The organism is Kriegella aquimaris, assembly GCF_900103215.1.
Taxonomy (GTDB): domain Bacteria; phylum Bacteroidota; class Bacteroidia; order Flavobacteriales; family Flavobacteriaceae; genus Kriegella; species Kriegella aquimaris.
Map to the genome: position 1 here is coordinate 1 of NZ_FNGV01000006.1, position 57,671 is coordinate 57,671.

The following is a 57,671-nucleotide window of genomic DNA, read 5'->3' on the forward strand; positions in this document are numbered from 1 at the left end:
ATTAACTACTAAAGAAAACCAACCATAAGACTCGAAACAACGATGCGCTGAATATCCACAGCAACCTGCCTCGTATGCCGTCGACACTTCATAATCAGCGAAATGTTTATTAACATAATCTTTAAGTTGTTCCGGGTTTGGATTCATTGAAAAAGACTTGCCTGAAAACAAATCTGTAGCGCAATGCACTTTCCAACTTCTCTTGTGAATGTCGATGCCAATGTATAACTTCGGTACAGCAGTAATTTGAGTAATCATATCTTTAATTTTTCGTTCATTTTAAAGATACTCGACTTACTGCTTTTTCATCGATGCTATACCTCATAGCTAATTAGTTGCATAACCGAAGTTAAGACATATTTGCAAGTCCGCCAAATTTTTAATTTTGGCTTATTGATAAAGAAAAGTAATAAGAAAAATTTAAAAATTCGACTTGTGTTTAATCGGAAAAATTATCGCTTATTTTCAGCGCTACTTTTTATATACTGTAATAAGGAAATAAAATACATGATGAATAAATTTTTACTACTTGCCATTGCCGTGTTTGTTTCTTCCAACGGTGCTGCCCAGACTTACGACGGAAAATTTCTCGAAGCAAACTATGACGAATCTAAAGTGCCGGAGTACGAACTACCTCATGTCCTTTCCTCGTTCGATGGAAAAATTATAAAAACGGTTGAAGATTGGGAAAATTTCAGAAGACCAGAGATCGTCGAATTTTTTGCCCAAAATATGTATGGTGAAGTACCCATACCTTTGAACCCTATCAAGAAATCGTTTAAACTAATTTCTGAAGACCACACCATTTTTGACGGTTTATGCACCAGAAAAGATGTGCAAATAACTTTCGAGAACAAATCAGGAAAAGTGACGATGCCCCTAGTCCTTTTTGTACCGACCAACTCCAAAGAGAAAGTTCCGGTAATTCTATTGGCAAATGGCAGTGACATCAAACGCAAAGCCCTAAAATTAAACAACTCGCAGAGTTACGGTATTACCGAAAATGGAATTCCTTTACATCAGTTAATGAGTCGTGGAATTGGTGTTGCAACTGTCGATTACCAGGCATTTGGTATCGACAATGGAAATAAGGATGGAAAAGTAAGTGGCGGAATTTCAAATCTTTATTTTAAAGAGGGACAAGATTTTACAAAAGAGAATGAGTGGGGAATGATTGCAATCTGGGCCTACGCTTTACGCGCCGGAATGGATTATTTGGAAACGGACAATGATGTAGAGGAAAGCGAGGTGGCAACACTCGGCTGCTCAATAGGCGGTAAAGTCGCTCTCTGGGCGGCAGTAACAGACACGCGTTTTGGAATGACACTTCTGGCAACAGCTGGTCACGGAGGCGATGCAATCTGGCGCCGTGAATATGGGGAAACTTTACAAAATATGTGCGAATACCTGCCAACTTGGATTTGTAGAAATGCAAATAAGTACGCCAAAAATGTACATGCTTTACCTGTCGATCAACACTCATTATTGGCTACAATGGCACCACGTCCCTTTTATATTAGTAATGCACAACACGATTTATGGGCCGACCAGAAAGGACAATGGATTGGAACGTACAATTCAGCCCCTGCGTATCAGCTTTACGATAAAGATGTAGCCTTTACATCTGAAAATCAACCTGAGATTAACCAACCAATTATTAAAAGTACAATTGGATACCACGTTCGCTCGGGTGGCCATGGACTTGAATTGTTTGATTGGGAACAGTACATGAAATTTATAGAATATCATTTTTTGAATATTGAACCTAGGAGTGTGGAAGAGGTTTATAACTAGAATTTAAAAATTGCGAAACGAATTAACCAAATGTTTTCTTGCCACCGTACTACTCATAGAAATCAGCCATTGTACTTTAATTAATCTTTTTTATGCTTCCGTCTTATATTTTATAAATGGACGGCATAGTAATAATTATTACTGAAATTCTTAAACAATCATTCGTTTTCAAAAGAAAAATTAATAGAATTAGAAAAGAGCTAAAACGAGGTACAGCGAATATATCAAGAAGAGGCACTGCGAGCTTATTGGCGAGGTATGCGTATTTTTATGCGGCAGCTCTTTATATAAAATCATAGCAAATCATGGCTTCAGGAAAGAATAAACAGGAAAAAGCAAGGCTACATCCTCGAAATAAAAACCGAGAAAGGTATGATTTAAGTGCGTTGACAACTGCGACTCCTGAATTGAAAGACTATGTAATGCCGAATAAATTTGGTGTAGCATCGGTCGATTTTTCAAACCCTCTTGCTGTTAAACTTTTGAATAAAGCATTGCTAAATCATTATTACGGAATAAAAAATTGGGAATTTCCAGATGAAAATTTATGTCCCCCGATACCGGGAAGGGCGAATTACATTCATCATATTGCTGACTTATTGGGCGAGAGCAATTTTGGTAGGATTCCAGTTGGTGATAAAATCACTTGTCTTGATATCGGCCTAGGAGCAAGTTGTATTTATCCAATTATTGGAGTAATAGAATACGGCTGGAAATTTATTGGATCTGACATCGACCCAAAATCGATTACAGCAGCACAGCACATTGTCGATTCCAATCCATCAATTAAAGGGAAGATCGAGTGTAGGCTGCAAAAAAAATCAGGGGACATTTTTAACGGCATAATAAGTAGAGAAGATAAAATTGAATTAACGATTTGTAATCCTCCTTTTCATTCCTCGATGGAAGATGCTCAAAAAGGAACCCGAAGAAAAATTAAAAACCTATCGGGTAAAACAGTAAAAAAACCTGAGCTCAATTTTGCAGGAGTCAGCAATGAGCTTGTATGTGATGGTGGAGAGAATAAATTTATTCAGCATATGATCAGGGAAAGTGAAAAGTTCTCTAAAAATTGTTACTGGTTTTCAACTTTGGTCTCCAAACAATCGAATCTTAAAGGAATTTATAAACTATTAGGGGAAATTGGAACGAATCAGGTCAAAACGATTCCAATGGGAACCGGTAACAAATCTAGCCGAATTGTAGCATGGACATTTCTTTCTAAAGAAGAACAAAAAGAGTGGAGAGAAACAAGATGGAAAAAGATGTTGAAGAATTAACTAATCATCTCGACAGTACAAATACAATTGAAAAATTATAGGCCCCAACAACCCCTGTTAGACTATAAATGCATTATCTTTTTTATCTTCCCTTTATGTAATGCACTTACTGATTGAGGCGTAGCAAATGACAGAATTTTGGGAATCAAATTTTCGGGAAAAACAAATGATGTGGGGTTTTGAGCCCGCCGATGCTGCCGTTTCAACGGCTGATTTATTTCAAAAGAATGGATTAAAGGAAATATTGATTCCAGGATTTGGATATGGTAGAAATGCAAAGGTGTTTATAGCCAAAGGAATGAACGTGACCGGCATTGAAATCTCAGAAACTGCTATTGAATTAGCGAAAAACCATTTTGGTGAAAGTATAAAAGTATATCACGGTGGTGTTAACGACATGCCCTTTGATAAAAAAATGTATGATGGTATCTTTTGTTATGCGTTAATCCATCTGCTAAATGAAAAAGAGCGGGTTGCGCTAATCGATAACTGCTACAAACAACTTCAACCGGGTGGTTATATGGTATTCGTGGCCATATCAAAAAACACCGCGACTTATGGAAAAGGATCAGCGATAAGTAAAGATAGATACGAAACCACACATGGTATCAAACTATTCTATTATGATTACGTTTCGGTGGCTAGAGAATTTGGGGGTTATGGCTTGATCGAAGCTAAAGAGATAGACGAACCTGCAAAGAATTTAGAGAAGAAGTCCTCAATGAAATTCTGGAGGATTACCTGTAGGAAGTAAAGGTGAAAAATACCCTAGGCGAAAAAGGTTAACTTTAAGTTCAACTGCATTATCCTTCGCCGAATGATGGCTAAAGAACCTTGACAATACATTTTAGCATACTAAAGCGAGCAGATATCTTAATTCCAAAAAATAATAATAACGGACTTTTTTTATATTACTTTGTTTAAAGTAATTAGTACGCTTGTTTTATTTAAATACTTCCTTTTCATTTAACCTGTTTCACACCTTAAATGTGATAGAATCAAAAGAAACCCATATCGTACCGCAACTGACCACTCCCATAAGACTTCAAGAATATGGCGTGGGCATTTTTAATAGGGCATTGACCAAATCGGCCTTAAAGAAGGTTTTAAAGAAACAGTATATCACGGTTGATGGAGCCATTGCCACTACGGCAACGTTTATAAAAGGAGGGGAAATGATTCAGTTGGCGGTTCCTGAATTAAAAAGCCCTGGCGAGAAACTGGTCTTCCCCCTGAAAGTGCTTTTTGAAGACGAATATTTGGCGGTCATTTATAAACCTGCGGGTATTTTGGTAAGTGGTGTTGGTTTTAAGACCATTGCCAAAGCGTTGCCTCAAAATCTGAAGCCCAGTAATTTATCCGATGCCGCAGTGCCACAACCGGTTCACCGATTGGATTATGCGACTACGGGACTTTTGTTAGTAGGAAAAACGAGTAGTAGTATTCGTGATTTAAATCGCATGTTTGCCGATAAGGCCATAAAGAAAGTCTACTATGCCATTACAATCGGTGAAATGAATGTTAATGGGAAAATTACGGAACCAATTGACGGTAAACCATCGCTAACTAAATATGCGGTAAAAGATACCGTTCCCTCAAAAAGATTCAGTAAACTTAACTTGGTGCAATTAAAACCGAAGACCGGTAGAAGACATCAGTTGCGCAAACATTTATCGGGTATCGGAAATCCCATATTAGGCGATAGGGATTATGGTATTGAAAATTTAATCTTAAAAGGAAAAGGATTGTACTTGCATGCCTATTCGCTAAAGTTTACCCATCCGTTTACCAATGAAAATATTTATATAACCACCGAATTTCCTCAAAGATTTAAAAAAATATTCGAGCAGTTATAGTGGTGTGAGTTAGCTGCTAACAGGCTCCACCATTACTATTTTTATCACAAGCTTCTGTAGGCTTCCACTAGATAGAATTGCCAAATAAATCTTAAACATTTGTTTGTTTCAAAGCAAGTGCTTAGTTTTGTTCCGTAGTTTAGAAACAATGGCGAGAAAGAAGCAATATAACGAAGAAGAGGTGATAGAAAAGGCCACTGGTCTTTTTTGGCGGAACGGTTATGAAGCCACCACGGTACGTATGTTGGAAAAGGAAATGGGCATTAACCAATTTTCTATCTATTCGAGTTTTGGCAATAAACAAGGTGTATTTCTTGAAAGCATAAACGCGTACAAAAAGAGAATACACTGTATAACCGATAAATTGGCGAAATCGAATAATGGCAAGGAAGGTATTAAACAATATTTCTATGATTTTTTAGAATTTGCGAGTGAAGAGGGTGTAAATAAAGGTTGTTTAGTTACCAATACTGTGAATGAGGTAAGAGATGACACGGATCCGGTGATCATGAAAGAATTGGTGAAATTTGCAACTGAGGTCAAGCAATTGTTTATTGACAATCTATTGCAAGAAAAAGGTAAAACAAACGAAATTGCAGACCGTCAAGCGAATTATCTAATGAATGTTATACTGGGTTTGTCAGTTTCTTCAAAGGTTTTCGACCAAGAGCAACTCAAGGATAGTGTTGAAATTACGTTTTTAAACATTTAGAATTTTTTTATCCATAAACTAAGCAATTGCTTAGAAATAATTAACATATTAGTAAATAGAAATTATGAGCACATTAAAGAATCACACATTAGAAACAGCCCCAGAGGAAAGCAGACCATTATTGGAGAAATCGATAAAGGCCTATGGTAACATTCCTAACCTACACGCCGTATTGGCCGGTGCACCGGGTTTGTTAAAGGCATACCAATCCATACACGAATTGTTCGTAAACTCATCGTTCAATAATGATGAACTTACCGTTGTTTGGCAAACCATAAATGTAGAACACGAATGTCACTATTGTGTACCTGCCCACACGGCCATAGCAAAAATGATGAAGGTCGATGATGCTATAACCGAGGCATTGCGCAATGGTACTGAATTGCCATCTGAAAAGTTACAGGTCTTACATGAAACTACGCTTAAAATTGTACGCAACAGAGGTTATATCAATGACGAAGATGTACAAGTATTTTTTGCCGTGGGATATGAGGAAAGACAACTGTTGGAAATTATTCTAGGTCTTTCACAAAAAGTAATCAGTAACTACGTAAACCATATTGCAGAAACCCCTGTGGACGCTGGTTTCAAGAAATACGCTTGGAAGAAGGAAACTGAAATTGCCTAGTGTCGTTAGATAACGAAGTGTGATGGCAATAAAAGGCCTTCCGCCCCCCGCGGAAGGTCTGTTTATATTTTAAAATTATAGTCAAACCCTGGAATTCAGTATTAAAACTCGAATTATGGGTATTTCAACAGAAGGTAAAGTAGCATTAGTAACCGGTGCCAATCGTGGTATTCGTAGACGCTGGCTCAATCGAAGCTGCGTCTTTTACAACAAGGTATAACCCCAAAACAACACCGGGATTTTTGTATGGTTCTATACAATTTGAAGACTATAGGGATGTAAACGGAATTCAGATACCCCTTAAACAATCGGCTCAACTAGACAGGCCTAAAAATAACACAGAAGATTATGTGCATCGGCTGACGATTCATAATTTTGAATGGGTTAGTTTTCCAGTTTCGCAATTACAACCTTTATGTGCGTAAGCACAGGTAAAAAATTAAGTAATAGGACAATTAAAAAATAAAATTATGATCAAAGTAGCAGTTCTATATCCGAATAGTGAAGAAGTAAAATTCGATTTTGGCTATTATACCAACACGCATGTTCCTATGGTTCAAGACCTGGTAGGTGACGCCCTTTTAAAGGTTGAAGTAGAAAGAGGTCTAGGGGGCAGAGGTCCTGGTGAGCCCGCACCTTTTGTGGCAGCTGCCAGCCTTTACTTCGAATCAGTTGAGACGTTTCAAAAATCCTTTGGTCCCCACGCCGAAAAAATTGGAGCCGATGTGCCCAACTACTCGAATGTACAGGGTCAGATTCAGATCAGCGAGATAGTTTAACTGATTTTGCGAATGAGTATTGGGAAATCTTTCGTAAAACGGAGCTTCCCTTTGAGTGAATTTAAATTTACAATATGGCAGAAAAAATAAAATTAGATATCATATCGGATGTTGTATGCCCATGGTGTACCATTGGCTATAAACGTCTTGAGCGCGCCATTTCTGAAATGGGTGTCGCAGATAAAATTGAGATCGAGTGGCAGCCCTTTGAGTTGAATCCTCATATGCCGGTAGAAGGTGAAAATGTAATCGAACATATTGCCAACAAATATGGCTCGACGCTCGACCAACAAAGAGAATCGCAAGAGCACATGAAAGATGTCGGGGAAGAGCTCGGTTTTACCTTCGATTATTTTGATGATATGAGAATTGTAAATACTAGGGATGCACATGTGCTACTTGATTATGCCAAAGAAAATGGTAAGCAGACCGAATTGAAAATGCGTTTGGTCGCCGCTTTCTTTAGCGAACGAAAAGATGTATCCGACCGAGAAGTTTTGGCCCAAGAATTAAAGGCGGTAGGGTTGAATGTGAAAGAAGGGATGTCTCGATTGGACGATGACAGTGCGCGTTATGAGGTGACTTCTAAAGAGCAGTATTGGCAAGGTCTTGGAGTATCATCAGTGCCTACCTTTGTATTCGATAAAAAAAGTGCACTTACCGGAGCACAGCCTGTAGATGTTTTCAAACAAGTTTTGACAGAGTTGCTAGAGAAATAACCTTTGGTCAATATTACCTTGACGATGGTAGTTCTGGGAAAGTTTGATGTCGATGATCCGGTGGAAGTAATTTCATTTGAGTCAAGGCTCCAATGACGACTGTTTTAAAAAAAATCAAAATTTTAACTTGAAATGAAAAATGATAACCAAAGCGCTATGCAAAAGGAAGGTGTTAGAGCAATACGACCTAAAGTATTATTCTTTGATGTCAACGAGTCTCTTTTAGATTTAGGGAACTTGAAAAAGAGTATTGGAAAAGCTTTGGGGGGAAGAGAAGATTTGTCGCCCTTATGGTTCACCACAATGCTCCAATATTCACTGGTGTCGACGACTGCGGGTCAATATATAGATTTCGGGGCAATAGGTGCGGCTACCTTGAGAATGGTTGCAGCCAATCACGATATACAGCTGACTGAGCGTGAGGCCAAGGAAGCGTTAAGTCCGCTTCGTTCCCTTCCTTCGCATCCCGAAGTTAAGGAAGCATTGCGAAATCTACGAAATGCGGGTTACAAATTGGTTTCATTGACCAATTCATCGAACGAAGGTGTTGCCATGCAATTTGAAAATGCGGGATTGACCGATTTTTTCGATGAAAGCTTAAGTATTGAGGATGTTGGAAAATACAAGCCACATAGCGATGTCTATGATTGGGCCGCTAAAAAAATTGGTGTGCAACCCCACGAATGTTTGATGATTGCCGCCCATGGGTGGGACATTGCTGGAGCGCTTTGGGCAGGCTGGCGCGGTGCTTTTATAGCCCGACGGGGACAACAAATGTATCCCTTGGCGCCGCTTCCAGAGATAACCGAACCCGATCTTTTGAAAATTTCCGAGAAGCTTATCACCTTAAAAAATTAAGTGATAATATTGGCTTGGTTCGAGGAACTTGAAAAATGCCCATTACCTTTGTTCGTTTTATAAGCAAGAGAGAATAACCAAAACAATGGCGTGTCACCCTGCAGAAGAACAGATATAATCTCAAAAGTATGAAAAGAGTAGTTGTAACAGGATTGGGAGCTTTGACTCCGATTGGAAATTCAGTGGATGAATTCTGGAAAAACGCTGTTAGCGGAAAGAGCGGTGCTTCGAAAATTACCAAGTTCGATGCTTCACGGTTTAAAACCACCTTTGCTTCTGAAGTAAAGGATTTTAGTCCTGAAAAGTATCTCGATCGCAATGAAATTAAGCGGAGTGATCTTTTTACGCAATATGCCATTTACGCCGCATCCGAAGCAATAAACGATAGTGGTCTGAATATCGAAAGTATGTCACCTTTTGATTTGGGTGTCATTTGGGGAACCGGCCAAGGAGGCATGAAAACTTTTGAGGATGAAGTGGAGAATTATATTGAAAATGGTAAAAACCCACGGTTTAGTCCCTTCTTGATTCCGAAATTACTTCCGAATATGGCGTCAGGGCTGATATCAATGAAATTTGGACTTATGGGAATCAACTATACTGCAGTATCGGCTTGTGCTTCATCAAGTTCTGCTATAATGGATGCGTTCAATTATATCCGTTTGAACAAGGCCAAGGTAATCGTTACCGGTGGATCGGAAGCTCCAATAACCGATGCTTCGGTAGGAGGCTTTAGCTCGATGAAAGCGATGTCAACCAGAAATGACGAACCACAACAGGCTTCAAGACCTTTTGATGTTGACCGAGACGGCTTTGTGATGGGGGAAGGTGCCGGCGCATTGATTCTTGAGGAATATGAACATGCCAAGAAACGAGGTGCAAAGATTTATGCGGAAATTGGGGGAGCGGCTATGACAGCAGATGCCTACCATATCTCAGCAACGCACCCAGAGGGTATAGGGGCATCAAAAGCTATGCAATTGGCAATGGAAGAAGCGGGAATTGACACAGCTGAGGTGAACTATTTGAATACGCATGCGACTTCCACCCCCGTCGGGGATCTAAGCGAGATAAAAGCGGTAAACGCTACCTTCAAAAATCAATTCGCGAACTTGAAAATAAGTGCAACAAAATCAATGACAGGTCATTTACTGGGTGCGGCAGGTGCTGTTGAAGCTATTTTATCGATTAAGGCAATTCAAAATAATATTATTCCCCCGACTATAAATACCGTTATAATTGATCCAGAAATTCCGAGTTCAATGCCGATAGTGACTCAAGAAGCTATAGATTTCAAAGTAGAAGTCGCCATGAGCAATACTTTCGGTTTTGGTGGGCACAATGCAACAACCGTTTTTAAAAAGATTTAAGTATCAGGGCTATCGATAAAAGACCCCACATGGAATCAAAAAATAAAATCAAACCAAGGGCCCTTTCCTGAATTGGGAAGCTTAACTTTTACAACGGATAGATCAAATAATTTTCCCTTATCTTTTTGAAAGCCTCCAATTGAGGTTGCCATGTGGCCTTGATATCCTCTTCTGTAAGTCCCGCTTCGATTTGTTGTTGCAATTTTTTAGTGCCGGCATGTTTGGTGAACCCACTGGTTAGAAAGAATTTTCCTTTTTGTATGGTGTTGTTATAAGCGTCCATCAACCATTTTAGGGAAACCTCGTTTATTCTAGGGAGTTCCGATAAATCTTTTCCAAAACACTTTTTGCCATTTTCTTTTGGGGTTTTAGAACCAAAATTTGGTTGGGGGGTATAGGTGAAATTATACTGTGTGCTATCTAAAAAGGAAGCGCCATAACGTTGAAACTGGAATTCTGTACCCCGACCTGCATTAATGTTGGTGCCTTCAAAAAGCCCTAAACTCGGGTATAAGTTTATGGAAACGTCATTCGGTAGGTTGGGTGAGGGGCGAATTGGCAGACTGTATTCCATACTATGGGTATAATTTTCTAAAGGTACAACGGTGAGGTTTGCCTTTTTTCCTCCCTCAAGCCATCCCTCTTCATTGATCATTTTGCCATATTCTCCAATGGTCATTCCGTAAACCAAAGGAATCTCGGTCATACCCAGAAATCCGGTATGTGCTTTCTCCATCGTTGGGCCATCAACATATTGGCCGTTTGGGTTGGGCCTGTCTAGAACCACTAAGGGTATGTCATTTTCCGCGCAGGCCTCCATAACCAATTGCAAGGTGGCGATATAGGTGTAAAAACGAACGCCTACATCTTGAATGTCAAAAAGAACAACATCTAAATCTTTAAGCTGCTCACTTGAAGGTTTTCGGTTTTTCCCATATAGGGAAATTAAAGGCAGACCCGTTTTTTGATCGGTGCCATCAGCAACCTTCTCACCGGCATCCGCTTGGCCACGGAAACCATGTTCGGGTGCAAATACCTTTTGAATATTCATATCCAGGGCCAACAAAGAGTCGACCAGATGGGTAAATCCCTTTTCCTTTTGGATTTCATTATCGGATGTAAAGATTACACTCGTCTGGTTCGCTACTACGCCTATTTTTTTACCCTTTAAAAAAGGAAGATAAGTGCTCACTCGGTTAGCACCGACCACGATTTTGGGTTGAGGTTTAACCGCTGTTTGCACCTCGGTCATCTGCTCCTTCGATTTAGGTGTAGGAGCATGGTTTCCACAAGCTAAAAGTGAGAAAACCGACAATAAAACTGTACTTTTGAAATTAGACAAAAATGGCATAGGTTGAATTTAGAATATTTTATAGCCAAGCGACTTATTACGGGCAGTGATCATAAAATTAGCATATCCGCCCCAATAATAAAAATAGCAATTTCGGCAATAGCTCTAGGAATTATTATGATGCTCATTGCCATCGCTACCGGCGTTGGTCTAAAGAATAAAATCAGGGACAAAGTAACGGCATTTAATGGGCACATTCAAATCTATAATTACGATAATAATAATTCAGAAGTTTCCGTCGTACCCGTTGACCTGAACCAAGATTTTTATCCGGAGTTTAAATCGGTCGATGGGGTAGCACATGTGCAGGCGGTGGCTAGTAAGGCGGGTTTCATACGTACCGAAGAAACTTTTGAAGGTATAATCGCCAAAGGGGTAGGCCCTAATTATAATTGGAATGCTTTTGAAGAATTCTTGGTCGAAGGCAAGCTTCCCAACTATTCAGGGGAGCTTAATGATGATGTACTCATATCGAGCATCATGGCGAATCGCTTGCAACTTCATTTGGGCGACTCTTTCTTCGCTTTTTTTATAAAGGATGGTGACCCTTCAAAGGCACCCAACCAACGGAAATTCAATATCGTTGGCATTTATGATAGTGGTTTTGAAGAGTTGGACGGACTTTACGTATTTATCGATATTCGCCATATTCAACGCATGAATAAATGGGAGCCGAATCAGGTAGGTAATTTTGAAGTGTTTTTAGACGATTTTGAAGACATAGAAGAAAAAGGCAGGGAGATTCATGGACGCACAATTTCTACATTGGATACACGTACGGTAGAAGATAAATACTATAATATTTTCGAGTGGATCAGCCTTTTTGATTTTAATATAGCCCTCATCATTGGTATTATGATCATTGTAGGCGGAATTAATATGATTACCGCTTTGTTGGTGTTGATTTTAGAGCGTACCCAAATGATCGGTATCTTAAAAGCCATGGGGGCATCCAATTGGAGCGTTCGGAAGATATTTTTATACAATGCCGCCTATCTTATCGGAGTAGGCTTGTTATGGGGTAACCTTATTGCCCTTTCTATAATATGGGTACAACATAAATTCCGCCTATTCAAGTTTCCGAATCCTCAAGAATATTATATTGAATATATACCGGTGCATATCGACTTTTACTCGGTTCTACTTTTGAATATCGGCGTGTTGCTGCTCTGTTTGTTGATGCTTTTGTTGCCCTCTTATATCGTTACAAAAATTACTCCGGTCAAGGCCATTAAATTTGAGTGATGAGATACGGTAGCCGTAAATAGTACAACTAAAAGTGTAACTTTGAAAGTGCACATGAAATACGCTAAAAACATACTTGAAACCATTGGCAATACACCTTTGGTGAAGTTAAATCGGCTTACTGCAGATTTACCTTGTATGGTTCTGGCAAAGTATGAAACTTTTAACCCTGGCAATTCGGTCAAAGACCGCATGGCGCTGCAAATGATCGAAGATGCTGAGGAAAAAGGGCTTTTAAAACCTGGTGGTACTATTGTAGAAGGTACTTCGGGTAATACAGGAATGGGGTTGGCCATGGCAGCCACGGTAAAAGGCTACAAACTGATTTGTGTGATCAGCGATAAACAATCAAAAGAAAAAATTGACATTTTAAAGGCTATGGGCAGCGAGGTATATGTATGCCCTACCGATGTCTCTCCTGAAGATCCCCGCAGCTATTATTCCACGGCAAAACGATTGGCAAAGGAAATTCAAGGCGCGTGGTATGCCAATCAGTATGATAATTTATCCAATACCAAAGCTCATTTTTCCAGTACGGGTCCCGAAATTTGGGAACAGACCGATGGCAAGATTACCCATTTTGTATCGGGTGTCGGTACAGGCGGAACCATTTCGGGAGTAGGAAGTTACCTGAAATCAAAAAATCCGGATATTAAAATTTGGGGAATCGATACCTATGGTTCCGTTTTTAAAAAATACCACGAAACGGGTATTTTCGATAAGAATGAGATTTATCCCTATATCACAGAGGGCATAGGGGAAGACATTCTACCTAAAAATGTAAATTTTGAAATAATCGATGGCTTTACCAAGGTCACCGATAAAGATGCCGCAGTTTATACACAACGTCTGGCACGCGAAGAAGCGATGTTCTTAGGGAATTCCGCGGGAGCGGCAATTAAAGGAGTACTTCAGTTAAAAGAACATTTTACCAAAGATGATGTGGTCGTGGTTCTTTTTCATGATCACGGAAGTCGCTATGTTGGCAAGATGTTCAATGACGAATGGATGCGGGAAAAAGGCTTTATAGATGAATCTTAAATAGGAATTAAAACTATGGTTACGCTTACTATTGGAAATCAAAAAGTGAAAATAGACGCTGGGGAACTGGTTAGTTATTCGGTAGAAGGTCACGAATATATCCACCAAAAGGGAAATCCGGGATGGCGTAATGCCGATACCGAAATGTTTCCTATTATCGGTCCCACATCGGAAGCTAATTTTCGAGTGCATACGCCTAAAGGGAATGCCGTTCAGGATCAGCATGGTTTATTGCGTGAGTTGCCTTATGTTTTGGAAGATTCATCCGAAGAACATGCTGTTTTTCAAAAGAAATATAAGGCGGATAGTAAAGTCGGAAATTCAAAATTTCCGAAGAAATCAACGGAAAAAGAACTGTTCTGGCCCTATAACTTTCAATTTGAAAAACGTTTCGAATTAAAGGATGACCATCTTGAAATTACTTTTAATATTTCTGGTGATGAAGGTATGCCATTTATGTTGGGGTACCATCCGGCATTTTTATTACAAACCGAAAATCCTATTATCGGTGCCAACAATCAAGTGATCACCTTGGAGGAGATTTTAGCCGTTGGTAGTAGGGCTTTGTATGTACCTGATTGTAGTGAAATTACGCTAAAGGATGAAAAAGGGCTTGCGATTAAAACCGAAGGTTTCGGACAGTTTATGCTCTGGACGGAAGTCACCAATATGGTCTGCATTGAACCCATTAGCTTTTATCCCTATGCTGTTGAACAAGATCAATTAGATAAAGGGTTTGAATATTTGAAAGCCATCCCGAGGGAATTCAGGGTGTACTTAATACCGAATGGATAAGGTCGGATAAGAAGCGTAGAGCAGACTAAATATAAATCGGATGGATGTCGTATCGATTTTATTGATTTTCATTTTTATTATTCTTGCAGGTATCCATTTCAACTGGGCACTTGGAGGCAAATGGGGTATCGATATTACCCTACCTACGACTGCAGAGGGGCAACGTGTCTTGAATCCTAAGAAAATTGAAAGTGCTATCGTCGGAATGGGGTTGTTGTCATTCGGGTTGTTCTATTTATTCCGTTTGGAGCTTATGCCGATGTTACTGCCAGGCTGGACGATAAAGTATATTGGTTGGCTGGTCCCTTTGATCTTTTTAGCCAGAGCTATTGGCGATTTTAAATATGTTGGTTTTTTCAGGAAAATTAAAAACACCGCCTTTTCAAAGGCTGATGCCAAGTACTTCTCACCCTTATGTGCATTGATCGGGTTACTCGCTTTAGGGGTTCAAATTACGGGATTGTCCTGATTTTATATTGCAATGGTCGAGAAGGCACAAGTGATGATATGATACGGGTCATAAATATTTTTAAATATTTAGTACTAAATTTGTTAAGTTTCGCCTAGAGCTTGAAGAAGCCTAAGATTGCAAAAAGCCACTGAATATAGTTTGCTTGTTATGAAAAGGATAGCTTTTATTGCCGTTTTATTTATTATGGGGCCTTTATTGGTAAACTGTTCTGATGAGAAATCTAAAAAGGCAAAAAAAAAGGAGATTGCCAAAGTCTCTACGACCATAACGGCACTTCCTGAAGTTGTAACTCCGCCTGATGATAATCCTGCTACAAAGGCCAAAGAAGAATTGGGAAAATTGCTTTTTTATGACCCCATCTTATCAGGAGACAAAGATGTAGCCTGCGTTACCTGCCATCATCCAAATACCGGGTATGCTGAATTTCTCGATATTTCTATCGGTCCGAATGCAAAAGGTCTTGGTAGTAAAAGGCGTTTCAATAGTCCGAACGACATTCCCCATGTAAAGCGGAATGCCCCGACCATATTAAATTCAGCTTTTAACGGTATTGATACATACAACAGGTATGACTCTGAGAATGCCCCTATGTTTTGGGATAACAGGGTGAAAAGTCTTGAAAAGCAATCCCTAGAGCCGATCAAAGCCTTGGAAGAGATGCGGGGACATGGGTATAAAGACACTGAAATATTAGATGTCGTCATCGATCGTTTGCGACAAATACCAGAGTACCGTGAGTTGTTTGAATTGGCGTTTGGTGACTCGAACAGCATTACGATCGAGAATTTAGGAAAGGCTATCGCAGCTTTCGAACGTACTTTGATTACCAACAATACCCGTTTTGACCAATACATGCGAGGTGATAATGATGCCATCCTTATTTCTGAAAAAGAGGGTTTTGAGCTTTTTAAGGAAGTAGGATGTGCAAACTGTCATAACGGTCCGATGCTATCCGATTATAAAATACATGTACTCGGAACTCCTGAAAATGGCAAACTGCCCAACCCCGACGGTGGTGTCAAAGATAGTTTCGGTTTTCGCACCCCAACTTTGCGAAATTTGCGTTTTACCGCACCATATATGCATAACGGAAGTCTGAAAACATTGAAACGCGTATTGGAGTTTTATGAAGATATAGCCAATGGGAAACAACGAAACCCGCATGTGTCAAAAGAAGAATACGATCCTCTTGTAAAAGAGCTTGAACTCAGCGTAAAAGAGATGTCGTTGATTATATCATTTATGAATACTTTGAACGACGACGATTTCGACAAAGAAATACCTGAAAAAGTGCCCAGTGGTTTGCCCGTGGGTGGAAATATTCAGTAACGATGTAGTAGGTTTGGTTAACTTTGTACTATGCAAAAAATTCTTCCGTTTCTACAATGGTTGCCCTACTATAAAAAAGAGTATTTAGTAAAGGATCTTGTTGCCGGACTAACAGTTGGTATCGTTCTGATACCTCAGAGCATGGCCTATGCGATGATTGCGGGTCTTCCGCCTGTTTATGGTCTTTACGCTTCATTAATTCCCGTATTGGTATATGCATTCTTGGGTACGTCAAGGCAATTGGCGGTCGGCCCCGTGGCAATGGACTCACTTTTGGTTGCCGCCGGACTAGCGGCTTTTGCCATAAACGGAGGTGAATATTACGTGGCTATGGCGGTATTTTTGGCATTTCTTGTAGGTGCTATACAAATGGTTTTGGGCTTCTTGCGCATGGGATTTTTGGTAAATTTTTTATCCAGGCCCGTTATCAGTGGTTTTACATCGGCCGCAGCCGTGATTATTATATTTAGTCAGTTAAAGCATATTCTAGGTACCCCTGTCGAACGAAGTCACTGGATTCATGAACTGATTGCCAATATAGTTGTTGCACTACCCCAAACAAATGTGGTAGACTTACTTCTTGGATTGGGCGGAATTGTTTTGATTATCTTCATTAGAAAATGGAACAAGAACATACCTACGGTTTTGCTTGTAGTGGTGTTGGGCATTTTAACTGTTTATTTATTCGATTTGCAGTCGTTTGGTACGCATATCGTTGGAGCAGTGCCAGAAGGGCTGCCCCATTTTGAAATTCCACGCATAACCCTAAAGAATACAGCCGAAATTTGGCCTATGGCCTTGACCTTGGCACTGGTAGGGTATTTGGAAGCTATATCGATAGGGAAAGCAATGGAGGAAAAGAGAGGCATTGAAACCATTGACCCTAATAAGGAGTTGATAGCTTTAGGTTCTTCCAATATGATAGGGTCTTTTTTTCAGTCGTATCCGATTACCGGAAGTTTTTCGCGATCGGCCATCAGTGATTCGGCAGGTACTAAGTCGCCTATTGCGTCACTCTTTAGTGTGGCGCTCGTCGCTATAACGCTGCTCTACTTGACGCCCTTGTTCTATTACTTGCCCAAAGCTGTGTTGGCCAGCATTATTATGGTTTCCGTTTTTGGTTTGATCGATGTGGCCTACCCTAAAGTTTTATGGAAATATAGAAAGGATGAATTCACCATATTATCGATTACATTTTTGGTTACGCTTTTTATCGGTATTCCTCAGGGTATTTTGGTAGGAGTGCTGCTTTCCCTGCTTTTAATGGTTTATAAAAGTTCAAAGCCCCATTTTGCGGTTTTGGGAAAGATAAAGGATTCGGAGTATTATAAAAACGTAGATCGTTTCGGAGAGGAAATCGAGTTCAGGGATGACTTATTGATCGTCAGATTCGACTCTCAATTGTATTTTGGCAATAAGAGCTATTTTAAGAAACAACTTTTTCATTTTATTGACAGTAAGAAAGATACGCTTAAAGCGGTTATTCTAAATGCCGAGGCCATCAATTACATTGATTCGACGGCAACGGCTATGTTGGTCAAGACCATTCGCGAAATTCACGACCGTAATCTAAAGTTTTATATTTCTGGGGCCATAGGCCCGACAAGAGACATTATTTTTAGCAGTGGGATAATTAAGGAAATTCCTAAGGAAAGACTGTTTATCACCGTTAGGGATGCGGTGAAAAGTTTTGATAACCCGTCTACTGCAACGGCTTTACAAGAGCGAATAGCGTATCAAAACAGACCGAAGCAGTAATCGTCTCGGTCGAGACTTGATCTGTTCTTTTTTATTTTAACTTATGTTTCTAGGGAATACGTAGCTCATCGTTCTCAATTTGCTAAATCTTTCTACATTCTCTTGATATTCATTAAAGTCCTCATTTTTCGTTGTCTACACTATTTTTTTATTTGATTAAATGTTTGATAATCAAGTTTTTTTATGCACATAATGTATGTTTTGACAGAAATAAGTCAGAATACCATAAATGTTAAAATTATCCCAATGCGTTTAAATGCTGCTATTCCTTAATTCCTTATATTTAGTAGGAATATATTTACAATTATATGATAATGGATGCTTCTAGAAGAATTCCGGGAATGTATAATTTCTAAATAATCAACGTAGACCAACAGTGGACTTTATCTCGATATATGCTATTTTGGTGATGGTCATCTTCTTGTTTTGGTTAGTCTTTGTAATACGTATGTATCGCAAAATGAAAGATTGAAACATAGAATTAAAGAGCGTCGGTAATTTCTTGACCCTTCCAGACTTTTTGAGGGTTTTTGAATAGATATGATTGCACGATACGCTGAGTTTCCAATGTGTTTTTTTGTTCAATAACAAATGCCTCCAAATCAGTAAGTGTATTTATCGGAGTCTCTTTATCCACATAACCATATCCTACATACAAGCCATTTTTTATACGTACGAAGGCATCTTCTGAAGTTGTTCTACCTTTTTCCTTGATCCAGATATCATCATTTTGAGTAGCCATATGTACCAGTGCTTTTTCCACCTTTTCGTTATATGTGGGCATAGGTTCGGTACCTCGACAGATTCCATCGCATGTCTCAATGCTATAATGGGAACAAGTGGGCACGTTTTCCTGTAGATGGCAATATTTGGGGCATAGGAGAAACGTTTTGCAAATTGTCTCTAAAAAAAGGCGGCAGTCCGTCAGATTATAGAAGACCGCAACAGGATTAGGCGCCATTTTTATTTTATTATAGGCCAGATGAAGAATGCCATTGCGGTCTTCATAGCTAAAGATGCCATATCGTTGTCCATTGCTTTTCTGAGCCTTATTGTATTGGGGAAAATGATGTTTAATCGCTGCTGATTCCTTTAAAAGTGCCACTAATTCGTTCCCCGATAGATCGTAATCGATATCTGCCGTTTGGTTGCACATCCGAACTTCTTTGGTGGCTTTGTCATAAAAATGGCCCAATACCCTTTTTTTGATATCAATCGCTTTACCTACGTAAATGATTTTACCCATTGCATCTTTAAAATAGTAAACTCCTGGCTTTTTAGGTAGCTTATCAAAAACCTGCTTTGGTAGCGAAGGGGGCAGTGTAGCCTCTTGGGAACGTGCGTTTAAAAACGATTTAAAAATTTTTGCGGCATTCTCTTGTTGCATTAATTTTTTAAAGAGCAGTACGGTCGCATGAGCATCGCCACGGGCCCTATGCCTATCGGTCAATGGAATTTGTAAAGAAGAACAGAGTTTTCCCAGACTGTAAGAATTATAACCGGGCAACAATTTTCGTGATAACCGAACGGTGCATAGTTTTTTTCGAATAAAGTCGAGTCCTAAATTTTGAAATTCGTTCTTAATTACATTGTAATCAAAATTTACGCTATGTGCGACAAAAATGGAATCTTTGGTGATTTCCAGTATTTTAGGTGCAATTTCTGATAAAATGGGGGCGTCACTTACAAGGTCTTCGTCGATTCCCGTGAGCCGGGTTATAAAATAAGGAATCTCACATTCAGGGTTGACCAAGGAAGTATACTCATCGACAATTTCATTTCCATCAAATTTAAAGATTGAAATTTCTGTTATCTTGTTTCCCTTAATACCGTTTCCTGTAGTTTCTATATCAACTATGGTATACATTGGTAGAATTAATATCGTATAAAATTAGTAAAATGAGTACATTTAGAAGGTAAATCCATCATTTCATTGAAATCGATGAGAAAGATAAATAGCAAATTAAATAAATAATCCTTCTTATTATGGTTAAAAAAATTTTAGGGGTCTTGTTGTTGGTTTTAATCGTTATTCAGTTTTTCCGTCCAGAAAAAAATGATTCAAACGACCTGACCTATGATATTTCAACGAAATATAAGGTTCCGGACAATGTCAACCATTTGTTACAAGTTTCGTGTAACGATTGTCATTCGAATAAGTCGGAATACCCTTGGTATGCTAACGTACAGCCAATAGCTTGGTGGCTTAATGATCACATTAACGATGGGAAGCGACACTTGAATTTTTCTGAGTTTACCAAAAAGCCTATTGCAGTTCAGAACCACAAGTTTGAGGAGACCATTGAGATGGTCGAGGAGCATGAAATGCCCTTAAAATCATATACCAATTTTGGACTTCATGCCGAGGCAAATCTATCTGATGAGCAACGGGAAGATATCATTGTTTGGGCCAAGGAGCAAATGGCTTACTTAAAGAACAATTATCCGGCCGATAGTTTGGTACTGAAGCGAAGAGGACCACAGTCGCCCAGTAAGTAGCCTGGTTTGGTCTCTTTCCCCCAGTATGTATTTCGTAGAGATGGAATTAGCGGATTTCCAAATTACGATTCTCTTCACGCCCATACCCCATGATTTCTAATTTATGGGGATAAACTTTGATTGTACTGTAAGAAGTTTGCTCCGTATCGACCATGCCTTTCATAGTCACATAGTGTATCCCGTTTTTTTGACCATAATTACCTGCGTGGTTATGACCATTGATATAGGCTTTTACACTAGGGTAGCTTTCAATTAGGTCAATGACCGCATCAGCATTCCAGAGATTGTGTACATTCTCGGGGTAGACCGGAAAATGACAATAAAGAATCACCTTTTCTTCGTTTTTGGAAGCACTTTCTAGAACCTGCTTGAGCCATTTTAGTTGTTTTTTTCCTAAGGCGCCGTTCCATTTAGGGGATTCTATCTTATGCTTTGTATAATAAGCATCAGCCTTTTTGTAGTTCTTGCTCTCTTGGGGATAGGCATGAAAACTTACATCATTCCCGTTGAGTACAATAAAACGCCAACCATTTACTTCAAAATCGTAATAGGGCGAAGGTAGTCCCATACGTTCTGAAACCTTATGCTTTAGGGTATCTGCCACCGAAAAATCGTGATTTCCCAGAACATGGTATTTGGGCATTTTCAGGGTATTGTAAATGGGCCCAACGTCATCAAAACTTTTCCAATCTTTATCTATGAAGTCACCCAAATGTACCGTATAGGCTAAATCCATCGTATTCAGATGGGTCACACATTGCTGTAGTTTAGTGTCTGATAGATCGTATTTTCGAACGCCCGTACCAACTTCATCGCAGTACTGGCAGTCGGCAATAACCCCAAAAGAAAAGTGTTTTTCTTCTGGGTTCTTTTGAGCATAGCTGGTAAGTGTAAACAAGACTATGAAAACAATGGACCATTTAGGCTTTCCATCAGCGAACATGGAATGTAAAACTGAAAATCTTTGTAGCATCATTCTATTCTTATTCTCTTAAATATTCCAAAGCGATCCAATCGGTTTGAGCAATATTCTGTTTCGGATTATCCGCGTTTTTGAAGACAATAAAAATATCTCCCTTTTCGGATTGTGGTTTTACCGCAATATCATAATGTCTTGTCGTTTCCTTTCCAAAGTATTTCAGCTTTGTCTGTCCGATTAGCGGTCCGTCAACTGCACCTTCCCGAATTTCCAAGGTACCTGCAAAATGATAGTCCGTATTATAAAAAGTAGCAAAAAGGATGTTGTTGAGGTTCTTTAGATTTAGGTTGTTAAATCTTAAAAATGAATTGTCTGTTACCGGGCCTACAACACGGGAATAATTGGTGCTCCAGTCCCCTAATCCTTCGCTTTTTGCATCGGCATTTTCAGCTTCTATTTTGTTTATCCTAAAAATTAACTGTTCGTTGGCCACTAGTTCAGAATCGGGTTGTCCTGCTTTTCCTTTGTCGCGATAAGAAGCCATCAACACATAAACTCCATCGGCATCTTTAGCATTTAGATGCTTATTGAAATTAAGCGTACCAGTTAATGGCAAAGCTTTTGATGGTGCTTCTTTTTTTGGTTTTAAAGAAAGAATATACGAAACAATTTTACTCACCTCTTCAATCTTGAGCTGCGGGTGGGCCGACATAGGGCTCTCGCCCCATACTCCGGCACCTCCTTTGATGATTTTTGAAATAAGATAGGCTCGGTCATCTTCGTTGTATTTTTTCGCAACTTCGATATAACTGGGCCCATTTACTTTTTCATCGATGGCATGACAGGCTTTGCAGTCGGTTCCGTCGATTATCTTTTTTCCCTCCGGAGTTGTATTTTTCTGATGGCCTATAGTCGCTTTTACTAAATCTTTGCCCTCCTCTATATAATCAAAGGTCACCTTGACGTCATCAGGAGAAATACTGCCATCGACGGTGGTGCCATCTTGTTGGTCGGTAACGATTACCTTATAGTCCACCTTTTTATTATCCCAGTAAATACTATCGTTGGGCTGTATCTGAATGCTAAGTAATGGTGAGTCATTACCGACCCTAATTTCTGTATTGGCCGTTGCAAAATTCCCTTTACTATCGATTACTTTTAACCGTACGTTTTGAATGCCATCTTCCGAAAATGTGTAGGAAGGCTCTTTTTCTGTCGATTGAACTGTGTCATCGGTAAATGACCATTCGTAGGTAAGTTGGTCTTTGTCATAGTCTAAAGACTTATCAGCCGAAAATTTTACGGTCAATGGAGCGCCACCAACGGTTTTGTCTACTTCGATTTGTGCTACGGGATTTCGGTTGCCGCTGATGTAAGATATCGAACTCAATCGCGCATCGAGGTTTTGGGTATTCCATTTTTGACCATATTCCAAAATATAGAATTTTCCATCGGATCCGAAAATCATGTCCATAGGATGTGAAAACTCGGTGTTGGGCATAAAAGCATCCGCCTTTACATAATTATGGTTTTCATCTAAGGTTATTACGTAAATCCAATCACGGATCCACTCATAAAGAAATAATTTATCTTCGAAATATTCAGGAAACTGTTCTTTGGCATTGGGCTGGTCGGAAGCATGAAAAACTGGTCCGGCCATCGGGTTGATTCCGCCATCGCCCATCCAAGGAAATTCTTCGGATCGATAGTAGGTCATCGGAATCATCGATTTCTGTGCTGGAGGCAATTTTTGTATTCCTGTATTGTTCGGTGAGTTATTGATCAGGTTTTCGGGATCAAATTTTGGCCCTGATTTTTCAGCGGCAAAGTCATAATCGTTATAAGGTTCATTGTATCCCCTTGTGTAAGGCCAACCCCAGTAACCGGCCTTTCGGGCCTGGTCGTATTCGCCCATACCACTGGGACCTCTATCAGGGTCTGCTTTACCCGCATCTGGACCCACATCGCCCCAGTAAAGGTAGCCCGTTTTGCTATCTATGGAAGGTCTGAAGGGGTTGCGATTGCCCATAACATAAATTTCCGGTCTTGTTTTAGGGGTGCCAACGGGGAAAAGATTTCCTTCGGGAATGGAGTAGGTGCCGTCATCCTCGGGTTTTATACGAAGAATTTTTCCCCTTAGGTCGTTGCTGTTGGCCGCCGATTTCTGGGCATCCCAAAGTGCCCTGCCTTCACGTTCGTCGATAGGGGCGAAACCTGAAGATTCAAACGGATTGGTATTGTCGCCCAGCCCAATAAATAAGTTGCCGTTTGGACCAAATTCCAGTGCGCCACCACTATGACAACATTTTCGTAGGGTTGGTACTTCAAGTAGAATTTTTTCAGACTCGAAAACCAATTTCTTATCGATAAGATCAAAACGCGAAATACGTTGTTTTGATTCTTCACCCGCTACCGAATAGAATAAATAGATCCAATTGTTCTTTTGGTAATTGGGATCTACGGCCAGGCCTAAAAGACCGTCTTCATTACCATAAAAGAGGTCCATTTGTGCTAAAACCTCTGTCTTTTCAGCTTTGAAATCATATAATTTTAAAGCTCCTCGTCGTTCTATAAACAAAATACCTTGTCCTGGAAGTTCATCCAACTCCATAGGTTCATTGAGATTGAAATCAAGTACTTTTTTTACAAAGCGGTCTTCTGGAGGAACACGATCAGTTTTTGCCAATTCGTAATTCAGTGTATTTTCTCCCATGGCATATCGTAAACCACCAAGAAGATGGTTTAAAAATGTAGCATTCTCGTAGGTCTCGTCAGTATGGCCAAGTTCAGTGTAAAAGGCTCTTCCGCCATCAAAATCATGGTACCAAGAAATAGGATGATGTTCACCATTCTTACCGCCTTCATAACTGCTTTCGTCAACTTCCATTAAAACATTGATATCAGGATTGATACTTTTGAAATTGTACCATTCATCTGTTTTTTTCCAAGTCTTTTCCAAAGACTGTGTCGATGGATGGTTATTGTCGATGACCTTCAATGTTGCCTCCTGTATTTTGGGATGACTATCGAAATAGGCGCCTACCAATTTGTTGTACCACGGCCAATCGTATTCGGTGTCGGTTGCCGCATGTATGCCTACAAAACCACCTCCGGCTTGTATATAGCGTTCCAAGTCGGCTTGTTGTACATCATTTAAGATGTTACCTGTGGTATTTAAAAATATGACGGACGCATACTGCTTTAATGAATCTTCTACAATATACTCGGCATCTTCGGTAGCGACAACTTCAAAGTCGTTCGCTACTCCTAGCTTTTTTAATTCTGCTATCCCCGGTTCAATCGAAGCGTGTCTAAAACCTTCCGTTTTACTGAATACAAGTACTTTCTCTTTTTTAGTGCTGCAAGATAGCGCCAAGCTAAAAAGAAAGGAAACCAAGAGATATTTCGCAATAAAGGCCGCCTTTAAGGGCGACCTTTTGTATTTATAAGGGTTATTATTTGGTTGGTTATTCATAATTAATTTTGTTTTTCAAGATTTTTGATTCTTATATTTCGGAACCATAGTTCGGCACCGTGGCCCAAGAAACCGATATGCCCTTTATTTCGCTGTAGCCCAGGATGTTCTTTGTGGTCTGCTGGTCCGTTTTTGGCAGCTTCTTTCATGTTGCCTTCTAGGATGACCGTGCCGTTCAAGGTTACCTTTACATCATCGCCCTTGACAACAACTTCTTGGGTGTTCCATTCACCAACAGGTTTTAGAAAACCTCTTTTGGCAGGAATGATTCCATAGACCGATCCATGATATTGGTAGGGTTTCAGGTTGGCATAAATGTCGGCAGTATTATCAAGAATTTGCAATTCTTTGCCCTCATAGGCGGCATCGCCTCCTAATGGTGCATGTATGCCAAGGCCATTATTCGCTCCCGGGGTCAACTTGAACTCGAACCGGAATATAAAATCTGAAAATTCTTCGGCCGTAAATAAGTTGCCGTGACCTCCTTGTGAGGGGCGAACGGCTATCTCGCCATTTTCGATTAGATAATCGGTTTTGTTACCGATCCAATAATCTAAATGTTCACCGCTGAACAAGGCCTTAAAACCTTCCTTTTGCTCTGATTCGGTCAATGAAGTTCCTTCGGGGGAGATTTCCCGCACATAGACATTTCTAAAGCCCAGGTCCTCACCGTGCGCTTGTAGCTCGATGGCCTCCTTCGGAAAAATAGATAGATTCCGGTCCCAATAATTCTCTAGAACAACATTATCGGTAACCAAAACGCCATTAAGGTGAACTGTAACCCGGTCGCCCACCATTTTAATATGAAAGGTGTTCCATTCATCGACTGGATTATCGGCTACCGTTAGTGGTTTGCTCTCGTGTTTTTGGTTGTTATAAAGTCCACCACTACCGACTTCGGCCCCTGAATCAACGCGTGCAATATCCCAAATTTGAACTTGTGGGGTACCTCTAAGATAAATACCGCTGTCACCGCCTTTGGTTATTTTCCAATCGACCAACATCTCAAAATCGCCATAATCTTTAACGGTGCAAATGTTATTGTATCCATCCCCTTTAAAACCGATGACACCGTCTTTAATGAACCAATCACGCATCATTTGTTCGTTGGCCGCTTTTTGAGCCTTGGCTAATTTGCTTTTTGACATTTTGCCTCTGGCAATCGGATTCTCGACAAGTCCTTCCCATCCGGAAAAGTCAGTGCCATTAAATATCGAAACAAATCCTTTTTCCTTGGGCATTTTATCTAAAAACTCCTTGACATCGATTTTGATATATTGGCTATCTTGACCGGTAAGGTTATTGACACTTCTAGAAACAATGTCGCGAACGACCTCACCACTTAGGCCATTATTGACCCCTGGAGTAGGCAAAGCAATACGGATAGCGGCATTTGATGCCGTAGTTATCAATTCGCTATCGTTCAAGAACTCGGACACAAAAATCAAGCTTAAAAATGTCTTGGTTCTCGATGCGGATTGAATTATTAGTTTCTTTTCGGATATAGATTGCGCAAATAGCATCAATTTTCGAACCAATAGTAATTTTTGTTCGTCAGGGTAATGCGATTTTGAAACTTTTGCCAAGTACCTTGTAAAAGCCTTTTCACGCTCTGCACTATTGGTGGCGCTTTTTGCAGCATCGAACAAGAGCGGAATTGCTGCATTATTTTTCCACAGGGCCAACGCATCGGCTGCAGCTAACTTTTCCGCTTCATTACCAGACTTCAACTGTTGCGATACGAGTTCAAGTGCGTTGTCAGAACTTAATGCCGCCAGTACCGGAGCCAATTTTGATTTGTCGGAAGCTTGATCGTAGGCTTGATAAATTTGACTTCCTTGGGCGCCTTTCGTTGCCTCTAGTACACTGATAATGGCTTTTTGAATGTTGCCGATATTCGTTTCGTCCGTTGCGGTGGAAAGCATCTTCGTAAGATCCACAATATTGTTCGGGCCTGAGATGGAAGGTAGCGCGGCATAAACCGACCGTTTTATATCTTCATTGCCATTGTCGGCCAATTCGGTAATGGTATTGTATTGCGATGTTGCATTTCGAGCGGCCAATACATCTACCAATACGACCTTTCCTTGCGTATTAGTCTTATCTAGATTGTCAGCCAACGTTTGATTGTCTTCAGCACTGACAATTTTTAATAAACTTTGTTCCAGAGCAGTAAATTCTTCTGGTGAAGTAGCGGTATTTAAAGCTTGCAGTAAAACTGGAAACGCCTTGTCTTTTTCTTGATAGGCAAGGGCCTTAATTCCCGCTATGCGAACTTCTTTGTTTTTATCTGTTACGGCCTCTAAAACGCCCTTTTCAAAAACGGAAGCTTCGTTGCGATCTTCGAGCATTCCGATTAATAAGGCTTTGGTTTCTGGAGAAGCTTTTTTATAATACTTTATCCATTTTTCAACTTCTTCGGAAGACAAGTTTTCAGATGCGGCATCTAGAACTGAAGCAACGTATTTTTTGTCTGATTTTTTTGCCTCTTTAAGCAAGGTCTTATTAAACGAACTGCCTTCATTGGCCCGTAAAATATGTACTGCAGTAGATCTGAAATGCAATTGATCTTCAGCGCTGCAATTTTTTAGCATTAATCTGGCCACTTGTGAACTAAGGGCCTTATTACCTGTTTTGGCCAATTGATTGGCATAATGCGATAATGCGGATATCGACTTCGAGGCGTCTAATCTGTAGTTCGATGCCGCCGCTGCTTTTGTCAATGTTTCAAATGAATCGGGGCTGGCAATTTGAGCCAAGGCCATGAGCGCTTTTGCTTTTACTACGTTATTGCTATTTGAAGCATTCTCTTTTAATGCTCCTTCGGAAGGGGCATATTTTAATGCGCCAAGGGCATCGATAAATTCAGGAAGTTCTTTGCCGCTTGCATTTTTTGTACCATTAAAAATTGCTTTGGCAGCTTCAGATGTACCAATGTTGGTCAATGTGGCGATGGCAGGCTTATATAGTTGTTCATCGCTCAAATAATTACTAAGCGGAGTAACGCTGGCATTGCTTCCACAATGCATCAACCGTCGTATCAAAAATGTTTTTACTTCTTTATCCGAAGCTTTTTCAAGCGCTTTGAGCAAAGCTTCTTCTACGACACCACCCGTAATGGTCGGTGTTTTTCCACCGCTATAGATGGCAACACTTTCGATGGCGTATCTTGCCGGGGTATCATTTCCACTTCCTAAAGGAACGAGTTTGTCGGAAAACTGAAGAATGCCCTCAGTTCCCAGACCGATGATTTCCTCCATCAACCTATCGGAATGTTTTAGGTCATTGGTTGGCAATTGGGCCAAAATATCGGCAACCTTGGTTTCCAAGGTTCTGTTGATTTGACCTGTGAGTATGTTAGAAGTACACAGTAATAAAAAAAGTGCACTAATTCTTATGATTGTTTTTTTCATTTTCAAATAATCGGTTGTTGAACTTCTTTTTACTAATAGGCCCATGAAGAACGCATTGGTTGATCGATTAATCTATTCGCTTCCTCATCATTGATGAACTCTTGTTTTTCGGGGTCGAATTCCAAGGTTCTCCCCAGTCGCAATGCGATGATTCCCATGTTTACTACCGTTGCGGATCGATGCCCGTTTTCTTCGTTCAGTGCGAATTTTTGACGTGTTTTTACCGATTCTGAAAAAACGGTTATTTGCTCTTCTGGATCGGGGAGGCTGTCGATCAATCCTTCTATATTCGGAATGGTCGATTTGAATCCGTTAAAGATTTTGCCGTCGGGTCCTTCAATGTAGGCGGCATTTTTATCCTTGTTTTCACCATCAAGAATTATTTGACATCCATCGGCATAAGTGTAGGTAATTCGTCTCCAAGTACCAATAGCATCGTAATGCTGTTGCGGGGCATCGACTTCTACTTTTACGGGGCTATCATTGTCTTTTCCCAAAAAGTATTGTACGGGGTCGATATAGTGTTGGCCCATATCGCCTAGTCCACCACCGTCATAATCCCAATAACCTCGAAAGGTAGAATGCACACGGTGCGGGTTGTATGGTTTTTCGGGAGCTGGCCCTAGCCACATATTATAATCCAATTCCGAAGGAACAGGTTGCGGACTAAGGTTTTCTTTTCCTACCCAGTAAAATTTCCAGTTAAAACCGGTAATTCCACTAATAGTCACTTTTAGCGGCCAGCCCAAAGCTCCACTTTCAACAACCTTTTTTAGTTTTTTTACTGGGGTTCCCATGCCGTAGAAATTATCCTTAAAACGGAACCATGTATTCAAGCGAAACATTTTGCCATGTAAATTCATGGCTTCGACCACTTTTTTGCCTTCTCCAATGGTTCTGGTCATCGGCTTTTCACACCAAACGTCCTTACCTGCTTCTGCAGCCATTATTGACATGAGACCGTGCCAATGGGGCGGGGTGGCGATATGTATAATATCAATATCTGGCCTGGCGAGCACATCTCGAAAATCTCGGTATCCTTTTACACTACTTCCAACCTTTTCCAAAGTACTCGATAGGTGATTGGCGTCGGCATCACATATGGCCAATAATTTTGTGCCTTCATATTCTAAATGGCCCTGTCCCATACCCCCAACACCAATTACTGCTTTGGTCAATTGGTCACTGGGCGGGATAAAGTTGACACCTCCCATTACATGTCTAGGGATTATACTTATTCCTGCAGCTGCCACGATAGACTTTTTTACAAAGTCTCTACGGCCCGTCGATTTTTTATTCATAATAACTGTGTTCTTAGATCCTCAATTTTTTTTGGCAATATAGGTATTGAATAGTCTATTTCAAATTGAAAAATGGCCGACTAAAATATAGCCGGCCATTTTTAAAACTAAACTAACTCAAAACAAACTAACTAAAATTATATGTTTCATTTTCTGCGAGAGCGGGGTGTAAAGTGATTCTTGCTCCATTGCGGGTAAAATGAATCTTATTTTTCATCATTGAAACTAGCTAGGCATCATCAAACTCTAACAATACCATTTTATTACATTTCGAAATTAGGTCTATTTTGTACTATTTTCTACTATATTTTAAGCAAAATATGATACTATTTTTGCATTAAATCTATTTTATATGATTTTGGGATGAATTTGGTAGTAGCCTAAGCTAAAATTGCTCCAAAAAATTAGGTTTAAATAAGTCGGCCTTGAGACAATTTAAAGGAACAGTTTAGTTTATCAACGACTTATCACTGCTGTTTGAATTTTAATCCAAAGTGTGGATAGCGGCTTTGAAACTTTGTGTCAACCATAAAGACAAAGAAGAAGGCGATAAAAAAATGGTCGGTTACTCTGTGTAGCCGACCATCTTATAAAGAGTGAATCTTGTTTTTAGTTTCCTCCGCTACCAATAGTGGGGTTGTTCAAATCCCACCATAACCGTTGTGAATTCAATGCATCAGGACTTTCGTCTCTTGGGCTGGTAAACCCTTGGTCTGCATTGGCCTGTAGCCATTTTGCAACATTCAAGTCGCCAGGCTCTGGAGGTGGAATTCTCCTTGGGAACGGAATCTCAGGTGTATCGATAGGAGACCTTGCCAACAATGAAGATCCGTATTTAGGATATCCCGTACGCATGGAGAGAATCCATCCTTCATCCGGTAAGCGATAAAAATTAAGAAATTGTTGAATGTATACCTTCTCAAGGTCATCAACACCATTGAACTGAATAACGGGGTTAGACAAATAATCTGTCATTTCCGTTTCACTTATAGCTTGATAAGGGTATTCTTTATTAGCAACCCGCAATATCAGATCTTGTTTTTCACCTAACATATTATAAGTTTGCAATGATGATGCAATACCTTTGGAATACCAGTCCGCGGCGTCCCCGGTCGCATACCCTTTAAGTATGAATTCCGACATCATAAAACATACCTCTGCATAAGACAACATGACATCTACATAGTTGCCTTCAGCTTGTGGCAGACCACCATAGGTGTATCCACAATTTTGAAGTAACCTTCTATTATATTTTGACAACATTGTGGCATTGTTACCAACGGTATTCGGCTGGTCTTGATACAAATAATAATCAGGAATGCCAATGTTCGGATCATTTCGGAAAGTAGGCAGACCGATATAACGGTATCCTAAAATATCTTCCCCGTCATCGGTAGTGTACAATACAGCAGTATCATTGTCAATGTCTATTGCAGGTGAAATAGTAGCTGGGTCTTCAAAAGCATCAATGGTTTCTTGGGAATAGCCATTGGGTTCATAAAAGATACGAATTCTAGGGTCGGCCGTGGTCTTCATGAATTCTACCATGGGTTCTGCCGCCCACATAACGCCTTTCCATTCAAAATCAGCTCCCGCAGAACCTCGATAGGTGCCCCCTAAGTCGATGGTCAATTGATCATCGTTACTTTCAAATAATCGACCATCTGAGGTTACACCAGCAATTATTTCACGGGCTTTGGTTTCATTTTGGGTAAAAAGGCGTGTGGCAATTCTCAGTTTAACGGCGTTGGCCAATTTTATCCATTTGGCAACATCGCCTTGATAGGCTAAATCGCTTGAGGAAAAGTCAAAACTGCTCTCCACTTTCTCATCCATTTTCTGGATTGCATTGTTTAGTTCTACGACCAATTGATCCAAGATAGCCTCTTGTTTGTCGTAATTGGGGTCTAAAATTCCTTCCCTTCTGCCGTCGGAAGCTTGTGAATAAGGGACATCACCAAATTGATCCGTAACTCTAAGGGCAAAAAAGGCTTGTAAAATTTCTGATGCTCCGACTAATTTCTGGTAAAACTTCTGCTCTTCTTCAGGAAGACTGGCTATCTGAACCCGCATTTCGTTCAGGTGATTCATGATAGTAACGTAAAACGTTCCGTACTTACTGCCGGGTAAAATAGTGTTTATGTCACTATCGTTGGCTTTGCCCTGCACTAAATATTGGGCCCAAGTCATTTTTTGATGGTTCTCATGATACCATTCGCCACCACCTTTATAGGTGACCATTTCTTTTTGGGCGTAGGTAAAAAGTGTCTCCGGGGGAGGAACACCTATATCTGGATCGGTATTCAAAGCAGCAAAATCTTCGTCGCAAGAGACGAGAAGTATGAAGCTTATTGCTAGGTATATAACTTTTTTCATGTTATTTTTTTTGTAATTAGAAGTTGAGTTTTATGGCAAAGGACACGGACCTTACATAGGGTGAAGACTTTTGCTGTAACGGATTTGCCGCAGCGTTACTACTTAATGTCGGATTGATATTATCGGGTAACGAATTGTACAAGAATCCTAAATCTCTTCCCGTTAGGGATAAAGAAGCGCTTCTGATCAATAGTTTATCGAGTATTTCGGAGGGAACGTCATAGGTTAGGGTTACCTCGCGCAAACCTACCCAACTGGAAGTGTAAACACCGGTTATCGGGGTTCCCGTACTTGCAGATGTCCATCGGTACACATAACCTGACCAATGTGTTGGTTCGACCAGACCTTGGTCGTAGGCTTGTTGATAGGTCATTCCCCCTACCTCTACTGATGATCTATTGTCCGCTGGCCCGGAAGTGACCGTAGCTCCGTCTGGGAAAACACCATTGGGGATATATCCATCTTCGTATGTTTTTCCAAAGAAATTCTGTCCCTGCCCTTCACTTGTCCATGTGATGCCACCTTGGGAAGCATCCCTATTGGGTAAAGAACTATTAAGAACCCCTTGGTGCAAGCCGTACCGTGCATCTGCTGAATAGATTTCTCCTCCAAATTTGGCATCCACTATAGCGCTTAGACGCAATCTCTTATAGCGGAAGGAAGTATTCATACCACCATACCAGTCAGCCTGCATATTCCCCATGACATATAGGGAATCTTTATTTTGAATGCCAATAGGGTATGCCACAGACCAACCATTTCTGTTGGCCAATACCGGAATATCATGATTTTGTGTGTTTTCGCCATCGTAATAATCGTATCCCCTACGTGTTACCAGGTCGCCATAAGCGCCGCCTACATACGCATATGAAGCCGTTGCAGAGTTCGAATCGTCAGGGTTTCCGAAAAGCTGGAACTCGTTGATGCCCGGTGCCAATTCAATAATTTTGTCGCGGTTGCGGGTGTAGTTTCCTCCAATATCCCAGCCAAAATCTTCACCATCGACAACTACTAGATTAAGCGATGCTTCGATACCTTCATTTTGAAGATTACCGGCGTTGATCAATTGGCTTGAAATTCCTGATTCGGAGGGCACCTGTAAAGGTAATATCTGATTTTTGGTATTGTCTTTATAGTATGCCACATCAAGATTGATTCTGTTGTTCGCAAACCGTAAATCAATTCCTGTTTCGAATGAATACTTTTTCTCAGGTTTTAAGTCAAGGGGGACAGCGGTGCTATTTTCAAATTTAAATGCGTTGATATCGGGGTTCGCATTGAAATTGTCGGCAACAAACCCTGTAGAAAGGCGGTAAGGATCGGTGTCGTTGCCCACAATGGCATAAGAACCCCTTAATTTGGCAAAGGAAATAAACTCGGGCAAAGCAAAGGTCTCACTGGCGACCCAAGCTAAACTTGCCGAAGGATAAAAATACGAGTTGTTGCCAGTACCGTCAGGATAGACCAACGCGGAAGACCAGTCATTTCTTGCCGTAAGACTCAAGTATAAATCTCGCTTATAGCTGGTGTTGAAAAAGGCGTATGCCGAGTTGATTTTTTTTCGAGGCCCAATTCCGCCATCACCATTAATGGGGTTTTTAGAGTTTTCAAGGGCAAAGAAATTCCTGATTTTGAAACCACCGGAAGTGCTCCCATATTGACTCTGTTCTTTAGACGTCCAAAGTTCTCCGCCCAACAATAAATCCATTCGGAAGTCGTCATTAAGCTGTTTGTCAAAGAACAACTTGGCCGAAAAGCTATGTTGAAAGCGTTCGCCGTTGGCAAAATAGTAACCTCCGTTCAATCGATCTCTGTTGTCAGCGTATGTTTTGTCTTCTTGATTGTAGGTGTATTGATTTACGTTGCCTTCAAGGGTAGCCGTAATATTATTGGTAATAGTATAGTTTAATTTTATATTCGATATAAACGAACCTTCGGTGCGTACGTTTTCGTCTTTTAGGGCGTGTGACCATATACGGCTCATTCGGGTGTAATTGTAGTTGTCACCAAAGGGATGTGGTACACCGCCATCTACGTCAAGATAGTTATTTCGCCATTTGTTGACATCATAGTTTCTTGGAAAACCATCATGAAACCAATGTGAAAGTCCACCCGGATTCAATGGATTTTTTGCTTTTGACCTTGTGTAGTGCATTGCCGCGCTAATCGTTAGTTTGTCCTCGATTAAATCTTGCGACCCTTTAAAACTAATCGAGTTTTTGTCAAAATCGTTACCCAATTCAACCCCTGATTCTGAAAAGTTCGAATAGGAGAGTCGAAAGGTGCTCGTTTCACTACCCCCATCGATGGAAACATTGGTATTTCTAAGAAAGCCAGTGTTAAAATAATCTTGGTAGTTATTGGGTTGTGCTACCCAACGCGCCCGAGAACCATCATAGTCTATAATTTCTTGACCATTGAATCGTGGTCCCCAACTCGCCGCATGTTCTTCATATGAATCAAAAGCCATTGATGGAAGCCCCGTATCAAGGTCGTACGTGAAGAATTGACTAGTATCGTGGGAGTCATCACGGGTTCTCGTATTGGGGCCGTTGGTTACAAAACTAAAACCACCAGCTGTCAAACCCGAACCGTATTGGTTTTGAAAATCGGGTGAGTCATATACCGTTCGTATACCCACTGTTTGATTAACGCTAACACCAAGACCTTTTCGTTTTGACCCCGATTTTGTAGTGACTATGACGACACCGTTCAGTGCACGGGATCCGTACAATGCCGCTGCTGCCGCTCCCTTTAAAATAGAGAAGGTTTCGAAATCGTCCGGATTCAGGTTCTTTAGCTGGTTGCCCCAATCGGCACCTTGGTCCCCGCTAATGTCATTGTCTAAAATAACACCATCTACCACAAATATGGGTTGTGTGTTTTGATCAAAAGTAGAGTTGCCACGTACAGTGATTCGGGTGCCCCCAAATGTACCTCCGGCGGTAGTGCTGATTTGTACTCCGGCAGTTTTTCCTTGGAGTGAATTGACCGGATTGACCTGTACCGTTTTGGCAATTTCGTCACCTTGTATTTCCGATACGGCGTAACCCAAGGCTCTTTCTTCGCGTTTGATACCCAAAGCGGTAACGACAACTTCGTCTAGGGCGGCTGCATCTTCTTGCATGCTAACGTCTATGGTAGAATTAGCACCTACGGTAACACTTTGACTTTTCATGCCTAAATAGGAGAATAAAAGAATGTCGCCTGTGGTAGCGCTAATGGTATAATTGCCGTCAAAATCGGTTTGCGTTCCTGTTGTACTTCCTTGTACTACAATGTTGACACCGGGTAGCGGTACCCCCTGTGCATCGATAACGGTTCCCGTTACTGTGTTCTGTAAATCCTCTTTAACGAGGCTCGATTTCATATTGACGTTGTTTGTCATAGGTGTGCCCGCATGGGTATAAAGCATACTTAATGAAACAAGCGCCAAGAACAAAATAGACCCGAGCTTTGGGTTCTCTTTGTGGGTATTCATATAAGAATACCGTGGTTTTTTACTTTTTTTCATGTTTTTGAGTGAGTTTTAGTGATTTTAAGCGGATGTAAATAGCCTTTAAAGCATCATGCAAAAAAGGAATTCGTTGTTGTGGTGAAATGGTTTTTGATTTTAATGTTTTTCCATAGAGCGAAGGTTTAGGTTGAACTGGACTTTAAAAAACAAATTCGCATGGTTTATGGGGCCCATGCTATTATATAGCATCGAAATTAGTTTTATTTTTTACAAAATGTTCACATTTTTTGAATAAATACTGATATTTTTTTTGCTATTATTTAAGTTATTTCACCTCTTTTGAAGATAGTGTACTGAAAAATTACATAAATTGCTCTTTATTTGATATTCTATGAAGCTTCATCTACTTAATAGGGCCAGTTCAAAAGACAGTTCTTTCTCGGTTGCCTATAATCGCTACCCGAACTTTCTTAAAATTTGGCATCATCATCCTGAATTGGAGCTGGTCGTAATTCAAAAAAGTACGGGTACTCGCTTTATAGGTGACAGCATAGAAAAGTTTGGCGAAGGTGAGGTGATATTGATAGGGGCCCATCTGCCACATATGTGGCTTAATGATGAAATCTATTTCGATCCAGATTCGCACTTAATAGCAGAAGCCTTGGGAATTCACTTTAGACGTGATTTCTTAGGAGGGCAATTTTTTGATACCCCAGAAATGCAGTCGATTTCGAAGCTTATCGAGCGGGCCCGACAAGGTATTAAGTTTATAGATGTTGACCCCGACTTGATTAGAAGCATTGAAGACCTTGCTAATGTGGAAGGTTTTGAGAAAACGATGCAGTTCCTCAATACTTTGTTTCTCTTGGCCAAGCATAAGAACTTTAGGTTGTTGGCTAGTACAGGTTATGTAAACACCTTTAATCGTACCGATGGTAAAAATTTGGATGTAATTTATGCTTACATATTCAAAAATTTTAAGAATCCAATTCACTCAAAAGATGTCGCTGGAGTAGCCCATATGAATGCTTCGGCATTTAGCAGGTTCTTTAAGCGGGTTCATCGTAAGACTTTTACAAAATATCTCAACGAGATTAGGGTGGGGTATGCTTGTAAATTATTAATGGAACAAAAAAGTAACGTTTCTTTGGTTTGCTATGAATCTGGGTTTAACAATATTTCAAATTTTAATAGACAGTTCAAATCGATCATGCATATGTCGCCCACGGAATATATTCGACTCCATGCACAATGATGGAAATATAATAGTAATGAGAGCAAAAAAAGTATTGGTCAAAGCATTTTTTTAAGTAGAAAAATGGAGCGACAACGACTAGATTTGTGAAAATACTTTAATCAATGAGAGATACCATAAAAATTTCTGAAGTGGTGGTGAAAGATGTTCGCTTCCCGACCAGTAGGTCATTAGACGGATCGGATGCCATGAATCCCGATCCCGACTATTCCGCGGCCTATGTGATCTTGAAAACGGACCATTCGGACTATGAAGGGCATGGTTTGACATTTACCATTGGTAGGGGTAATGAATTATGTGTGGCAGCCATCCAGTCGTTGTCTCCGCTATTGATTGGGAAAACATTGGAAAGTTTTACTTCCAATATGGGTGATTTCTGGAAAATGATTACGGGAGACAGTCAATTGCGTTGGTTGGGGCCTGAAAAAGGAGTTATTCATTTAGCAACGGGGGCCATCGTGAATGCAGTTTGGGATCTTTATGCGAAAGTCGAGAAAAAACCCTTATGGAAATTGCTGGCCGATATGACTCCCGAAGAATTGGTTTCTTGTATTGATTTTACCTATATCACAGATGCCATTACACCTGCTGAGGCCTTGGCAATGCTGAAGGAAAAGGCAGATTCAAAACAAGAACGTATTGATAAATTGAAGGAAGACGGTTATCCGGCCTACACTACTTCTGCCGGATGGTTGGGATATTCCGATGATAAGATGCGACGCCTTTGTTGTGAAGCCAAAGAGGCGGGCTTTGATCATATGAAAATAAAAGTAGGTTCCGATTTGAAAGACGATATGCGGCGTGCTGCAATTATTCGTGAAGAAATTGGACCTGATTTGCGGTTGATGATGGATGCAAATCAAAAATGGGATGTTGATGAGGCCATTGCCAATATGGAACAACTTAAAAAGTTCGATCCTTATTGGATAGAAGAACCTACGAGTCCTGATGACATATTGGGCCATGCGACCATAGCTAGGGCCATAGCGCCTATAAAAGTGGCGACGGGAGAGCATTGTCAGAATCGAGTAGTTTTTAAACAGCTCATGCAAGCCAATGCCATTGGAATATGTCAAATCGATAGTTGTAGGGTAGGGGGTGTGAATGAAATCTTGGCCATTCTGTTGATGGCGGCCAAATTTAATATTCCTGTTTGTCCGCATGCCGGTGGTGTCGGACTCTGTGAGTATGTACAGCACCTTTCTATGATTGATTATATTGCCATTAGTGGTTCATTGGAGAATCGAATTATAGAGTATGTAGATCATTTGCACGAACATTTTTTTGACCCCGTAGTGATAAAAAATGGTGCTTATATGCCGCCGAAAATGCCTGGGTATAGTATAACTATGAAGCCTGACTCTTTGAAGGATTATAGCTTTCCCGATGGGAAAATATGGCAGGAAGAGGTGTGATAATTTTTGTTGCATCTTAGTTATGTTACATTGGACTTTTATGCAGTACTGATTTGAGTCTGTAAGATGATGTCTTCCAAACAAAGCTTTGGGACAAAGAGGAAAAATCAGGATTTAATTTGAAAATGAAAATATGAGTAGAAGAATTTTAGTTGTCGTATTGTTTGTAGTGATTATGGCCTGTAAAGAGAAACAAACAGGGCTGACCATGGCCACGGCAAGTACCATAGACATAAACGAAAGCGATACAAAAGACTCGATAATTGTTAAGGCTGCCCACGTGGTACCGACTCCGAATCAATATGAGGCATTAAAAGACGAGTTTATTGCTTTTATCCATTTTGGCCCAAATACGTTTACCCGTATGGAGTGGGGCAACGGTATGGAAGACCCGGCAATTTTCAACCTTCAAAATCTTGATACGGATCAATGGTGCCAGGCCATGAAAGAAGCAGGGATGAAAAAAGTAATACTGACCGTCAAGCATCACGATGGTTTTGTGCTCTGGCAAAGCCGTTACACCGAGCATGGTGTTATGTCTACGCCCTTTAAAGATGGCAAAGGCGATATTTTAAGGGAATTGTCGGATTCTTGCAAAAAATACGGATTGAAATTAGGCATTTACCTTTCCCCTGCCGATTTATATCAAATTGAAAATCCTGAGGGGCTTTACGGAAACCTTAGTGAATATACCGAGCGAACCATACCCCGCCCGGTCGAGGGTAGACCTTTTGAAAACAAGACGACTTTTACCTTTAAGGTAGATGATTACAACGAGTATTTTTTAAATCAACTTTTTGAATTATTGACCGAGTATGGCCCTGTTCACGAAGTTTGGTTCGATGGCGCCCATCCGAAGCGTAAAGGGGGGCAGACCTATAATTATTTGGCTTGGAAAGAACTGATTAATAAACTAGCGCCAAAAGCCGTGGTTTTTGGTAAACAAGATATTCGATGGTGCGGTAATGAAGCTGGTCGCACGAGAGATACGGAATGGAATATTATTCCGTATATGGATGATCCGGCGAAATTAAATCGATTCGCCGATTTGACTGATCCTTCCCTAGGGCAGCGTGAGCAACTCTATGAGGGTAAATTTTTGCATTACCAGCCGGCGGAAACGAATACTTCCATTCGTGAAGGATGGTTTTATAGGGACGATGTGTTTCAGACCGTACGCAGCACTGACGATGTTTTTGATATTTACGAAAGATCGGTCGGTGGCAATTCTACATTTCTCCTAAATATTCCTCCGAACCGGGAAGGGAAATTTTCTCCAAGGGATGTTGAGGTACTTAAGGAAGTCGGTGAACGCATTGATGCAACTTATGGAAAGAATTTGCTGGAGGGAGCTAAAGGACCGTCAACTATTTTAGATGATGATGTACTTAGCTATGAACTGCTAGATGGTGCATCCAAAGAAATAACAATAACGACTTCAGAAGCCATCACGCTAAATCGATTGGTTTTGCAAGAGGCCATTCCCACACATAGTGAACGTGTCGAGGAACATGCCATTGATGCCTGGCTAGATAACACTTGGAAAGAAATTGCGAAAGCCACTAATATTGGTTACAAAAGAATACTTCGCTTTCCAGAAGTAACAACAACAAAAATAAGAATTCGGGTATTACAATCGCGAATGGCACCGGCACTATCAAATGTGGCCGCACATTATTACAAGAGTAGACCGCCACAGTTATCGATTATGCGAAATGTTGATGGCGAAGTAACTATTCAGCCTAAAAAGGAATCATTCGCATGGCATTCTTGGAAACCGGATGCCGCTAATATTTCGAAAAACCTAAATGGAGGTTTTGAGGTACGATACACCACCGATGGTAGTGAACCTAATGAAAACTCCATGCTTTTTGAGGTGCCATTTAGAATCAATTCAGGAGAAGTTAAGGCAATTGCAACGCATGGAGATGAATTGGGCAGTGTTGCTTCCACAACTTTTGGTATTGTAAAAAAAGGATGGAAAGTATTGGCAACGGACAGTACTGCGGAAAAATCGGAAGCCGGGTTTGCCATCGATGCCAATACCGACACCTATTGGTCTTCAGCAGCAAATAGCAAGCCACATTTCATTGCCTTGGATTTGGGTGAAGAACATGTCCTTAAAGGTTTTGCTTACACCCCACAAACCGAGAGTGCAAGTGGAATGATAGAGAAAGGAGTCATACAAACAAGTACGAATGGTAAATCATGGAGAACCGTGGAAACTTTTGAATTCGGCAACCTTATCAATGATCCCACGGCACGTACCCACAATTTTAAAAATACTGTAATGACACGATATGTTAGAATAGAAGCTAAGGTAATTGCCGGTGGAGGCGATACGGCGGCTATTGCTGAATTGGACTTTTTCGAAGAATAAGAACCTACATTGTAAGTCAATGAGAAATTTGAATTATGTAATTGGCCTTTTGGTCTTATTATTTGTTGGTTGTTCGCAAGCAACAAATGATATTTATATAAAAGCGTCGGATTCTGAAGTATTCAGTGAGCCTGAAAATGGACCTGTTTACAGTTCTATTGAAGAAGGGCTTGACCAAGTGATTTTGTTACGTGAAAAGGGTTTCAACGATGACTTGACCGTTCATTTACTACCCGGTAAGCACAGGTTGAGGGCGCCCATTACAATTTCACCAAAACTGGGGGTCTTAAAAATAAAAGGGGCAGGTGCCGAGAAAACCGTGATTAGTGGCTCAGAAAAATTGAGTGCTTCATGGGAGAAGTACGATGATAATATCTGGGTCGCTCAATTGGATAAAGGCGTAAGTTTTGACCAGCTTTTTATGGAAGGAAAACCTCAAATTTTGGCGCGATATCCAAATTATGACGAGAATGGGGGGCATTGGCAGGGCCATGCAGCAGATGCTATTGCACCTGAAAGAGTGAAGACATGGAAGCACCCTGAAGGAGCTTTTGTTCACGCCATGCATAGGGGTGAATGGGGTGGTTTTCATTACAAGGTGTCCGGGGTCGACGAAAACGGGGAATTGATTTTACATGGTGGTACTCAGAACAACCGACCCTCAAAAATGCATGAAACCTATCGTATGGTAGAGAACGTATTCGAAGAATTGGATAGCCCGGGTGAATGGTTTTTAAGCACAGAAGGAAAACTATATTATTGGCCTTTGCCCGACATCGACTTAAATAAGGTATTCATTGAAACTGTTCGGAAAAAACATTTATTGAACATTATTGGAACGGAAGAGATCCCTGTAAATGGAGTATCTGTAGAAGGAATTCGTTTTGAGCATACCAAGCGAACAATATTCGAAAAATATGAGCCGCTTTTACGTAGTGATTGGACTATCTATAGGGGCGGCGCCGTTTTTTTAGAAGGTACTGAAAACGTTTCGGTGACGCATTGTGAGTTTGTAAACCTCGGGGGCAATGCCATCTTTGTGAGTAATTACAATAGAAATGTTCAAATCACTAACAATCATATACATGACTGTGCGGGTTCGGGAATCTGTTTTGTTGGTAGTCCCGATGCGGTTCGTTCCCCATCTTTTCAGTATGGTGAATTTGTTCCGCTAGCAGAAATCGATACGCTCAAAGGTCCCAAGAACAATACGTATCCGGCAAAATCGATAGTCGATAATAATTTGATTCATCGTACGGGGCGATTGGAAAAGCAAACGGCTGGTGTTGAAATCGCTATGGCGATGGATATTACCGTGAGCAATAATAGCATTTACGATGTTCCACGAGCGGGTATCAATATTGGTGATGGTACCTGGGGTGGACATATTCTCGAATACAACGATGTGTTCAATACTGTTCTAGAATCTGGTGACCACGGTGCTTTTAACTCTTGGGGGCGAGATCGCTTTTGGCATCCGGATAGAAAAACTTTGAATGAAATAGTGGCACAAAACCCCGAAATGCCAAAATGGGACGCCATTAAAACGACCATTATCAGAAACAATAGGTTTCGATGTGATCATGGTTGGGATATCGATCTTGACGACGGATCGTCCAATTATCATATTTATAACAATGTATGTTTGAACGGCGGACTAAAACTTCGGGAGGGGTTTTATCGTACTGTGGAAAATAATATCATGATCAATAATGGCTTTCATCCTCATGTTTGGTTCAAAAACAGCGGTGATATTTTTAGACATAACATTGTACTCGCTGAACATAAAGACATACGATTACAAGAATGGGGACAGGAAGTAGATCAAAATCTTTTTCCTGATGAAATTGCACTTGAGAATGCCCAAAATAAAGGGGTAGATACACATAGTATTGCAGGAAACCCCTTGTTTGTAAATGCTTCTATAGGCGATTATACGGTCAAAGAAGGTTCGCCTGCATTTGAAATAGGCTTTAAAAATTTCCCTATGGATGAATTTGGAGTTAAAAATCCACGATTAAAGGACTTGGCGAAAACCCCGACCATCCCATCACTGTTCTTCGGAGGTTCCGATAATAAAGATGCGGTACATGATTGGTTGGGCGCCAAAATCAAGAACCTGACGACTATGGCAGAACGTTCGGCTTCTGGCTTGAGTAAGACAGCGGGAGTTATTGTAATGGCGTTGGGTGAAAATAGTATCCTTGAAAAATCAGGGATTCAGGTCGGCGATGTGATCATCGAAAGTGAAGGCGATGCAGTCGATACTGTGGCCGATTTAATGAAATCTTTCCAAAGCCATAACTGGACAGGTAAAATAAATGTACAGGTTTTTAGAAACCAAAAACCATATAGCATCACTTTAAAAACAAAATAAGATGAAGAAGGAGAAAAATGAAAAGGAATTCGATTTGAAGGGTATGGGGAAAAACAGTCTTTTTTTATTATCTATTTATTGTCTGCTGCTGATTTTGGGAGACTGTTCGAACGAGAAAAAGGAAGCTGTCGTGGAAGAAAAGTTGCCCAATATTATTTACGTATTGGCCGATGATTTGGGGTATGGCGATATTCATGCGTTCAACCCAAAGGGAAAAATTAAGACTCCGAATATAGATTTGTTGGCGGCCGAAGGCATGAAGTTTGTTGACGCACACACCTCTTCCTCAGTCTGTACCCCTACGAGGTACGGAATCATAACTGGGCGCTATAATTGGCGTAGTCCATTAAAAAACGGAGTGCTTACGGGGGTTTCAAAGGCATTGATTCCCAATTCGCGAACAACCGTGGCCTCGCTGCTAAGACAAAAGGGCTATCACACCGGGTTTATTGGAAAATGGCATTTGGGTTGGGATTGGGCTTTAAAGGAAGGCGATAGTGTGGGGGGCGAGGGTTGGAGCCCTAATGATTACAAGAACATTGATTTCTCCAAACCCGTGAAGAATAGCCCCACTGATTTAGGTTTTGATTATGCCTATGGACATTCAGGTTCTTTAGATATGGCACCATACGTTTATGTCGAGAACGGCATGCCTACGTCGGTGCCTGATACGATTACCGTTGACAAAGGAAAGTATACCTGGTGGCGTGAGGGTCCGACAGGGGCTGATTTTCAGCATGATGATGTTACCCCGAATTTTTTCCGTAAATCTTTTGCATACATCAGCGAACAAGCAAAAAATGAAGACCCGTTTTTTCTGTATTTGGCGTTACCATCTCCCCACACACCCATTTTACCTACGGAAGAATGGTTAGATAAAAGTGGATTGAATCCTTATGCAGATTTTGTCATGCAAATCGATGCTTTTATGGGGCAATTAACGCAAACTTTGGAGAAGGCGGGCGTTGCCGAGAATACTATTGTGATATTTACCAGTGATAACGGCTGCTCGCCACAGGCCGATTTTAAAGTATTGGGCGAAAAAGGGCATGACCCCAGTGCAATTTATAGAGGTCATAAAGCCGATATTTTTGAGGGAGGCCATCGGGTTCCTTTTATTGTAAAATGGCCGGCCTACATCAAAGCTGGATCGGTATCCGAAAAAACGATTTGTACCACTGATTTAATGGCCACCTGCGCCGATATTGTGAGTACTTCGCTAAAGGATAATGAAGGCGAAGATAGTTTTTCAATGCTTCCATTATTTACGGACCCTGAATCTGCCGAATTTCAACGGGAAGCTACAATACATAGTTCGATCAATGGTAGTTTTGCCATTCGAAAAGGGAATTATAAGTTGGTGTTATGCCCGGGTTCAGGAGGATGGAGCGACCCCAAGCCTAATGCAGAAGGTATTCAAGAGCTGCCTCCCTATCAATTGTACGACCTTTTGAAAGATCCGGCGGAGGAACATAATATTGCCGATCAACATGCCGATGTGGTCGATGCTTTGAAACAGGAGTTGAAAGAATACGTCGAAAACGGACGTAGTACAAGTGGAGGTAAACAACCGAACGATTCCAATTTCGATAATAAACCTTGGAAGCAATTGACCGTTTTTGAAGCAAAATAAGTAACACTTTTAAATCTAAATAATGAATTTTATTGGCCGTTTTGCTGTTGTTTTTGCCCTTAATTTCTTTTTATCCGGCGAAGCTATCTGTCAGGATGTACGTTGGAACGAAATAGAAAACGGAATATGGAAAGCAAGTGTAGGGGAGCCCGAAGACATTAGTTTGTTAAAAGCTGCCGATATTCAACCCAAAAAGGAGGCATTGCAGCGATTACCTAAAGCCGATTTTCCTCTTTTGAAATCTGATATAAAGGCGGAAGTAATTGATGGAAAAACCTATCTGCGTTTTCCGTTATCCCGGGAAGAACAACTATTCGGATTGGGGCTTAATTTTAAAACGGTGCATCAAAGGGGGCGCATCATGCAATTGCATGTAGACCATTACGGTGGTAAGGATGATGGGCGAACACATGCCCCGGTACCATTCTATGTTTCATCAAAAGGGTATGGTGTTTTGATAGATGCCGCACGATACGTTACGGTTTATGCGGGTACGGGCGTAAGGGTCGATGCAAAGGATAAACCAATTGTGAGAGATCGTAATACCGATAAAAATTGGAATTCAAGACCCTATTCCGATGCCGTGGAAATCTTGGTTCCGACCACAGGTACCGATATTTATGTTTATGGCGGAAACTCGCCCATGGAGGCGGTACAACGTTATAATTTGTACAATGGAGGTGGATATATACCACCAAAATGGGGCTTGGGCTTTACACAAAGAGTGCCTACTTTATATAGTCAAGACGATATTATAAAGGAAGCCGAAGAATTTGAATTACATGACTTTCCATTAGACTTTATAGGTGTCGAACCGGGGTGGCACAGTATGTCTTACCCCTGTACTTTTGAATGGGATACGACCCGTTTTCCGCAACCAGAAAAATTCAATAGTGATTTGATGGCCATGGGGATACGTACCAATCTGTGGCTGAACCCCTATATTTCCCCGGTTGGATCTTTATATCCCAAAATAAAACCATTATCGGGGTCGCACACGGTTTGGAACGGTATTGTACCAGACCTTATGCTTCCCGAAGCTCGAAAGATACTCAAAACACATTTCTTGGAGAATCATTTGAATATCGGTGTCAGTGGTTACAAAATCGATGAGGTAGACGGTTATGATTTTTGGGTCTGGCCCGATGTTGCCAAGTTCCCCTCTGGGTATAGCGGTGAGCAAATGCGGCAGGTTTATGGTCTTTTGATTCAAGACATGACCGCAAAGTGGTTTAGGGAGAAAAACCAAAGAACGTATGGTTTGGTAAGAGCTTCAAATGCTGGGGCTAGTAGCATGCCTTATGTTATCTATAACGATTATTACAGTCACAAAGATTTTATCACAGCGCTTATCAATAGCAGCTTTATCGGGGTTTTATGGACGCCTGAGGTACGGGCTTCAAAAACAGCAGAAGAGTGGTTGAGGCGAATGCAATCCGTCTGCTTTTCACCGATGGCGATGCTGAATGCATGGGCAGATGGTACAAAACCTTGGACATTTCCCGAGGTAGAAACCGCCGTACGCGATGTGGCCAATCTGCGCATGCAATTGTTGCCATACATTTATAGCACTTTTTCACAATACCGTTTTGAAGGTTTGCCACCGTTTCGAGCCATGAATTTGGTCGATGGTTTTTCTTTTGATGCCACGGTTACCGAAGGGGCATTGGATTCTACCGATAATCCCTATAAGGTGGCGGTAAAGAGCGAAATAAAGGATCAGTATATGATGGGTGATAATATATTGGTAGCACCTATGTTTGCCGGTGAAAATGAACGAAAGGTGATTTTGCCTGCTGGAAAATGGTACGACTTTTACGATGGAACCTATGTGGGTGAAAATGAAATCATATCGGTGACACCGGGGTTGGAGAAAATTCCTTTGTTTGTCAAAGATGGTGGTATTATTCCCATGCGACCCGTACAAAGACAAGCGCCCAGGCCGGATGAAAAAGTAGATTTGATTCTTAGGCATTATGGGGAGTCGGAAGGTTCTTTTGTTCTTTATGATGATGATGGCGTGAGTTTCGATTTTGAAAAGGGAGCGTATTCGAAGGTTGATATCATCGTAAAAAAGGATAAAAAAGGAAGCCTAAAGGGGACGATTTCAAAACCCGAAAAAGGAAAACCTTTCGGGTATAATAAAAAAGTGAATTGGGAATTCATGACAAAATAAGCGTTTTATGAAGTATTTTAAGGGTTTATTGATACCTGTTCTCTTTGTTTTGATGCTTTATCCCCAGAATGGAAAAGCATCTTCTGAACAACAAGAACCTATAAAAATCGCCTGCATTGGCAATAGCATAACATATGGCGCGAGAGTGGAGAATCGCGAACATAATGCCTTTCCTGCCCAATTACAGTCCATGTTGGGTGATGGATATGAAGTAGGAAACTTTGGCGTCAGCGGAACGACTTTACTAAAAGAAGGAGACCGGCCTTATTGGGATACCGATGCGTACAAAGAAGCGCTTGATTTTGATCCCGATATCGTTTTTATCAAGTTGGGAACCAACGATAGTAAAATTCAAAATCGAGTTCACCTAGATCGGTTCGAAGAAAACTACGTCGATTTAATCATGAGCTTTAAAAGCCGAAATCTTGCGGCACGAATCATTTTGTTACTTCCTGTGCCTTCATTCAATACCGATCCGGCAAAACAAGATTCGACCAAAATATGGGGTCCGGTCATTAAAGATAGAATTCTTCCTATGACACAGAATGTAGCCTACAATACCAAAAGTGAGGTTGTAGATTTGTACCAATTGTTTATCGACCGCCCAGGGTTGCTTCCCGATAGGGTACATCCATCTTCCTTAGGTGCTACGATTATAGCGAAAAGGCTTTATGAAACGGTAATTCAAAAAGCCGACGACACCTTTGCCTTTTTTTCTAACGCAGGGGTCAGCCCTTATGAAAGTGGCAATTTTCAAGGTTTCGAATTGTTCGATTTTGAAATGAACCAAATTAAATGCAAAATTGCGGTGCCAAAAAAACCAGCTCCAAATCACCCATGGGTATTGCGGGCTCGCTTTTGGGGGCATGAACCCCAGACCGATGCCGCTTTACTCGAAAGGGGTTTTCATATAGCGTATTGTGATGTTTCCGATTTGTATGGAGGAAACGAAGCAGTTCAGCGATGGAACGACTTTTATAAACTGATGACACAAGCTGGGCTATCAAAAAAAGTCGCTTTGGAAGGTATGAGCCGTGGCGGACTTATAATTTACAATTGGGCGGTAGAAAATCCTGAAAAAGTGGCATGTATTTATGCAGACGCCCCTGTACTTGACGGAACAAGTTGGCCGGGCGGGAAAATAAATGGAAATGGAAGTGCGCCTGATTGGGAACGTTTTAAAGCGGTGTATGAAATTAAAAGCGAAGCTGAAGTTGATGATTTTAAAGGGAACCCGATTCATAAAACCAAGGAAATAGCTAAGGGAGGTTTTCCGATGTTGCACGTGGTGGGTGAAACGGACAAGGTGGTTCCTATTTCGGAAAATACAACACCATTCGCGCAAGCAATTCAACGAAATGGGGGGAACATAAAAATCATCTCCAAACCTGACAATGGTCACCATCCACACAGTTTGAAAAATCCCACACCTATCGTTAATTTTATTCTGAACGCCACAAATGAAAAGTTGAATTTCGCAATCATTCCTGCACCGTCGGGGGAATATCGCTCAGGGGCGGGCTGGCCAGAAGAAACAGATTGGTGGACACAAGCCAATGATATTGATTCCATTTGTAGTTCCGTAGAAAATATAGACTTACTATTGATCGGAAACTCGATTACCCAAGGTTTCGGGAACAGACCAAATATCACCTCAAGCCCGGGTAAAAATGCGAGCGAAAAATTCTTTCAAGGGTTGGAATGGATTAATGCGGGAATTTCAGGGGACAGAACCCAACAGCTGCTTTTTCGAATACAAAATGGGGAATATGAATCGGTAAACCCGCATACCGTGGTCTTGACCATTGGAGTGAATAATTTTTCTGATAATGACAGTGCTGCTGAAATCGCTGAAGGTATTCAGAAAATTGTAGATGTCATTGCAAAGAGGTTTCCTTCAAATACAAGAATTATACTATTTGGGCCTTTGCCAACAGGTGTTGACCCAGCTTCCGAACAACGGGTAAAATACAATGAGATACACAAACGAATAAAATCGCTAGGCGAAAGGTCAAAGGTGTCATACCATAATGTATTATCGCATTTTATAACGAAAAAAGGAATTTTAAATCCGCTATATTATTCTGAGGATGGCATCCACCTAAAAGCCAAAGGGTATGATGTCTGGGCAAAATATATTAAAGAACAACTAGAGAAAAATTAAAAAGAAATACATGAAAAAAATACTGATTGTACTATGTGTTTTAATGGCCAACGTAAGTTTTGGTAAATTATGGATGCCTTCCGTTTTATCGGATAACATGGTGTTACAACAAAAAACGGATGTCACTATTTGGGGCTGGACAACTGCTTCCGATGAAACCATTACCGTTACCGGTTCATGGAACAATACCCCCATTGAAATTAAAGCCTATCAGGGTAAATGGGCATTGAAATTGCCTACGCCCGAAGCTGGAGGGCCCTATACTGTTACTGTTGATGGTCATGAAAAAATTGTCATCGAAAATGTTTTGATAGGGGAAGTGTGGCTTGGATCGGGTCAGTCGAATATGCAATGGAGTCCTAATGCGGCACTTTTAAACGCAAAGGAAGAAATCAAAAATGCCAACTACCCTAGCATCCGATTCTTTCACGTTGAAAGGCATATATCCTCACATCCGCAAGATGATACGCCGGGCAGTTGGGTGGAATGTTCACCCGAAACTATGCAGCATTTTAGTTCTGTAGCTTATTTCTTTGGTAGAGAGCTTCATCAAGATCTCAAAATCCCAGTGGGTTTGATTCATTCGAGTTGGGGAGGTACGCCGGTCGAAGTCTGGATCAAGGATGAATTGATAAACGAAGATGATTATTTAAAAACGGCAGCCAAAAAAGTAAAGCCAACGGCGTGGTGGCCCAATGACCCTGGTTTGGCCTACAATGCCATGATCCATCCACTAATTAATTTTGAGATAGCCGGATGCATCTGGTATCAAGGGGAGTCGAACAGGGCCAACCCTTTTTCCTATTATAAATCATTCCCGCTATTGATAACATCATGGCGGGATGATTGGCAGAAAGAGCTTCCGTTTTATTTTGTTCAAATAGCGCCTTATAAATATGACCCCAATAACAGTTGGGATGCCGCTGTCGTGCGCGATGCCCAATTGCAGACAATGCTTAATGTGCCCAATACGGGGATGGCCGTGACCAATGATATTGGCAATTTAGAGAATATTCATCCTATCAATAAACAAGATGTAGGCAAGCGTTTGGCACTATGGGCCCTCGCCAATACCTATGGTAAGAGCGGTTTGGAATATTCAGGGCCTATTTATAAATCAATGGAGGTCAAAAAAAGAAAAGTAATACTTAATTTTGATCATGCGAATTCGGGTCTGATAGCCAAAGGAAAAGAACTGACCGAGTTTTATGTGGCAGGGGACGATAAAAAATTCTATCCGGCAAAAGCAAAAATCGTCGGTAACTCAGTAGTGGTTTCTTCCTCCGAAGTAAAAGAGCCATTGGCCGTAAGATTTGCATTTTCAAATACCGCCCTGCCTAATTTATTTAATAAAGAAGGACTTCCAGCTTCAGCATTTCGAACCGATGATTGGGCGTTGGAAGCGAATCAATAAGTAGTCGTCGAGTATCATTAATTTAATTTATGAAGAAATTACTCCTTCCTTTTTTTCTAATTGTGTTTTTGAATGTCAAGGCACAAAGTGAAGATGAATCCCAAAAGGAAAATCAAAAGATGGAATGGTTCAAAGATGCTAAATTGGGCATATTTATCCATTGGGGTTTGTATTCGGTAGACGGTATCGATGAATCTTGGTCGTTTTATAACGGTTATATTTCCCATAAAGATTACTTAGATCAGACCAAGGGTTTTACAGCAAAAAAATACAATCCCGCGGCATGGGCCCAATTAATCAAAAATAGTGGTGCGAAGTATTCGGTAATTACTGCGAAACATCACGATGGTTTTGCGCTTTGGAATACCAAATTTGGTAATTTGAATGCCGTCAAAGGTTCTGTTGCCAAAAAAGATTTGCTTACACCTTTTGTAAAGGCCTTGCGTGAAAACGGACTAAAAGTGGGAATCTACTTTTCATTACCTGATTGGTCGTACAACGACTATACACATTTTACACGCGATTCCGTTCGATATACGATTTCTGAAGCTCCAAAACGCTGGCAAAAGTATCTCAACTACTATCAAGGGCAATTAAAAGAGCTAGCAGACAATTATAATCCTGACCTTTATTGGTTCGATGGCGATTGGGAGCATAGTTCCGAAGAGTGGCAAGCACCCAAGGTACGCCAAATGTTACATGACAAAAACCCGAATACTATTCTCAACTCTCGCTTGAAGGATGAAGGGGATTATGCGACACCCGAGCAGGGTATGCCCATTACGCGCCCAAAAAACCCGTATTGGGAATTGTGTATGACCATGAACGACTCTTGGGGTTTTCAAAAGAACGATCATACCTACAAGACCACAGATCAAGTAATTGGTATTTTTGCGGATGTCATTGGCAATGGAGGAAACCTTTTGTTGGATATCGGCCCAAAGGCCGATGGTACCATTCCGGAAGAACAAGAAGAAATATTGAAAGGATTGGGGCGGTGGACGAATAAGCACAAAGAGGCCATTTATGGTACGGAAGCGGGCATCCCTAAAGAGCATTTTTATGGGCCTACGACCTTGTCAAAAGACAAGACCATGCTTTATTTGTTTGTAAAAGGGAATGCCGGAGGAGAAGTTGTAATTCGAGGGTTGAAGAATAAGATCAACCGAATTTGGGTGGTCGGCCAGGGCTCTAAATTGGAACATAAAGTAGTGGGTAAAGTGTATTGGAGCCATTACCCGGGCATTGTCTACATCGATGTGCCAGAACATGTTTTAGATGAAAATATGACCGTTCTTGCCGTACTTTTGGATGGTAAAGCCGATCTTTACAGAGAAGATGGGGCGGTAATCGAAAGTAATTGAATGAAATACCGAGTCTTATTTATACGTTTTAAGTGTTAAATTGGAATCAAGAATAGCTAAATGAACAAATACTTCTTTTTGATAATGCTAATCAGCTTGATTCTTTTCACGGCCTGTGAATCGGATGAAATAGTGGAGCCACCGCCTAATATTGTCTTATTTCTAGTCGATGATATGGGCTGGCAAGATACTTCGGTTCCCTTTTGGAATGAGAGAACGCCTTTCAATGACCGCTACCATACCCCGAACATGGAACGTATGGCACTGGAAGGTATGAAATTTACACAGGCGTATGCGACCGCTGTCTGCTCACCTACCCGAATAAGTTTGATGACAGGCATGAATGCCGCGAGACATCGGGTAACCAATTGGACACTCAAGAAAGATTCGTTGCAACCTATGGAGACCAACCATGAAATATTGCGTTTTCCAGAATGGAACGTAAATGGAATTAGTCCGGTTAGTGGAGATGAAAAAGCAGTACATGCTACACCTCTGCCGCAAGTACTTCAAAATGAAGGATATTTCACCATACACTCGGGAAAGGCACATTTGGGAGCGATAGGTACCTTAGGGGCGGACCCTTTAAAATTGGGATTCGATGTGAATATTGCAGGTCATGCCGCTGGTGCACCCGAGAGCTATTTGGGAACTGAAAATTTTGGAAATGGCAAAGAAGGGAAAGAAGACTGGGCCGTTCCGGGACTTGAGAAATACCATGGCGAAGATATCTTTTTGACAGAGGCAATAACACGGGAAGCTTTGGCGGCTGTAGATTCTGCCGTAACCGCTCAACAGCCCTTTTTCCTATACATGGCACATTATGCCGTACATACCCCTATTATGGGAGATGATCGTTTCGTGCAGAAATATTTTGAACAAGGCCTAGATTCTACCGAAGCGAAATATGCCTCGATGCTTGAAGGAATGGACAAAAGTTTGGGAGATATTATGGACTATCTTGAAGAGAAAAAAATTGCAGAGAACACCATAATCCTTTTTATGTCCGATAATGGAGGGTTGAGTGTGCATGGTAGAGGTGGTGAGCCCAATACCCACAATAAACCGTTGTCTAGTGGTAAAGGTTCTGCCCATGAAGGAGGTATTCGTGAACCCATGTTGGTCAAATGGCCAGGAAAAGTACCTGTGAATTCAACGACTGACGCACAGTTGATTATTGAAGATTTTTATCCGACCATACTTGCAATGGCCGAAATAGATAGTGTGGAAACCGCTCAGGTAATAGATGGTAAGAGTTTTATGCACCTTTTGAGAAGCGAGTTACGAAACGAAGAAAGACCTTTGTTCTGGCACTATCCCAACGAATGGGGCCCTTCGGGCCCGGGAATTGGAGCAAGTAGTACAGTGCGTCTGGGCGATTGGAAGTTTATCTATTATCATGTTGATGGCCGTATGGAGCTTTTTAATATTCGGGAAGATATTGGGGAAACCACAAATTTAATGGAAGACAATCAAGAAAAAGCAAAGGAGTTGGCTGGTGTACTTACCGATTACTTGGTCGAGGTAGAAGCACAAATGCCTGCGTTTAAAGAAACCGGGGAACAGGTGCCCTATCCCATCGCTTTGTTTCAAGAAACGGTTACGGAATGATAGTTTTTATGGTGTACGCTTTTTGATGCCGATTTGTGTTGGATATATTCTTCACTTTTATCTTAATAAGGTTTAGTCGCACCATAAATGTCCGGCCGTTTTGTTTGTCGTCCTTTTCAGTATAGGCTTGGTTTATTGGTTCGGGTTAATTTCCTTTTTTTTGAAGCGCAATTCCATGGTTCGATAATATTATTTTTACCAAAAAACAGGTATGCCTATAATCGGTAGTTTAATTAAGGGATTTATTGAGGTAAGGGATAAGCTTTCCGGGGAAAGAAATCCGATAGAAGAGCAGCAATCAGTGTTACGGCATCTTCTGGAAACTGCAAAGAATACTACTTTCGGGAAACATTATGACTTTGAAACCCTACTAACTACGGAGAATTCTTTTGAGGAATTTGCCAGAAGAATACCTTATTTCGACTACAACAAAATAAATGAAGCTTGGTGGCAGCGGCTGCATGATGGTGAAACCGATGTGACTTGGCCTGGAACCCCTGATTATTTCGCATTGAGTTCAGGTACTACAGGCAAAACAAGCAAACGAATTCCGGTCACGGATGAGATGGTGCAGTCAATTCGTCAAGCAGGTTTGGAACAGGTTTATGCGTTGAGCAACTTTGACCTTCCAGCCGATTTTTTTGAAAAGGGAATTTTGATGTTGGGTAGTTCAACCGACCTGAACGAGGTAGACGGTCATGAAGAAGGTGAAATCAGTGGTATAAGTGCAAGTAATATACCCACTTGGTTCAGAGGATACTACAAACCAGGGGAAGAAATTGCCGAAATCGATGATTGGGACGAACGTGTTCAGAAAATCGCGGAAGAAGCGCCTAATTGGGATATTGGAGCATTAAGTGGCATACCTTCTTGGATGGAGTTAATGCTACAGAAAGTGATAGCATATCACAACTTAAATAACATTCATGAGATATGGCCAAATTTTCAAGTCTATACTTCTGGCGGGGTAGCTTTTGGACCTTATGAAAAGAGTTTCAATTCCCTATTAGGAAAACCGATAACGGTAATCGATACTTATTTGGCTTCCGAAGGTTTTATAGCTTTTCAGGCCCGTCCTGAGACCGATGCTATGCAGCTGGTTACGGACGGTGGAATTTATTTCGAATTTGTTCCCTTTAAGCCAGAATATATTAATCAAGACGGCTCTTTGACCGATGATGCTCCTTCTTTGAACTTGTCACAAGTTGAACTAGATCAAGATTATGTGTTACTTATAAGTACGGTTTCAGGAGCTTGGCGTTATATAATTGGTGATACCATTGAATTTACGGACCTTAAAAAGGCTGAAATAAAAATTACGGGGCGTACCAAGTTCTTTTTAAATACGGTGGGTTCGCAGTTGTCGGTGAATAAATTGAACGACGCCGTGCAACATTTAGAAGAAAGGTTTGGCATTAAAATTCCTGAATATACCCTGTGCGCCAAACGAATTGACGATGAATTTTATCATTGTTGGTATTTGGGTAGTGAGGATACAGTTGATAATTCAAAACTTGTGGAGGCGCTTGATGATTTTTTAAAGGAAGCCAATAAGAATTATCGGGTCGCTCGGTCTAAAGCCTTAAAAGGGGTCAAAGTTACAACGGTCTCACCAATAGTTTTTTCTGATTGGAACGGAAAGAATAAAAAGAAAGGCGGACAGGTAAAAATGGAACGTGTAATGGGCGAAGAAAAATTTCAAGAGTGGGAAGATTTTGTCGCCGAGGGCAATTAAAAGTGCAAGCATCTTATTTTAGCGCAAAAATACCTCTGGTCATTTTCGGACTCCCGATGCTTCCAGATCGGCTTCACGCTCTTTGACAAGAACCATAATCTCTTCAGGTGACAAATAGTATCTTTTGATTCTTTGCTTATAACTTACATCGATGTCGGCATGGTTCAGAATGAAATTTTTGGTATCCATAATATACTGTCCCATACCATGAACGACTGCAAAGGAATCGGCAGCCCGTTCAGCTTCCTTGATATAACTTCCAGAAAAGGTGTACTTTATTCCGAACCAAATTAAATTTAAACTACTCCGGTTTTTATAATCCATAACATGACCAAGTTCATGGCCTAACCATCCTACCAGAATATCTTTCGGTACGTTCTCGGTCAAAAATTCTTTTCCCGAAATCTTGAATTTTTTGCTTATCAGTACAATATAGGCCCTTTTTTTTCTTGTTCTGAAAAGACTCCAAAATTTAGGCTGGGCCCGCATGGTAGATTTATTGATTTTATTTTTAAACTTAAAAGATATAGGTGTATTCTCTAATTCTGGATAAAAGTCTAGAGCAATACTCGCCTCATTTTTAATAGATTGGGGAGCTTTGTGCTGTGCATTCAATGAAATTAATGTCATAGTAAAAAGGAGAATCAAATGAAGCTTCATTTTTTTATTACTTTTTGAAACAAAAGACATGGCATTATATTCAAATTATATGCCAATTTGTTTCACGGGAATATAACGAAAACCTTGGGACCATTGAATCGATTTCGTCTTTACAGTTAAACAAATTGTTGAAAGGGGCATAAAATCGTTCTCTTATGTCGCATCTTGTTGGTTACAATAAATACAGGTTTGGACCATACCCTTAAATCTTCATGACGAAAAACAAAAAGAGAAATATAGCAGTTACAGTCCTAATTGCATTGGGTGCTATTATTTTGTCGGTATTTGCAGTGTCTCAGGTAATGGCCGAAGATATGATTTCCAATTTTCTAAAAAGGAAAATACCTCGGAACATTGAATTGACCTACGACAATGTACAGGTAAATATTTTTAAGGGAAATCTTCAATTTGAAAAAATCAATCTTGATTTTTATGAACGTGATTCTTCCCTTCTGCAATCTAATGTGCAAATCGACCAATTAACCATTGATGATTTTGGTTATTGGAATTTTTTTGTAAAAAATGCAATTCACGTCGATGCCATCAAAGTGTATGAGCCCAATGTGCATTATTTTTTAGATCGGATATTACCTCAAAAGGATACGGTTTCGAGAGGAATAGTACAACTTTTAAAGACTATTGAAGTAGACGAAATAGTGGTTGAAGACGGTAATCTCTTGTTGCTAAAAGATACAAAGGATAGTATAAAAGTAGCGGTAAAGGCCATCAATTTTTTAATGACCGGAGGTAAAACGAGTCCTGAATTGATAAAAAACAAGATACCGTTACAGTATGATCGATACGAACTGACGACTGATGATGTGTTTATTGATTTGGGTCTCTATGAGATTTTAAAGGTCACTAACTTAGAGCTGAAGCCGGATAAATCGACCGTGAAAAATTTGAGTCTGGTGGCAAAACTAAGTAAAAAAGAACTCTCGAAACAGCTACGTTCAGAACGGGATCATATCGACTTGAAAATTCCTCTGATTGAAATAGAGGATATTGATTTCGGTTTCAAAAGAAAGACTTTTTTCTTGAATATGGGTCAAGGGCTTATCAAAGCTCCCAATCTTGAGATTTATAGGGATAAGTTGGTGCCCGATGACTACAAAAAGAAAAAATTATATAGTCAAATGCTTCGTGAGCTACCCATTAATTTGAGTTTGTCTAAAATCAATATTGAAAATGGTCGTGTGTCATATAGTGAGCGCGTGACCGAAGAGACGCAACCAGCACCTCTAGTTTTTGGAAACCTAAAAGCTGTTTTGAAAAATATTTCGAACAATGGAGCAAATGTATCTGTCGAAGCGGAGGCAAAATTGATGAATGAAGCACAGCTAAAGTTAAATTGGTCGTTTGAAGACCCAAGCAAGAACGATCGTTTTAGGGCTTCGGGTGTTGTAAAAGATTTTAAAGCAGCAAGTATCAATGACTTTTTGACCTCAAACCTTAGGGCTAGGGCAAAGGGTACTGTTAATGAGCTGTACTTTACAGTAAGCGGTAATGCCATTTCTTCAAAAGGAGATATGAAAATGAAATATGAGAATTTTGAGTTCTCCGTACTAAAGAAAGACAGATTGGGAATCAACAAATTCTTGACCACTATAGGTAAACTATTTATTAATGATGGCTCGAAAACTGCGGCCGATGGGTTTCGATATGGTGTTATAGACGTGGAACGAGATCCGACAAAATCTTTTTTCAACTATCTCTGGATTAATGTCCAAGACGGTACTTTGTCAACCATAACAGGAAAAGCCAAAAAGAAGGAATAATATTAAATGCATACAATTGGAAAATTATAAATCACTAAAAATATCATTATGGGAGTAATAGCTAAGAACAAAAATAAAATAACACTGTACTACAGTTCAGAAAATTCGATCGGTAAACAAACTTATGCCTATGTGACACCCTCTGAACAGCGTATATTGGCCATTGATGTTTCAAAAACTAAAGTGACGGGTACACAATGGGCCGAAATCGCATCGAATCTCGATATTCCCATTGGGGAACTTATAGACCAAGAACACACCGATTTTATTGAGGAATATGGA

At 40.6% G+C, this 57,671-nt stretch carries 39 protein-coding genes and 1 pseudogene (1 of these 40 running past the window's edge); 30 read left to right on the top strand and 10 right to left on the bottom strand.

The genetic code is table 11. From position 1 onward, the window contains the following. Positions 1–258 (bottom strand): annotated as a pseudogene (locus tag BLS33_RS25055) (IS110 family transposase); the annotation flags it as partial. A 249-nt stretch (positions 259–507) separates the two neighbouring features. On the opposite strand from BLS33_RS25055, the gene BLS33_RS13060 reads away from it, so the two are divergent. The 10 genes from BLS33_RS13060 to fabF all read left to right on the top strand — a co-directional run bounded on the left by BLS33_RS13060 (position 508) and on the right by fabF (position 9,996). Next, positions 508–1,794, top strand: coding sequence for a glucuronyl esterase domain-containing protein (locus tag BLS33_RS13060; RefSeq protein WP_089889804.1), 1,287 nt, complete (start codon positions 508–510; stop codon positions 1,792–1,794). A gap of 305 nt (positions 1,795–2,099) precedes the next feature. Further along, entirely contained in the window at positions 2,100–3,074 is a 975-nt protein-coding gene (gene rlmF / locus BLS33_RS13070; protein ID WP_089889810.1) for a 23S rRNA (adenine(1618)-N(6))-methyltransferase RlmF, read from the top strand. 127 nt (positions 3,075–3,201) lie between these two features. Further along, a complete protein-coding gene (locus tag BLS33_RS13075) occupies positions 3,202–3,828 on the top strand; it encodes a class I SAM-dependent methyltransferase (protein ID WP_089889814.1) in 627 nt (208 codons plus the stop codon). Between the two features lie 238 nt (positions 3,829–4,066). After that, on the top strand, positions 4,067–4,930 hold the full coding sequence (locus BLS33_RS13080; RefSeq protein ID WP_089890431.1) for an RluA family pseudouridine synthase: 864 nt from the start codon (positions 4,067–4,069) through the stop codon (positions 4,928–4,930). A gap of 148 nt (positions 4,931–5,078) precedes the next feature. Beyond that, positions 5,079–5,642 carry a TetR/AcrR family transcriptional regulator gene (locus BLS33_RS13085; protein ID WP_089889817.1) on the top strand — a complete coding sequence of 188 codons (564 nt, stop codon included), beginning with the start codon at positions 5,079–5,081 and terminating at the stop codon, positions 5,640–5,642. Between the two features lie 64 nt (positions 5,643–5,706). Further along, positions 5,707–6,270, top strand: a complete 564-nt coding sequence (locus BLS33_RS13090; protein ID WP_089889821.1) for a carboxymuconolactone decarboxylase family protein — start codon at positions 5,707–5,709, stop codon at positions 6,268–6,270. Positions 6,271–6,740: 470 nt separating this feature from the next. Then, positions 6,741–7,049 carry an EthD family reductase gene (locus BLS33_RS13095; protein WP_089889824.1) on the top strand — a complete coding sequence of 103 codons (309 nt, stop codon included), beginning with the start codon at positions 6,741–6,743 and terminating at the stop codon, positions 7,047–7,049. Between the two features lie 74 nt (positions 7,050–7,123). Beyond that, positions 7,124–7,768: a DsbA family oxidoreductase gene (locus tag BLS33_RS13100; protein WP_089889826.1), complete on the top strand. Its 645-nt coding sequence runs from the start codon at positions 7,124–7,126 to the stop codon at positions 7,766–7,768. Positions 7,769–7,900: 132 nt separating this feature from the next. Next, positions 7,901–8,626 carry a haloacid dehalogenase type II gene (locus BLS33_RS13105; RefSeq protein ID WP_089889829.1) on the top strand — a complete coding sequence of 242 codons (726 nt, stop codon included), beginning with the start codon at positions 7,901–7,903 and terminating at the stop codon, positions 8,624–8,626. 128 nt (positions 8,627–8,754) lie between these two features. Then, positions 8,755–9,996: a beta-ketoacyl-ACP synthase II gene (gene fabF / locus BLS33_RS13110; RefSeq protein WP_089889831.1), complete on the top strand. Its 1,242-nt coding sequence runs from the start codon at positions 8,755–8,757 to the stop codon at positions 9,994–9,996. Positions 9,997–10,084: 88 nt separating this feature from the next. On the opposite strand, the gene BLS33_RS13115 is transcribed toward fabF, so the two are convergent. Beyond that, the gene (locus BLS33_RS13115; protein WP_089889834.1) at positions 10,085–11,347 is read right to left on the bottom strand and encodes an exo-beta-N-acetylmuramidase NamZ family protein; all 1,263 of its coding nucleotides are present in this window, start codon (positions 11,345–11,347) and stop codon (positions 10,085–10,087) included. A 3-nt stretch (positions 11,348–11,350) separates the two neighbouring features. Between BLS33_RS13115 and BLS33_RS13120 the strand changes: the two genes are divergently transcribed. The 6 genes from BLS33_RS13120 to BLS33_RS13145 all read left to right on the top strand — a co-directional run bounded on the left by BLS33_RS13120 (position 11,351) and on the right by BLS33_RS13145 (position 17,987). After that, entirely contained in the window at positions 11,351–12,592 is a 1,242-nt protein-coding gene (locus tag BLS33_RS13120; RefSeq protein WP_089889837.1) for an ABC transporter permease, read from the top strand. A 54-nt stretch (positions 12,593–12,646) separates the two neighbouring features. Further along, entirely contained in the window at positions 12,647–13,633 is a 987-nt protein-coding gene (locus BLS33_RS13125) for a PLP-dependent cysteine synthase family protein (protein ID WP_089889840.1), read from the top strand. Positions 13,634–13,648: 15 nt separating this feature from the next. Further along, positions 13,649–14,428 (top strand): aldose epimerase family protein, encoded by a 780-nt coding sequence (locus BLS33_RS13130; protein ID WP_089889843.1) that lies wholly within the window; start codon positions 13,649–13,651, stop codon positions 14,426–14,428. Between the two features lie 40 nt (positions 14,429–14,468). Continuing rightward, positions 14,469–14,897, top strand: a complete 429-nt coding sequence (locus BLS33_RS13135) for a DUF3995 domain-containing protein (protein ID WP_089889846.1) — start codon at positions 14,469–14,471, stop codon at positions 14,895–14,897. A 150-nt stretch (positions 14,898–15,047) separates the two neighbouring features. Next, on the top strand, positions 15,048–16,229 hold the full coding sequence (locus BLS33_RS13140) for a cytochrome-c peroxidase (protein WP_089890435.1): 1,182 nt from the start codon (positions 15,048–15,050) through the stop codon (positions 16,227–16,229). A 30-nt stretch (positions 16,230–16,259) separates the two neighbouring features. Further along, positions 16,260–17,987: a SulP family inorganic anion transporter gene (locus BLS33_RS13145; RefSeq protein WP_089889849.1), complete on the top strand. Its 1,728-nt coding sequence runs from the start codon at positions 16,260–16,262 to the stop codon at positions 17,985–17,987. Between the two features lie 481 nt (positions 17,988–18,468). Here BLS33_RS13145 and BLS33_RS13150 read toward each other — a convergent pair whose 3' ends face one another. Beyond that, a complete protein-coding gene (locus BLS33_RS13150; RefSeq protein WP_089889853.1) occupies positions 18,469–19,854 on the bottom strand; it encodes an exonuclease domain-containing protein in 1,386 nt (461 codons plus the stop codon). A 119-nt stretch (positions 19,855–19,973) separates the two neighbouring features. Between BLS33_RS13150 and BLS33_RS13155 the strand changes: the two genes are divergently transcribed. Then, complete coding sequence (locus BLS33_RS13155) at positions 19,974–20,486, top strand: heme-binding domain-containing protein (RefSeq protein WP_089889858.1); 513 nt, start codon at positions 19,974–19,976, stop codon at positions 20,484–20,486. Between the two features lie 46 nt (positions 20,487–20,532). Here BLS33_RS13155 and BLS33_RS13160 read toward each other — a convergent pair whose 3' ends face one another. The 6 genes from BLS33_RS13160 to BLS33_RS13185 form a co-directional block, all read right to left on the bottom strand. After that, positions 20,533–21,462 (bottom strand): metallophosphoesterase, encoded by a 930-nt coding sequence (locus tag BLS33_RS13160; RefSeq protein WP_089889862.1) that lies wholly within the window; start codon positions 21,460–21,462, stop codon positions 20,533–20,535. Positions 21,463–21,469: 7 nt separating this feature from the next. Beyond that, the gene (locus tag BLS33_RS13165; RefSeq protein WP_089889866.1) at positions 21,470–24,880 is read right to left on the bottom strand and encodes a ThuA domain-containing protein; all 3,411 of its coding nucleotides are present in this window, start codon (positions 24,878–24,880) and stop codon (positions 21,470–21,472) included. A 2-nt stretch (positions 24,881–24,882) separates the two neighbouring features. Then, positions 24,883–28,293 carry a 3-keto-alpha-glucoside-1,2-lyase-like domain-containing protein gene (locus tag BLS33_RS13170; protein ID WP_176801385.1) on the bottom strand — a complete coding sequence of 1,137 codons (3,411 nt, stop codon included), beginning with the start codon at positions 28,291–28,293 and terminating at the stop codon, positions 24,883–24,885. Between the two features lie 32 nt (positions 28,294–28,325). Continuing rightward, the gene (locus tag BLS33_RS13175; RefSeq protein ID WP_089889871.1) at positions 28,326–29,594 is read right to left on the bottom strand and encodes a Gfo/Idh/MocA family oxidoreductase; all 1,269 of its coding nucleotides are present in this window, start codon (positions 29,592–29,594) and stop codon (positions 28,326–28,328) included. Between the two features lie 609 nt (positions 29,595–30,203). After that, a complete protein-coding gene (locus BLS33_RS13180) occupies positions 30,204–31,970 on the bottom strand; it encodes a SusD/RagB family nutrient-binding outer membrane lipoprotein (protein WP_089889876.1) in 1,767 nt (588 codons plus the stop codon). A gap of 16 nt (positions 31,971–31,986) precedes the next feature. After that, positions 31,987–35,484: a SusC/RagA family TonB-linked outer membrane protein gene (locus BLS33_RS13185; protein WP_089889879.1), complete on the bottom strand. Its 3,498-nt coding sequence runs from the start codon at positions 35,482–35,484 to the stop codon at positions 31,987–31,989. Positions 35,485–35,818: 334 nt separating this feature from the next. Between BLS33_RS13185 and BLS33_RS13190 the strand changes: the two genes are divergently transcribed. The 11 genes from BLS33_RS13190 (at position 35,819) to BLS33_RS13240 (ending at position 54,951) form a co-directional block, all read left to right on the top strand. Continuing rightward, positions 35,819–36,682 carry an AraC family transcriptional regulator gene (locus BLS33_RS13190; protein WP_089889882.1) on the top strand — a complete coding sequence of 288 codons (864 nt, stop codon included), beginning with the start codon at positions 35,819–35,821 and terminating at the stop codon, positions 36,680–36,682. Between the two features lie 104 nt (positions 36,683–36,786). After that, positions 36,787–38,097 (top strand): L-fuconate dehydratase, encoded by a 1,311-nt coding sequence (locus BLS33_RS13195; RefSeq protein WP_089889885.1) that lies wholly within the window; start codon positions 36,787–36,789, stop codon positions 38,095–38,097. A gap of 133 nt (positions 38,098–38,230) precedes the next feature. Then, positions 38,231–40,477 (top strand): alpha-L-fucosidase, encoded by a 2,247-nt coding sequence (locus BLS33_RS13200; RefSeq protein WP_218129559.1) that lies wholly within the window; start codon positions 38,231–38,233, stop codon positions 40,475–40,477. A 19-nt stretch (positions 40,478–40,496) separates the two neighbouring features. Next, positions 40,497–42,854, top strand: coding sequence for a PDZ domain-containing protein (locus BLS33_RS13205; RefSeq protein ID WP_089889888.1), 2,358 nt, complete (start codon positions 40,497–40,499; stop codon positions 42,852–42,854). Position 42,855: 1 nt separating this feature from the next. After that, positions 42,856–44,487: a sulfatase family protein gene (locus BLS33_RS13210; RefSeq protein WP_245731444.1), complete on the top strand. Its 1,632-nt coding sequence runs from the start codon at positions 42,856–42,858 to the stop codon at positions 44,485–44,487. 22 nt (positions 44,488–44,509) lie between these two features. After that, on the top strand, positions 44,510–46,663 hold the full coding sequence (locus tag BLS33_RS13215) for a glycoside hydrolase family 31 protein (RefSeq protein ID WP_089889891.1): 2,154 nt from the start codon (positions 44,510–44,512) through the stop codon (positions 46,661–46,663). A 7-nt stretch (positions 46,664–46,670) separates the two neighbouring features. Beyond that, a complete protein-coding gene (locus BLS33_RS13220) occupies positions 46,671–48,827 on the top strand; it encodes a GDSL-type esterase/lipase family protein (protein WP_176801386.1) in 2,157 nt (718 codons plus the stop codon). A gap of 10 nt (positions 48,828–48,837) precedes the next feature. Continuing rightward, complete coding sequence (locus BLS33_RS13225; protein ID WP_089889894.1) at positions 48,838–50,241, top strand: sialate O-acetylesterase; 1,404 nt, start codon at positions 48,838–48,840, stop codon at positions 50,239–50,241. Positions 50,242–50,270: 29 nt separating this feature from the next. Continuing rightward, positions 50,271–51,605 (top strand): alpha-L-fucosidase, encoded by a 1,335-nt coding sequence (locus BLS33_RS13230; RefSeq protein ID WP_089889897.1) that lies wholly within the window; start codon positions 50,271–50,273, stop codon positions 51,603–51,605. 60 nt (positions 51,606–51,665) lie between these two features. Continuing rightward, positions 51,666–53,216, top strand: a complete 1,551-nt coding sequence (locus BLS33_RS13235; protein ID WP_089889900.1) for a sulfatase — start codon at positions 51,666–51,668, stop codon at positions 53,214–53,216. Positions 53,217–53,427: 211 nt separating this feature from the next. Beyond that, positions 53,428–54,951 (top strand): GH3 family acyl-acid amido synthetase, encoded by a 1,524-nt coding sequence (locus tag BLS33_RS13240; RefSeq protein WP_089889903.1) that lies wholly within the window; start codon positions 53,428–53,430, stop codon positions 54,949–54,951. A gap of 39 nt (positions 54,952–54,990) precedes the next feature. On the opposite strand, the gene BLS33_RS13245 is transcribed toward BLS33_RS13240, so the two are convergent. After that, positions 54,991–55,611: a hypothetical protein gene (locus BLS33_RS13245; RefSeq protein ID WP_089890446.1), complete on the bottom strand. Its 621-nt coding sequence runs from the start codon at positions 55,609–55,611 to the stop codon at positions 54,991–54,993. Positions 55,612–55,823: 212 nt separating this feature from the next. On the opposite strand from BLS33_RS13245, the gene BLS33_RS13250 reads away from it, so the two are divergent. Both BLS33_RS13250 and BLS33_RS13255 read left to right on the top strand, forming a co-directional pair. Next, positions 55,824–57,389, top strand: coding sequence for a hypothetical protein (locus BLS33_RS13250; RefSeq protein ID WP_089889907.1), 1,566 nt, complete (start codon positions 55,824–55,826; stop codon positions 57,387–57,389). A gap of 48 nt (positions 57,390–57,437) precedes the next feature. Further along, on the top strand, positions 57,438–57,671 hold the 5' portion of the coding sequence (locus tag BLS33_RS13255) for an arsenate reductase family protein (protein ID WP_089889910.1). Its footprint extends 180 nt past the window's final position; 234 of the gene's 414 nt are visible here — the first part of the coding sequence; its start codon is at positions 57,438–57,440; its stop codon lies beyond the right edge, outside the window.

Coding starts and splice junctions, on each gene's coding strand:
- BLS33_RS13150 (WP_089889853.1), bottom strand. CDS start 19,854: ATGTATACCATAGTTGATATAGAAACTACAGGAAACGGTATTAAGGGA.
- BLS33_RS13170 (WP_176801385.1), bottom strand. CDS start 28,293: ATGAAAAAAACAATCATAAGAATTAGTGCACTTTTTTTATTACTGTGT.
- BLS33_RS13215 (WP_089889891.1), top strand. CDS start 44,510: ATGAATTTTATTGGCCGTTTTGCTGTTGTTTTTGCCCTTAATTTCTTT.
- BLS33_RS13090 (WP_089889821.1), top strand. CDS start 5,707: ATGAGCACATTAAAGAATCACACATTAGAAACAGCCCCAGAGGAAAGC.
- BLS33_RS13195 (WP_089889885.1), top strand. CDS start 36,787: ATGAGAGATACCATAAAAATTTCTGAAGTGGTGGTGAAAGATGTTCGC.
- BLS33_RS13095 (WP_089889824.1), top strand. CDS start 6,741: ATGATCAAAGTAGCAGTTCTATATCCGAATAGTGAAGAAGTAAAATTC.
- BLS33_RS13190 (WP_089889882.1), top strand. CDS start 35,819: ATGAAGCTTCATCTACTTAATAGGGCCAGTTCAAAAGACAGTTCTTTC.
- BLS33_RS13205 (WP_089889888.1), top strand. CDS start 40,497: ATGAGAAATTTGAATTATGTAATTGGCCTTTTGGTCTTATTATTTGTT.
- BLS33_RS13200 (WP_218129559.1), top strand. CDS start 38,231: ATGAGTAGAAGAATTTTAGTTGTCGTATTGTTTGTAGTGATTATGGCC.
- BLS33_RS13250 (WP_089889907.1), top strand. CDS start 55,824: ATGACGAAAAACAAAAAGAGAAATATAGCAGTTACAGTCCTAATTGCA.
- BLS33_RS13115 (WP_089889834.1), bottom strand. CDS start 11,347: ATGCCATTTTTGTCTAATTTCAAAAGTACAGTTTTATTGTCGGTTTTC.
- rlmF (WP_089889810.1), top strand. CDS start 2,100: ATGGCTTCAGGAAAGAATAAACAGGAAAAAGCAAGGCTACATCCTCGA.
- BLS33_RS13160 (WP_089889862.1), bottom strand. CDS start 21,462: ATGATGCTACAAAGATTTTCAGTTTTACATTCCATGTTCGCTGATGGA.
- BLS33_RS13085 (WP_089889817.1), top strand. CDS start 5,079: ATGGCGAGAAAGAAGCAATATAACGAAGAAGAGGTGATAGAAAAGGCC.
- BLS33_RS13125 (WP_089889840.1), top strand. CDS start 12,647: ATGAAATACGCTAAAAACATACTTGAAACCATTGGCAATACACCTTTG.
- BLS33_RS13140 (WP_089890435.1), top strand. CDS start 15,048: ATGAAAAGGATAGCTTTTATTGCCGTTTTATTTATTATGGGGCCTTTA.
- BLS33_RS13175 (WP_089889871.1), bottom strand. CDS start 29,594: ATGAATAAAAAATCGACGGGCCGTAGAGACTTTGTAAAAAAGTCTATC.
- BLS33_RS13060 (WP_089889804.1), top strand. CDS start 508: ATGATGAATAAATTTTTACTACTTGCCATTGCCGTGTTTGTTTCTTCC.
- fabF (WP_089889831.1), top strand. CDS start 8,755: ATGAAAAGAGTAGTTGTAACAGGATTGGGAGCTTTGACTCCGATTGGA.
- BLS33_RS13155 (WP_089889858.1), top strand. CDS start 19,974: ATGGTTAAAAAAATTTTAGGGGTCTTGTTGTTGGTTTTAATCGTTATT.
- BLS33_RS13225 (WP_089889894.1), top strand. CDS start 48,838: ATGAAAAAAATACTGATTGTACTATGTGTTTTAATGGCCAACGTAAGT.
- BLS33_RS13245 (WP_089890446.1), bottom strand. CDS start 55,611: ATGAAGCTTCATTTGATTCTCCTTTTTACTATGACATTAATTTCATTG.
- BLS33_RS13165 (WP_089889866.1), bottom strand. CDS start 24,880: ATGAATAACCAACCAAATAATAACCCTTATAAATACAAAAGGTCGCCC.
- BLS33_RS13180 (WP_089889876.1), bottom strand. CDS start 31,970: ATGAAAAAAGTTATATACCTAGCAATAAGCTTCATACTTCTCGTCTCT.
- BLS33_RS13105 (WP_089889829.1), top strand. CDS start 7,901: ATGAAAAATGATAACCAAAGCGCTATGCAAAAGGAAGGTGTTAGAGCA.
- BLS33_RS13185 (WP_089889879.1), bottom strand. CDS start 35,484: ATGAAAAAAAGTAAAAAACCACGGTATTCTTATATGAATACCCACAAA.
- BLS33_RS13230 (WP_089889897.1), top strand. CDS start 50,271: ATGAAGAAATTACTCCTTCCTTTTTTTCTAATTGTGTTTTTGAATGTC.
- BLS33_RS13235 (WP_089889900.1), top strand. CDS start 51,666: ATGAACAAATACTTCTTTTTGATAATGCTAATCAGCTTGATTCTTTTC.
- BLS33_RS13240 (WP_089889903.1), top strand. CDS start 53,428: ATGCCTATAATCGGTAGTTTAATTAAGGGATTTATTGAGGTAAGGGAT.
- BLS33_RS13075 (WP_089889814.1), top strand. CDS start 3,202: ATGACAGAATTTTGGGAATCAAATTTTCGGGAAAAACAAATGATGTGG.
- BLS33_RS13130 (WP_089889843.1), top strand. CDS start 13,649: ATGGTTACGCTTACTATTGGAAATCAAAAAGTGAAAATAGACGCTGGG.
- BLS33_RS13135 (WP_089889846.1), top strand. CDS start 14,469: ATGGATGTCGTATCGATTTTATTGATTTTCATTTTTATTATTCTTGCA.
- BLS33_RS13210 (WP_245731444.1), top strand. CDS start 42,856: ATGAAGAAGGAGAAAAATGAAAAGGAATTCGATTTGAAGGGTATGGGG.
- BLS33_RS13220 (WP_176801386.1), top strand. CDS start 46,671: ATGAAGTATTTTAAGGGTTTATTGATACCTGTTCTCTTTGTTTTGATG.
- BLS33_RS13145 (WP_089889849.1), top strand. CDS start 16,260: ATGCAAAAAATTCTTCCGTTTCTACAATGGTTGCCCTACTATAAAAAA.
- BLS33_RS13100 (WP_089889826.1), top strand. CDS start 7,124: ATGGCAGAAAAAATAAAATTAGATATCATATCGGATGTTGTATGCCCA.